The organism is Kitasatospora sp. NPDC058184, from assembly GCF_042883725.1.
GTDB lineage: Bacteria > Actinomycetota > Actinomycetes > Streptomycetales > Streptomycetaceae > Kitasatospora.
In genome coordinates this window covers 65005-122069 of the sequence record NZ_JBHVVE010000025.1, presented here as the reverse complement: position 1 = coordinate 122069, position 57065 = coordinate 65005, and the positions used below count along the sequence as shown (strand labels likewise).

Here is a 57065-nt window from a genome sequence, read left to right as displayed (position 1 = left end):
TGTTCATCCTGCCCGGCATCCTGCTCACCGTCGGGAGCGTCGCCGACCAGGCCGAGAACATCCCGGTGATCCGGATCTCCCTGCTGATCGGACTCGCCGTCACCCTGGTGCTGCTGCGGGCCTACCGCACCGCGCTCGACCACTACCTGGGCCGCCCCGCCGACCACCGGCTCTGGACCGCCCTCTCGGCCGGCCTCGCGGTGGCAGGCTCCTGGACGGTCCTGCTGTTCGGGCCCGCCGACGGCGGGACGCGGAGCCCGGGAGGCGCGCCCTTCACCCCGTTCGTCGCCAGCGTCCTGCTGATCGCCTCCTTCGGGCCGGTGTGCGTGGCGCTGACCCCGCGCTGGGCCGCCGTCACCGGGGTGGGCATGCTGGCGGCCGTCTTCCCGGCCGGGGTGCTGTCCGGGGGCGACCCCGCCGGCGTCGCCGGGTACCTGACCGGACTGACCATCGGCATGGCCTTCATCGGCTTCAGCTGCCGCAGCTTCGCCTGGCTGACCTCGATCGTCTGGGAACTGGACACCGCCCGCGAGGCGCAGTCCCGGCTGGCCGTCGCCGAGGAGCGGCTGCGCTTCTCCCGCGACCTGCACGACGTGATGGGCCGCAACCTCACCACCATCGCGCTGAAGAGCGAGCTCGCCGTGCAGCTCGCCCGCCGGGGCCGCACCGAGGCCGCCGACCAGATGGCCGAGGTGCAGAAGATCGCCCAGGAGTCGCAGCGCGAGGTCCGGGACGTCATCCGCGGCTACCGCACCGCCGACCTGCACGCCGAGGCGATCGGCGCCCGCGCGGTGCTGCGCTCGGCCGACGTCGTCTGCGAGATCGACCTCGGCGAGCAGGCGGACGAGCTGCCGGCCCCGGTCCAGTCGGTGTTCGGCTGGGTCATCCGCGAGGCCACCACCAACGTGCTGCGGCACAGCGAGGCCGACCGCTGCCTGATCCGGCTGCGGACCGAGGACGGACGGGCCGTGCTGGAGCTGGAGAATGACGGGGTGCCCGACGTCCCGTTCCCCTCCCAGGGCAGCGGCACCGGGCTGCGCGGACTGCGCGAACGGCTCGCCGCCCACGGCGGCGAGCTGGCCGTGCCGACCGCCGGGCAGGGCGTCTTCCGGATGCTCGCCACCGTCCCGCTGCCGAGCTGAGGAAGAAAGACCGCCCGATGACCGAGAACGCCGCGCCCGTCCGCGTCCTGCTCGCCGACGACGAGCACCTGATCCGGGGCGCGCTGGCCGCGCTGCTCTCGCTGGAGGACGACATCGAGGTGGTCGCCCAGGCCGGCTCCGGGACGGAGGCGCTGGCGATGGCCCAGGCGCACCGCCCGGACGTCGCGGTGCTGGACCTCCAGATGCCCGGCAAGGACGGCATCGAGGTGGCCTCCGCGCTGCGGCTGCTGCTGCCGGACTGCCGCTGCATGATCGTCACCGGCCACGGCCGCCCGGGCTACCTGAAGCGGGCGCTGGAGGTCGGGGTGCGCGGCTTCCTGCCGAAGACCGTCTCGGCGGCCGACCTGGCGGGCATCATCCGGACCGTGCGCTCCGGCGGCCGGTACGTGGACCCGGAGCTGGCGGCGGACGCGATCAGCGCCGGCGAGACCCCGCTGACCCCGCGCGAGACGGACGTCCTGGAGCTGGCCGCGGACGGCACCCCGATCGCCGAGATCGCCGAGCGCGCCTCGCTCTCCCAGGGCACCGTGCGCAACTACCTGTCCTCGGCGGCCACCAAGCTGGGCGCGGAGAACCGGCACGCGGCGGTGCGGATCGCCCGCGAGCACGGCTGGATCTGAGGGATCCGGCGCCCGCGGGCGATCGTTCCGGGCTCAGGCCCAGGTGGTGCCGGTCAGCCGCTCGTACACCTCGATGTACCGGGCCCGGGTCTGCTCGACGATCTCGGTCGGCAGCGCCGGCGGCGGCTGCTCGCCGTGGCGGTCCCAGCCGGAGGCCGGGGAGACCAGCCAGTCGCGGATCAGCTGCTTGTCGAAGGACGGCTGCGAGCGGCCCGGCTGCCACTGGTCGGCGGGCCAGTAGCGGGAGGAGTCCGGGGTGAGCACCTCGTCGCCGATCAGCAGCTCGCCGTCCAGCAGGCCGAACTCGAACTTGGTGTCGGCCAGGATGATGCCGCGCTCGCGGGCGATGTCCCGGGCCCGGGCGTAGACGTCCAGGGTGGTGCGGCGCAGCTGGGCGGCGAGCTCGGCGCCGATCCGGCGGGCGGTCTCCTCGTAGGAGACGTTCTCGTCGTGCTCGCCGACCTCGGCCTTGAGCGCCGGGGTGTAGATCGGGGCGGGCAGCTCGGAGCTGTTCTCCAGGCCCTCGGGCAGCGCGATGCCGCAGACCGTACGGCTCTCCTGGTACTCGGCCAGGCCGGAGCCCGCCAGGTAGCCGCGGGCGACCGCCTCGACCGGGACCATCTCCAGGCTGCGGCAGACCAGCGTGCGGCCCTTCCAGTCGGCCGGGGCGCCGGCCGGGACCTCGGTGGAGATCACGTGGTTGGGGACGATGTCGGCGATCCGCTCGAACCACCACAGCGACAGCTGGGTGAGGATGCGGCCCTTGTCCGGGATCTCGTTCGGCAGCACCCAGTCGTGGGCGGACGTCCGGTCGCTGGCCACCATGACCAGCTCGCCCGATCCGGTGCGGTAGAGGTCGCGCACCTTGCCGGTGTGCAGGTGGACCAGGCCGGGTACCTGGACCGGCTCGGGCTTGGTGACAAATCCGCTCAAGGTGTTCAGTCCTCAGGGGTCGTTCGCGGGTGGGGCACCGCGAAAGGGGAGGTCACTGCCCCCGCAGTCTTTCACGACCGGGTTCGCCCGCCCCGACCCGTCCCCGGCCTCGGGGGACGGAGCGCCTAGTTCTTGCACAGTCGGTCCAGCAGGTTGGCGGTGGCCCGCTGGATCCGCTCGTCGGTCAGGCCCGGGCGGCCCAGCGCGGGCGACCAGGCGAAGGTGCCCGCCGCGAAGACGTACGCGCCGCTGGGCGCCCGGTACAGCGAGGTCTCCTGGTAGCGGGTGCGGCCGCCCAGGTCCTGGTACGGCGAGTGCGCCAGCAGCACCCGCTCGATGTGCTCGGGCAGCGCCACCTTGGGGTAGTAGCGGTCGGCCTCGCCGGCGACCAGCCCGGGCAGCTCGTCGCCCTCCTGGAGGCCGGTGCCGTCCCAGAGCCAGTGCGCGGTGTGCCGGGCGACCAGCGGGACGGGCGCGGCGACCCGCCCCGAGTACTGCACCCCGAGCAGCTGCTGCTCGGGCTCCCCGGCGTCCCGCCACAGCGCGCTGGCCGCGCCGGGCGCCCCGGCGGCCGGGCTGCCGGGGCGGACCTTCTGCCGCTTGCGGCAGTTGAGCAGCCGGTTGGGCTCGCCGGAGGCGGCGGCGGTCAGCTCGACCCGCCAGTACATGGTGTTGGCGGAGAGGAACACCAGCGAGGTGCCGCCGTCCCGGGCCCGCTCGGCGGCCCGGCGCATCGGCTCGGACCAGTACTCGTCGTGGCCGGGGAAGACCAGCGCCCGGTGCCGGGACGGGTCCACCAGGCCGGCGTGCAGGTCGGTGGCGGTGGCGTAGGAGAGGTCGTAGCCGAAGCGCTCGGCCCAGCGGATGAAGTCGTACGCGTGGCCGACGTGCAGCGGCAGTCCGGCGGTGGCGTGCGGGCGGTCGAAGGAGACGGTGACGGCCGCCTCCGGCTCGCCGACCAGACCGCCCAGGCCGTCCCAGGCGTGGTAGAGGCTGGCGCCGGTGCGGCCGTCCTCGGGGAACAGGTTGTACGCCTGCCAGGTCACGTCGGGGAGCACCAGGAGCAGCTCGGCGGTGCGCGCCCGCTCGTCGAAGTCCCGGACGGTGAAGGGGATGTGGCTGCGGTGCAGCATGTCCGCGGTGGTCAGCACGGCGACGTACGAGCCGGGCTTCCAGTGCGCCGGGATCTGGAGCCGCCAGGAGTGCCACCAGTGGTGGCAGGAGACCGTCCGGTCGACCACCAGCGGGGCGGGCTGGGCGAGGCCGGAGATCAGCGGGCTGGAGGTCATGTGGCGGGCGCCGTCGCCGCCGTAGTGGCCGATCCGGAAGACGTCCACGGTGAACTCGCGGGGCGGGTTGACGGTGACCCGGAAGTCCACCGAGCCGCCGGGGCGGATCACCCCGGCCGAGGCGAAGCCCTTGATCTGCTGGTCCACGTCGTTGGCGCCCTGCGGGCTGCCGACCGACGGCTTGGGCCGGGTGCCCGCGGCCAGCGGCTGCTGGCCGGGCGCGTCCACCGAGACGTACCAGGGGACGGCGCCCTCCGCCCCCGCCAGGTACTGGTCCGGGCTGCGCAGCCAGGGCAGCGGCCCCTGACCGAAGGGGTCGGAGACGCTGTAGGCGTGCGTCCCCGACTCCCAGCGGCGGTTGAGTTCGGTCCCCACGCGCCCCTCCCAGGTGCACTTCCGCCCGGTGGCACGTGCCCCCCGGATGTGCGTGCGGTCTAATACACCACAGAGTGCTGCCGTAACGTCACCCTCCGGTAGCAATTGGTGCAGGGAATCTCGCGCGCCTCCCGGGCAGGGCCTCCGGCCTGCGAAGACGCCGGGCGGCCAACCGATTTGGGGGCGCGCACCGGGGCACCGAGCGCCCTCCTGGAACGCCTGGGACGTCAGAGGCGGACGGGTTTCTCGAGACGGACGTCGGCCGCGTCCAGCCAGGCGCGCAGCGGGCCGTCCTGGCCCTGTTCGACGGCCTGGGCGACCGGGCCGGCCAGGTCGGTGCGGCGCACCCCGCCGAGCAGCAGCACCGGGCCGTCCAGCCAGTCCAGGCCGGGGGCGCCGCCGGCGGTGTCCACGGCGGCGCAGCAGACCATCGCGGTGACGTGGTCGACCAGCAGGTCGCGGCCGCTGCGGTCCGGTTCGAGCAGCGGGGCCGGGGCGGTGGTGCGGGCCAGCTGGGCGGCGAGCGCGGCGGCCAGCAGCTCGCCGTCGCCCTCGGCGAGCCGGCCCAGCAGCCGGGTGAGGGTCGGAGCGCCCGGGCGGGACTGCGGGGCGAGCCGGTCCAGGGCGGTCTGCAGGGCGGCGGCGCCCGCCCGCCAGCCGGCGTCCACCACCTCGGCCGGGTAGTCGGCCCACTCCAGCTCGTGCCAGCCGCCGGCCGCCGGGCGGCCGAAGAACAGGTCGGCGGCGAGCCGGGAGACCGCCCGGTCGACGGTGCCGGGCTCCTCCAGCAGGTCGCAGGCGGGGCGGTCGCCGAGCCGGCTGCCGTAGCCGTCGGCCAGCCGGTCGCGCCGGGACAGCTCGGTGAGCGCGGAGACCACGCCGGCGTTGAGGTGGGCCGGGTGGCGGCCGAGCCGCCAGGCGGGCAGCGCGACCCGGGTGAGCAGCCGGTCCCAGCCCGCGTAGGCCAGGCCGACCTGCTCCTGGGCGGCGATCCGCAGGCCGTAGTCGACCGCCCTGGCCTGCTCGGAGGCCCAGCCCGCGACCGAGCGCTCCAGCTCGGCGGAGTGGCCCCGGCAGGCGCCGAGCAGCCGGCGGACGACCCGGCGGACGACCCGGTCGGCGAGTGCGGCCGGACCGCGCCGGGGCGGCCGGGGCGGGGCGGCCAGGATGCCGCCGCCGAGGCCGGGGGCCGTGCCGCCGCCGGAGTCCAGGCAGGCGTCCAGGCGGCGCAGGAAGCGCCGGGCGGCGGCGATCTCCGGGTCGGCGGAGGCGGCGGTGCCGGCCACCACGGGGGCGAGCAGGGCCCGCAGCTCGCCGGCCCGCATCCACCAGAGGAAGGGCGAGCCGATCACCAGGACGGGGGCGGGCTCGGCCGGGTCCGGCTGCGGCGGCGTGGCCGTCGGCCCGGCGGGCGGGACGTCCTCCAGCCAGCTGTCGCAGTCCGGGGTGAGGGCGACGGCGGAGGGCGCGGGCACGTCCAGCCGGTCCGCCAGTTCGTCGATCAGCCGGTACAGCTCGGGTGCCTCGGCGCGGTCCAGCGGGACGGCCGGGGTGGACGGCGGGACGGCCCGGCGCAGGGCCCGGGCGGTCAGCCCGGCCACCAGCAGGGTCAGCGCGGCGACCGCGCAGACCGCCCAGCGGGCGGCGTCCCAGCCGGCCGCGTCGGCGGCCCCGGGCGCGCCGATCCGGCCGGTGAACCGGCCCGCGAGCAGGACCACCGCGACGGCGGTGGGCAGGGCGGCGGCGGCCCGGGCGAGGCCTCGGACCCGCAGGACCGCCTGGGCGTGAGCGCGCGCGATGTCGACTGCTGCCATACGGTGCGGCACCCCCTTCGGAGCCCTCGGGCGCCCGGCTTCGGGCCCTGAGCCGACTCGAAATGATCAGTTCCGACCGGGAAGCGGAGGCGTCCGATCCCCGGTAGTGCATGCTGCGTGGCGCTACTGACATTTTCGACGCCCCGGTCCGGGTGGGCGTTCCGGATCACCCCGGTTTCCACTCGTCCCGGTGACACTGCCCGGATTCCGGACGCCGGCGGCCGGTCCGGTGCGAAGCACCCGACGACCGCCCGGCCGGACGCCGTCCAGCATCCCCCCGTGGGAGCACCGCTACCCGGCGGCGACCCCGGCGCACGGGCCCCGCGCACCGCGATCCAGCGCACCATAAGGCCGCGCAGCCGGTTGCGTCAGCCGGATGCGGGTGCTGTCACCCGATGGGCTGGAATCCGTCGGCCGAACGGTGAGTCCGCCCCGGTGGCCCCTCCAGCCCCGAAACGCCCGGGGCACTGCGCCCATGGGGGTTGACCGGCCAGCTCGGTTGTTCGAGCTTCGCTCGCCCCTACCGGCGGTCCCCCGCCACGGGCCCGAGCGGGGCCGTCACACGCCGCGGCCCCCGTGCGAACGGTTCGCACGGGGGCCGCGGTCGGCACGGGCACGGGTGGCCTCAGGCGGTGGCCGCCTTCAGCGCGATGTCGGTGCGGTGCTGGCCGCCCTTGAGGGAGATCCGGTCCACCGCGGCGTACGCGCGCTCGCGCGCCTCGGCCAGGTCGGCGCCGGTCGCGGTGACCGACAGCACGCGGCCGCCGGCGCTCAGCACCTGGCCGTCCTCGCCCGCCGTCGTCCCGGCGTGCAGCACGAACGCGGTGCCGTCCGCCTCGGCCTCGGCCAGGCCGTCGATCGGGTCGCCGGTGCGCGGGGCGGCCGGGTAGCCCTCGGAGGCGACGACCACGGTGACGGCCGCGCCCTCGTCCCAGCGCAGCGGCTCCAGCTGGTCCAGGGTGCCGTTGGCGGAGGCCAGCAGCACGCCCGCCAGCGGGGTGCGCAGCCGGGCCAGCACGACCTGGGTCTCCGGGTCGCCGAAGCGGGCGTTGAACTCGATCACCCGGGTACCGCGCGAGGTGAGCGCCAGGCCCGCGTACAGCAGGCCGGAGAACTCGGTGCCGCGGCGGCGCAGCTCGTCCACGGTCGGCTGGAGGACGGTCTCCAGGACCTCCTCGACCAGCCCGGCGGGCGCCCACGGCAGCGGCGAGTAGGCGCCCATGCCGCCGGTGTTGGGGCCCTCGTCGCCGTCCAGCGCGCGCTTGAAGTCCTGGGCGGGCTGGAGCGGGACGACGGTGGTGCCGTCGGTGATCGCGAACAGCGAGACCTCGGGGCCGTCCAGGTACTCCTCGATGACCACGCGCTCGCAGGCGGCGGCGTGCGCCAGCGCCTCCGCGCGGTCGGAGGTGACCACGACGCCCTTGCCGGCGGCCAGGCCGTCGTCCTTCACCACGTACGGGGCGCCGAAGGCGTCCAGCGCCTCGGCCGCCTCTGCGGCGGTGGTGCAGACGTAGGAGCGGGCGGTGGGCACGCCGGCCGCGGCCATCACGTCCTTGGCGAAGGCCTTCGAGCCCTCCAGTCGGGCGGCCGCCGCGGACGGGCCGAACACCGGGACGCCGGCCGCGCGCACGGCGTCCGCGACGCCGGCCACCAGCGGGGCCTCCGGCCCGACCACCACCAGGGCGGCGCCGAGCCGGCCGGCCAGCGCGGCGACCTGCGCACCGTCCAGCTGGTCGACCGGGTGGACCGTCGCGACCTGCGCGATCCCGGCGTTGCCCGGGGCACAGTGCAGTTCGGACACAGCGGGATCTTGGGACAGAGAGCGGCACAGGGCGTGTTCGCGGGCGCCGCCGCCGATGACGAGGACCTTCACGCCTGGCAGCGTAGTCGGTGGCCTGTTCCGGCCGCTCTCCGGTCCCGTCGGATCCTCCAGGTGGAACGCTCCGTACGCCGAGCACACTGGAGGATCGTCCAAGCCCGACCGGGCCGATTCGGCGACGGGTGCCCGGGTCACGACGGCGGGTCACCGGACCCTCGCTCGGACGGGTGAAATCTCGCCGACCCCCGCAACCCGCCCACCTCGGGTTCCGTTGGCCGAAACCGGTAACGATCAGCGGAGAAGCGCCCCCACGGTCAGCCATTTGGCGGTAAGAAGTGCTGTTGGAGAACCACCGGCGGACACCACGTCAGCCGTTGCGCCGACAGACCCAGCAGTCCGCCCGCCACAGGGAGCCCCACAGGTGAGCCAGCCGGAAATGCAGCCCGAGGAGAGTGCCTGGGGCAAGGAGATCGGCGAGGAGGACCCGCCCGCCGCCGCCGTCGTCCGACGGGCCTCCACCCGACGCCGGGACGATCTGAGCACCCGACAGTTCCCGCTCGGGGACTGGGGCGAGCCCGCCGAACGGCTGGAGGAGCTCTACCGCTGGTCCGAGGAGCGGGCGGTCGAGGCCATCGAGTGGTACCGCCGGGACCGGATCTGGAAGCGCCGCTGGGCGCGCCTGCTGCGGTTCGGCGCGGCCGGCTTCGCGGTGGGCGGGGTGACCGCCCCGCTGGTCGACCTGGCCGGCGCCTTCGCGAACGGCACCGGCTGGGGCTACGTCGGCTTCGCGCTCTCCGCCGGCTGCCTGGCCGCCGACCGGGTCTTCGGCCTCACCTCCGGCTGGATGCGGGACGTCTCCACCGGACAGGCGCTGCAACGCCGCCTGGAGGCCTTCCAGTTCGACTGGGCGTCGGAGTGCGTGCGCGAGGTGCTCGGCCCGACCGAGGGCACCGCGGGCGAGGCCGCCGAGCGCTGCCTGGGCGTGCTGCGCCGGTTCTGCGAGGACGTCTCCGACATGGTCCGCTCCGAGACCTCGGAGTGGATGCTGGAGTTCCGCGCCTCGATGACCCAGCTGCCCACCCAGTCCGGCGGGGCCTGGGGCGGGCGCAGCGAGCCCGGGGTGGGCGCCCAGGTGCGGGTGCTGCCGCCGCCGGGCACCCGGCCCACCATGCCGCGTCAGCGGCCGCCGGAGGGGCCGCTGCGCTAGCGGTCGGGGCCGGGAGCCGGATCGCGACTCGGGGCTCAGGGCTCAGGGCTCAGGGCTCAGGGCTCAGGGCTCAGGGCTCAGGGCTCAGGGCTCAGGGCTCAGGGCTCAGGGCTCAGGGCTCAGGCGAAGACGATCATCGAGCCCTGGGCGACGCTCCTGGTCGCCGCCGCGTACAGGCCCGACCAGGCGTGCCGCTCCCGGGCGAAGGGGTGGACGTCGTCGATCGGCGGCCCGAACGGCTGCTCCAGGCCGGTCGGGCCGAGCGGCCGGGTCGGGTCCGGCGGATTGAGCGGGTCGATGCCCAGCGCCGGTGCGACGGCCTGGAGTTCGCGCAGCAGCCCGTGGCTGGAGCCGAGCGGACCACCGGAGGCGAGCAGCGTCTCGTCCACCAGCGGCACCGCGAACTCGACCGGCACGTACGCGCCGGCGTGGTCGAAGTGCCAGACCAGGTGCGACTGTTCGGCGCCGCTCTCGAACATCTCCAGCAGCTGCTCGTAGTCGCCACCGAGCGTGTCGACCGGGGTGATGTCCAGTCCGGTGAGGCCCAACAGGTAGGCGCGGCGCAGGAAGTGCAGCGAGTCGTAGTCGAAGGCGGCTATCGGCTCGACCGCACCGCTGATGCCCGGGACGAACTGGTAGACCGGCACCTCGGGCAGCCCGCGCGAGGCCAGCACCGCGTTGTAGAGCGCGAGGTCGTCCCGGAAGGGGTTGTCGGGACTGTGGCTCAGCACGTCCACCAGCGGGACGAGCCAGAGGTCGCAGGCCATGGCCGGCAGTTCCTCTCCGGAGGCGGGGATCGCCCGCGGAGACGGGGCGACGACGGGGGCTTGGGTCGGTACCCGGACGGCCCGTTGGCGGGGCGCCCGGTCCGACGCCCGCCCACCCTACCGGCCCGGCGCGGCGTGCGGGTCGGACCGCCCCCGCGGGGCCTCCGGGGGCAGCTCCGGCAGCCGCCGGCCGAACCGGCCGTACGGCGTCGCGCGCGGCTGCGGCACCAGGCCGAGGCCCAGGCCCAGTTCACGGCCGAGCTCCCGGCCGACCTCGTCGCTGCGGCGGCTCCGCTCGGCGCGGGCCGCACCGGGCCCGGCGGCGGACTCGGCGGCCGGCTCCGGCGGGGCCGGCGGCGCGGGCGGCGGCTCGACCGGCACCGCCGGCGGCTCCTCCCCGGCGAACTCGGTGAGCAGCCCGAGGACCGTCACCGACTCCAGCGGCTGTCCGGCCAGCCCGGCCAGCAGCCGGACGGTGTACAGGTTGTACTCGCAGATGATCCGGTGCGCGGCGAGCGGGTCGCGGGCCTCGATCGCCTCGACCAGGTCCGGGTGGCGCTCCCAGCAGACCCCGCCCAGCGCGGGCAGCTCCCGCAGGTAGCGGGCGGCGAACATCCAGGACTGCACCCGCAGCCAGTCCAGGTAGTCGGCGATCCGGCGGTTGCCGAGCAGCGCGCCGACCTCCTGCCAGAACCGGCGGTCGCAGCCCACCATCACGTCCAGGTTCCCGGCCCGGGCGGCCCGCACCGCCGCGTCGGCCCGGCGGTGCAGCGAGGACAGCCGGCTGAGGTCGGGCAGCGCCCGGCGGGCGGTGTACTGGCGGTGGAAGCTGTCGGTGATCAGGACCCGGGACTCGAAGATCTCCAGGAAGTCGTCCCAGCCGAGCTCGGGCACGGTGAAGCCGCGGTGGTGCTCGGCCCGCAGCAGGCCCTGCGCGCCGAGGTCGACCAGGGCCTCGCGGGCCGGGGTCGCGGAGACGCCGTACAGCTCGGCGATCTCCTTGACGGTGAAGTTGCGGCCGGCCGCGAGTCGGCCGGCCATCATCTCCTCGCGCAGCGCGCCGGCGATCTGCTCGCGCAGGCTGTTGCGGTGGATGACGGGACGGGGGGTGTCGCCTGCGCCGTTGTCAGGCATGGGCGCGACCTCCTCGGGCGGGCCGACCGGGCAGGCCCTCGTACGGGCCGGCGGGGAACACGACGAGTGCTCATCTTCTCAAACCCGATCGACCCAGGTACGAACCAACCCTCCGGAACGCCGTCCGCGGCGCCCCGGCGCCGTCCCGACCGCGCCCCGTCCCCCGCTCCCGCCGCCGTGCCGGCCCCCGCTCCGGGCGCCGCTCCGGCTCAGCGCTGGACCGGCGCCGGGATCCCCAGCAGGCGGTCCCGCAGCACCGGGAACTCCTCGCGCGCCTTGGCCACCTCGGCCGGGTCGAACTCGACCACCAGGACCTCCTCGTCCGCCCCCGCCTCGGCCAGCACCCGGCCCCACGGGTCCACCACGATGCTGTGCCCCGCCTGCTCGACCCCGGCGTGCGTCCCGGCAGTGTTGCAGGCCAGCACGAAGGCCTGCTCCTCCACCGCCCGGGCCCGGGCCAGCAGCGTCCAGTGCTCGCGCCGCCGGGCCGGCCAGGCCGCCGGGACCACCAGCAGCTGCGCGCCGGCGTCCAGCAGCGCCCGGAACAGCTCCGGGAAGCGCAGGTCGTAGCAGGTGGCCAGGCCCAGCGTGGCGAAGTCGGTGGGCGCGGTGACGATCTCCTGCCCGGCGCCCATCACCACCGCCTCGCCGCTGTCGAAGCCGAAGCGGTGGATCTTGCGGTACGTGTGCACCAGCTCGCCGTCCGGGGAGAACAGCAGCGAGGTGTTGTAGATCGGACCGTCCGGATCGCGTTCGACGATCGAACCGGCGTGCAGCCAGACCCCGGCGGCCCGGGCGGCGGCCGACATCACGTCCGAGGTGGGCCCGTCCAGCGTCTCCGCGCCGTCCGACCAGAGGTCGTAGGCGAAGCCGCCGAGCGGCCACAGCTCCGGGAGGACCACCAGGTCGGCGCCCTGTTGCGCCCGCACCAGGGCGGCCGCCCGAGCCCTCCGCTCGGCGGGCGGCTCCGCGTCGGAGACCGCGAGTTGGATCAATGAAGCGCGCACAGTACCACCGTCCACGGCAAGAGACCTACGATCGTCACCCGAAAGCGCTGCCCAGCTGTCTCCCGGCAGCGTAACGTGCGGTTAGCGTGTGCGCCGGGAAAGCCGGACCATCCCGGTCGGCCGTGACGGCGGGGCACAGGCGGCAAGGAAGCTGACGGAGGGCCGGAGATTCCCGTGACGGACAACCAGACCGTGCAGGCTTACACCGAGGCGTGGACCCAGACCATCGAGTCCATATCGGAGCTGGTCGCCCCCCTTCCCGAGGGCTCCTGGAACCGGGCCACCGAGTGTCCGGGCTGGTCCGTCCGGGACGTCGTCTCGCACGTGATCGCGGTCGAGTCCGACCTGCTCGGCGACCCCCGCCCGATCCACTCGCTGCCGCGTGACCTCCGTCACGTGACCTCCGAGTTCGCCCGCTACGTCGAACTCCCGGTCGACAAGCGCCGCTGCCACACCGCGCTGGAGATGACCAGCGAGCTGGAGTACACGATCATCCGGCGCTCCCGGGCGCTGCGGAACGCCAAGCAGACGCCCGAGGAGCCGGTGCGCTGGCCGGCCGGGCCGCTGGCCAGGGACGTCCCGTACCACGAGCTGCTGCGGAGGCGGGCCTTCGACGTCTGGGTGCACGAGCAGGACCTGCGCCGGGCCCTGGAGGCCCCGGGCAACCTGGACGCCCCGGCCGCGCTGATCACCCGGGACGTGCTGCTGGAGCTGCTGCCCAAGGCCGTCGCCACCAAGGCCGGGGCCCCGGCCGGAACGGCGCTGGTGCTGGACGTCACCGGCCCGGTGGAGTTCCTGCGCACCGTCCGGGTGGACGCCACCGGCCACTGCACCGTGGACGAGTCGATCAGCCTGGCGCCCGACGTCCAGCTCACCATGGACTGGGAGACCTACCTGCGGCTCGCCTGCGGCCGCGGCCGGCCCGGCCCGGTCTCCGTCGAGGGCGACCAGGAGCTGGCCGAGCGGGTGCTGGCCAACTTCTCGGTCACCATCTGAGGCGGGCCGCCCGGGGCCCGGGGCCGGACGGCCCCGGGCTCAGCCCGCCTGCGCCGCGACCTTCCGGCGCAGCCGCAGGACCATCGCCGTGCCCACCGCCAGCGGGACGTACTGCCAGCAGAACGCCCAGCGGAAGGCGTCGGCCGAGTACCCGCCGGCCCCGTCCGGGGAGAGCGCGTCCAGCAGCACGCCGATGCCGAAGAGGGTGATCATCGTGCCGATGAAGCCGCCCATGTTGACGATCCCGGAGGCGGTGCCGAGCCGCTCCGCGGGGTTGCGGGCGCGCGCGTAGTCGAGGCCGACCAGCGAGGCCGGGCCGTTGCTGCCCATCACTAGGATGATCCCGACCAACAGCCAGGTCGGCGGGTGGCCGCCGGGCCAGGCCAGCACCAGTGCCCAGCCGAGCGCGGTGGTCACGACGACGGTCAGCACGATCGGCATCCGGGCCCGCGCCGAGGCGGAGAGCAGCCGGCCGAAGAGGAAGCCGAAGCTCATGTTGCTGAGCACCAGCAGGGTCAGCAGCCCGCCGGCCCCCGCCCGGGACATGCCCTGCGCCTGCACCAGGTAGGGCAGGCCCCAGAGCAGGCCGAAGGCGTTGCCGGGGAACTGGGTGGTGAAGTGGATCCAGAGCCCGAGCCGGGTGCCCGGCTCCCGCCAGCAGGCGAGGACCTGCTGGCCGACCTTCGGCCGCGCCCCGGGCGCCCCGCCCCTCCCGGCCTCCCCGGGCCGGGCGGCGGCGGCCTCCTGCGGGGGCGTGTCCTTGAGGAAGAGCGCGACCAGCGCGAACACCGCCACGCCCAGCAGCGCGATCGCGGTGAAGGTGGGCGTCCAGCCCTCGCTGTGCAGCGCCTGGGCGAGCACCACGGTGGTGACCAGGTTGCCGCCCATCCCGGCCAGGCCGGTCAGCTGGGCGACGAACGGGTTCCGGGCCGCCGGGAACCACCGGGCGGCGATCCGCAGCACGCTGATGAAGGTCATCGCGTCGCCGCAGCCGAGCACCGCGCGGGAGGCCAGCGCGGGGCCGAAGGAGGAGCTGAACGCGAAGGCCAGCTGACCGGCGCTCAGCAGCAGGACGCCCAGCAGCAGCACCCGGCGCGGCCCGAACCGGTCGACCAGCAGGCCGACCGGTATCTGCATGGCCGCGTAGACCAGCACCTGGAGGATCGAGAAGGTGGAGAGCGCCGAGGCGCCGATGCCGAAGCGGTCGGCGGCGTCCAGTCCGGCCACGCCGAGGCTGGTGCGGTGGATGACGGCCAGGATGTAGACGCTGACGCCGACGGACCAGGCCAGCCAGGCCGCGCGGCCGCCGGGCGGCTCGAATACGGGTCCGGGCACCGGCGCTGACGCCGGCGCGGGGCCGGCCGGGGGCCCGGCGGCGGGTCGGGGAGCGGGGACGGACGGGGACGGGGCTGGACGGGCGGGCTCCACGGTCATAGTCCGACCAGATTAGTCATCCCATGATTGGACGCCCAGATCCGGGGCGCGCACCGCGCCTCAGCCGGTCAGCGTCCAGGACACCGAGCGGGTCATGTGGCGCTCCCGGAAGGCCTCGTCCCGCACCCAGTCGGTGGTGTCCTTGACGGTCGCCGTCACGGTGGCCGGCCGGCCCGGGGCCAGCTCCAGCGGGGCGGTGTCCAGCCAGGAGCCGTCGGGGGACTGCGGCGTCACGGGGACGCCGTTCACCTTCCACTCCACCTTCAGCTGCCGCGGGCCGGTCAGCGGCAGCGGCCGGACGTCGAGCCGGGGCCGCCCGGACACCTCGCCGGGGGCCGGCACCGGGGCGTCGGTCGGCCGGACCCTGCGGTACAGCTCCTCGATGATCGCCTCGCGCGAGGGCAGGTTGTACGCGCTGCCGAGGGTGCGCATCACCGAGTCCGGGGTGGGCCGGTAGAGGCCGTTGGCACTGCGGTACGCCCCGACCACCCCGGCCCCGTCCGGGGACTCGGCGCCCAGCCAGCGCCACCACTTGGTCTGCTTCCTGCGCATGTCGTCGGCGTTGAGGGTGGCGAGGTTCGGGTAGTCGGCGTCCTCCGGGGCGCTGTCGTACTCGTCGCCGAGGTCCCCCACGGTGTGCCCGATCTCGTGCTGGATGATCCGTCCGGCGTCCGGGCTGCCGCCCGCCAGGGTGGTCACCCCGGTGCCGCCGGCGCCGCCGTACTCGGTGGAGTTGGCCAGGGCTATCAGGTACTGCGGCCCGGCGCCGCCCCCCGCGTACCGGGCGGTGGCGGCCTCGTCGGCGCAGAGCAGCCGGGCGGTGCCCTCGCACCAGAAGTGCATGCCGAGCGGGGTGGCGGTCTTGCGGCCGCGGCTCTCGGACTCGGCTATCCCGGAGACCGGGGAGACCACCTCGACCCGTCTGATGTTGAAGAAGCCCTGGTAGGTGCGGAAGGGCTCGATGTCCATCAGCGCGTGCCAGGCCTTGTCGGCCTGCTGCCGGAAGAGCTCCTGCTCGCCGGCCGTGTAGCCGTCGCCGAGCAGCACCAGGGTGATCCGGTTGGCCGGGTCCCCGGTGCGGCGTATGTCGACGGTGGGGGCGGCCGCGGGTATCCGCTGGTCGGCCTGGAGGGCCGCGTGCGGCGGCACCGCGCGGTCGGCGGCGGCCCCCGGCCCGATCACGCCGAACGGCGAGGGGCCGACCAGCTCCAGGGCGCCCGGGAGGGCGGCGGCGGACACCAGCACGAGTGCGGCCAGACTCCGGACGAGACGGCCAGGGTTGCCAGGCGGCATACGGGTGCGTCCTCCGGGTTCCGGTCACCCGGCGTCGCCCGGGTGGTGGAGCGGAGACGTACCCGGGCGGCCGGGACTCCCCTATCCGGCCGCGAAAAAGTCACCGACCTGGCCGAACGATCCGTACTTTCCGGATCATTCCGGTCATACCAACCATCACTCGGACGGTCTCCGAGGCCCGCCGAAGAACTCCGAAAAATTCTCGGAACCCACCTGCAACCCCTGACGGGGATGCGCGTCTATACGGATGAAGGCACGGAGAGCGAGACCGGCGGAGCCGGGGGGCGCTTCCGCTCGTGAAGCAGCGGGGCCGGTCGTCTTCGCCCACACACACCGTCAGACCCATGACCCTGGGGAGTCACGTCATGCGCACGTCCGTTATCACCCGTTTCGCGAAGAACGACCGCGCCTTCTCCGGCCGCCGCCGCATCGCCACCCTCGCCGCCACCGTCGTCCTCGCCGGCGGCGTCCAGCTCCTCGCCACCGACACCGCCTGGGCCTGCGGGGACCACCGGCTCAACGGCGCGTACGAGGCTCCGGCCAACGTGCCCGGACTGTCCCCGGACACCGCCATCGTCTCCGCCAAGTCCTCCGTGGTGGCGGACGGCAGCTGGAACGAGGTCTCCGTCAAGGTCACCAACAAGGCCGCCGAGGACGCCCACGGCATGGAGCCCTTCCTCGGCATCCACACCCCGGGCTCGGGCGCCGCGGCCCGCCTCAAGGACGTCAAGATCCAGTACGAGGACTACACCGGCGCCTGGAAGAACCTCCAGCTGCTCGACGGCTGCTCCCGCGTCGTCGACATCACCGGCTCCCAGCGCCAGCGGATGGCCGCCAACAGCTCGGCGACCTTCAAGTTCCGCTACTCGCTGGCCGCCGGCACCCCGGCCGGCGTGACCACGATCGACCTGCTGGCCTCGACCGAGATGGCCGGCTCCCAGGGCCCGGGCGACTCGGGCTTCAAGACGGTCAAGGTGACCCACCCCCAGGACACCGCCGGCACCAAGCCGACCACCCCGGCCAAGCCCGCGCCCACCAAGGACACCAAGCCGGCCCCGGCCAAGCCCGCCGCCGAGCAGACCAAGGACACCGCCCCGGCCCCGGCCCCGAAGCCGACCACCCCCACCACCGCCCCCGCCGGCACCCCCGAACTCGCCCAGACCGGCTCCTCCTCCACCAACACCTTCCTCGCCGCCTCCTCCGCCCTCCTCCTCGCCCTCGGGGCCGGCGCCCTGATCGCCGTGCGCCGCCTCCGCCGCCAGCACTGACCTGCGGTCGTCGGCACCGAGCGGACCCCGGCGCCGACGGTCGGAAGATTCTCGGAACCCACCTGCAACCCCCGGCGGGGATGCACGTCCATACAGATGAAGGCACGGAGAGCGAGACCGGCGGAGCCGGGGGGCGCTTCCGCTCGTGAAGCAGCGGGGCCGGTCGTCTTCACCCACACACCACCAGCACGACGACTTTGGGGAGTCACGTCATGCGCACGTCCGTTATCACCCGTTTCGCGAAGAACGACCGCGCCTTCTCCGGCCGCCGCCGCATCGCCACCCTCGCCGCCACCGTCGTCCTCGCCGGCGGCGTCCAGCTCCTCACCACCGACACCGCCTGGGCCGCCGGGAACGGCGGCACCGCCGCCGCCGGCGCGCCCGCCGCGACCGCTCGGCAGGCCACCGCGGACCACCACGGGTCGTACAAGGCCGGGTTCCACATGACCCCGGACGGCCAGACCATCATCGCGGGCGGCCCCAAGGTCGAGATCGGCGTCGCCGTCACCAACTTCACCGGCGCTCCCTACCAGAACGTCTCCGCGGTGCTCGCGCTGTTCAACCCGAACTCCGGCACCGGCCTGCGGATCGAGGACCTGACGGTCGAGGTCGCCTCCGCGGGAGGCTGGAAGCCGGTCAAGCTGCGGCACTACGGCGACTCGACGCTGTTCACCGTCGAGTCCCCGGCGACGACCACCCCGCGCCTGGAGGACGGCCGGGCCGCGAACTTCATGTTCCGGGTGGGGCTCTCCGCGAAGGCGCCCAAGGACCTGACCGAGCTCGGGGTCGGCACCATCGCCAAGGCCCCCGGGTTCCCGGCCGACGGCACCGGCGACGCCAACCACACCTTCCAGGTAGCACGGTCCACCGCCCCCGGCACCAAGCCGACCACCCCGGCCAAGCCCAAGCCCACCCCCACCAAGGACACCAAGCCGGCCCCGGCCAAGCCCGCCGCCGAGCAGACCAAGGACACCGCCCCCGCCGCCCCGGCCCCGAAGCCGACCACCCCCTCCGCCGCCCCGGCCACCACCGCACCCGCCGGCACCCCCGAACTCGCCCAGACCGGCTCCTCCTCCACCAACACCTTCCTCGCCGCCTCCTCCGCCCTCCTCCTGGCCCTCGGGGCGGGCGTCCTGATCGCCGTCCGTCGGCTCCGTCCCCAGCGCTAGTCGAACGGGCGGTCACACCGAAGGGGCCCTCCTCCGCACGGCGGTGCGGAGGAGGGCCCCTTCTTCGGTGCTACCGGGCTGTCAGCCCCAGGTGATCAGGCGCTTCGGGCGCTCCAGCAGCGCGGCCACGTCGGCCAGCACCTTGGAGCCCAACTCCCCGTCCACCAGGCGGTGGTCGAAGGAGAGCGCGAGCGTGGTCACCTGACGCGGGACCACCTTGCCCTTGTGCACCCACGGCAGTTCCCGGACCGCGCCGAAGGCCAGGATGGCGGCCTCGCCCGGGTTGAGGATCGGGGTGCCGGTGTCGACGCCGAAGACGCCGACGTTGGTGATGGTGATCGTCCCGCCCTGCATGTCGGCCGGCGAGGTCTTGCCCTGACGGGCGGTCTCGACCAGCTCGCCGAGCGACGTGGCCAGCCCCGAGAGGGTCCTGGAGCCGGCGTCCTTGATGTTCGGGACGATCAGGCCGCGCGGGGTGGCCGCGGCGATGCCGAGGTTCACCTGGCCCTTGAGGACGATCTCCTGGGCCGCCTCGTCCCACTGGGCGTTGATCCCGGGGTGCCGCTTGATCGCGGTGAGCAGCGCCTTGGCGACGATCAGCAGCGGGCTGACCCGGACGTCCCGGCCCAGCTCGCCGCTCTCCTTGAGCCGGCGGACGAACTTCATCGTGCGGGTCACGTCGACCTGCACGAACTCGGTGACGTGCGGGGCGGTGAAGGCCGAGGCCACCATCGCCTGCGCGGTCGCCTTGCGGACGCCCTTGATCGGCACCCGGACGTCGCCCGCGCCGGACACCGGCGCCTGCGGCGCGGCCGGCTCGGCCACGGCGGTCTCGGCCACCGGCGCCACCGGGGCCGCCGGAGCGGCCTGGGCGGCGGCGTGGGCGTGTACGTCCTCGCGGGTGATCACGCCGTCCCGGCCGGTCGGGGTGACCGCGCGCAGGTCGACGCCGAGGTCCTTGGCCAGCTTGCGCACCGGCGGCTTGGCCAACGGCCGCTCCCCGGACGGTACTTCGGCGACCGGGGCCGGGGCCGCGGGCGCCGGTGCGGCGACCGGGGCCGGGGCGGCGGCCGGAGCCGGCCTGGTCGCGGCGACCTTGGTGGTGGTCGTCCGCCGGGCCCGGCGCTGGCTGCCGCCGGTGCGCGGGCCGTACCCGACCAGCACCTCGCGCCGCTCGGGCTCGGGCTCCTCGGCGGGAGCCGGAACCGGCGCCTGGGCCGGTGCCGCGGCGGGGGCGGCCGGAGCCGCGGCACCCGCCTCCCCGGCGACCGCGATCGAGATGATCACGGTGCCGACGTCGACCGTCGCGCCCTCGGGGAAGTGCAGCGTCTCGACCACCCCGTTGAACGGGATGGGCAGCTCCACGGCCGCCTTGGCGGTCTCCACCTCGCAGACGACCTGCCCGTCGGTGACGGTGTCACCGGGCTTGACGTACCAGCTGAGGATCTCGGCCTCGGTGAGGCCCTCGCCCACATCGGGCATCTTGAACTCGCGGAGCGAGCGAACTTCGGTGGTCATCTTCGCTCCCCGGAGTCAGTACGCGAGCGCGCGGTCGACGGCGTCGAGCACGCGGTCCAGGTCGGGGAGGAAGGCCTCCTCGACCCGGGACGGCGGGTACGGCGCGTGGTAGCCGCCGACCCGCAGCACGGGTGCCTCCAGGTGGTAGAAGCACTTCTCGGTGAGCCTGGCGGCCAGTTCGGCGCCCATGCCCAGGAAGACCGGTGCCTCGTGCACCACGACGGCCCGACCGGTGCGCTTGACCGACGCCTCCAGGGCGGCGAAGTCCACCGGGGAGAGCGAGCGCAGGTCGACGACCTCCAGCCGGCGGCCGTCCTCCTCGGCGGCCGCGGCGGCCTCCAGGCAGACCTTGACCATCGGCCCGTACGCGATCAGCGTCAGGTCGGTGCCGGGCCGGACGACCCGGGCCTCGTGCAGGCCCAGGTCGGCGGCGTCGCCGACCTCGCCCTTGTCCCAGTAGCGGCGCTTGGGCTCCAGGAAGACGACCGGGTCGTCGGACTCGATCGACTGCCGCAGCATCCAGTGCGCGTCGTGCGCGCTGGACGGGGTGACCACGCGCAGACCGGCGGTGTGCGCGAAGTACGCCTCGTGCGACTCGCTGTGGTGCTCGACCGCGCCGATGCCGCCCGCGTAGGGGATGCGGATGGTGACCGGCATCTTGACGTGCCCGAGCGCGCGGGCGTGCATCTTCGCCAGCTGGGAGACGATCTGGTCGAAGGCCGGGTAGACGAAGCCGTCGAACTGGATCTCCACCACCGGGCGGTAGCCGCGCAGCGCCAGGCCGATCGCGGTGCCGACGATGCCGGACTCGGCCAGCGGGGAGTCGATCACCCGGTCCTCGCCGAAGTCCTTCTGCAGGCCGTCGGTGATCCGGAAGACGCCGCCGAGCTTGCCGATGTCCTCGCCCATGAGGAGGGTCTTCGGGTCGTTCTCCAGCGACTTGCGCAGCGCTCCGTTCAGCGCCTTGGCGATGCTCAGCTGACCGGCCATCAGTGGGTCTCCCCCGCCTCGAAGGAGGCCGCGTACTCGACGTACTCGGCCCGTTCCTCATCGACCAGCGTGTGCGGCTCGCTGTACACGTGGTCGAAGATCAGGGTCGGGTCCGGGTCCGGCATGCCGCGCACGCCCTCGCGCACCCGCAGCCCCAGCTGCTCGCTCTCGGCGTCGACGGCGGCGAAGAACTCCTCGTCGGCCAGGCCCTCCTTCTCCAGGTGGGCGCGGAGCCGGGAGATCGGGTCCTTGGCCTTCCAGGCCTCGGTCTCCTCGGTGTGCCGGTAGCGGGTGGGGTCGTCGGAGGTGGTGTGGGCGCCCATCCGGTAGGTGAACGCCTCGATCAGCACCGGGCCGTTGCCGTTGCGGGCGTGGTCGAGCGCCCAGCGGGTGACCGCGAGGCAGGCCAGCACGTCGTTGCCGTCGACCCGCACGCCGGGGAAGCCGAAGCCGGAGGCGCGGCGGTACAGCGGGATCTTGGTCTGGGTGGTGGTGGGCTCGGAGATCGCCCACTGGTTGTTCTGGCAGAAGAAGACCACCGGCGCGTTGTAGACCGAGGCGAAGGTGAAGGCCTCGTTGACGTCGCCCTGGCTGGAGGCGCCGTCGCCGAAGTACGCGATGACCGCGTCGTCGGCGCCGTCCTTGGTGATGCCCATCGCGTACCCGGTGGCGTGCAGGGTCTGCGCGCCGATCACGATGGTGTACAGGTGGAAGTTCTTCTCGTTCGGGTCCCAGCCGCCGTGGTTCACGCCGCGGAACATGCCGAGCAGGTTCAGCGGGTCGACGTCGCGGCACCAGGCCACGCCGTGCTCGCGGTAGGTGGGGAAGGCGTAGTCGCCGGGGCGCATGGCGCGGCCGGAGCCGACCTGGGCGGCCTCCTGGCCGAGCAGCGAGGCCCACAGGCCCAGCTCGCCCTGGCGCTGGAGCGCGGTGGCCTCGCCGTCGAACCGGCGCACCAGCACCAGGTCGCGGTAGAGGGCGCGCAGCTCCTCGGGAGTGGTGGTGAGGGGGTAGTCCGGGTGCTCGACCCGCTCGCCTTCCGGCGTGAGCAGCTGGACGAGCTCCGGCTGGGCGTCCTTGCCCGTGGCGCGGAGGGTGTCAGGGACGCCGGGGGCCGCCTTCTTGCGGGCCCTCGCCGTGCTTTTGACGGTCACGTTCACTCCTCGGTCTGTCCGGCCGCCCGGGGTCGCCGGTGACCGGTCCGGTCACCGCCTCGCGGGGCGCGCGTGGGTGTGCGCTCCCACTGCGGGGCAGGTGGTGATCCTGTTCCGACGGCGTCCCTCACGAGAACGTTACCCAGCGTCCGCCCTCGACGCGCTTGCGCTAGGACGTCCTACTTGTTCAGGGCCTACAACCCCGAGGGTGCCGCGTTCGGCTCGCCGTCGGAAGGGTGGGGGTGACGGTCGGCGTGACGCAGCTCTCAATTCGAGCGCCTTCAGGACACCAGCGCACGTTATCCGGGCAGACGCCCGTACGTAAGGGGGTTCTCGGTATCGGTTTCGGACGGCTGTGGCCGGATCGCGTTGGTATGGAGGTGCGGGCGATAGGTCTTTCGTACGGTGTTATGGGAGGCTTTGGACGTGACTGATAACGGACAAATCAGGGTATTCCTGCTCGACGATCACGAGGTCGTCCGGCGGGGCGTGCACGATCTGCTCTCGGTCGAGGACGACATCGAGGTCGTCGGCGAGGCCGGCACGGCCGCCGAGGCGCTCACCCGGATCCCCGCGGTCCACCCGGACGTGGCGGTGCTCGACGTCCGGCTGCCGGACGGCAACGGGGTCGAGGTCTGCCGCGAGATCCGGTCCAAGCTGCCGGAGATCAAGTGCCTGATGCTCACCTCGTTCTCGGACGACGAGGCGCTGTTCGACTCGATCATGGCCGGCGCCTCCGGCTACGTGCTGAAGGCGATCCGCGGCACCGACCTGATCACCGCCGTCCGGGACGTCGCGGCCGGCCGCTCGCTGCTCGACCCGGTCGCCACCAGCAGGGTGCTCGCCCGGCTGCGCGACGGCGGGGAGAAGGAGGACGAACGGCTCGCCCAACTCACCAAGCAGGAACGGCGGATCCTCGATCTGATCGGCGAAGGTATGACAAATCGTCAGATCGGCAACGAGTTGCACCTGGCGGAGAAGACGGTGAAGAACTACGTCTCCAGTCTGCTCGCCAAGATGGGCATGGAGCGGCGCACCCAGGCGGCCGCCTTCGTGGCGCGGCACCAGGCCGACCACCAGTACTGATCCGGCCCTTCACAGAACTGACGGTTTGTCAAGGGCCCCCACAAGGGGGCCATAACCTCTGCACGTGACTTTCAGCCAGACCCTTGCCTGCGCACCGGCCCGCCCCGATCTCTCCGCACCACCGATGGGGACCCTCAGTCCCCCCGTCCCGGGGGGTGCGCTCGCCGAGGTCCTGGCCCGCTACCGGGTCGGACGGCCGCTGACCACCGAACCCGTCGCCGAGGGCCTGTTGAACCGGGGGTACCTGGTCACCACCGAGGCCGGTCCGTACTTCCTGAAGTGCTACGTCGACTCCGCCACCGCCAGCCGTCCGAAGATCCTCGCCCACCACCGCGCGATGGCCGCGCTGAACACCCTCGGCCTGCCCGTCGCACCCCCGCTGGCCTGCGCCGAACGGTCCGGCACGGTGGCCGCCTGGGGCGGCCGGCTGTTCGCCCTGTTCCCCTGGGTCGAGGGCCGGCACCGGCACGGCGACGAGCTCGACCCGTCGCAGTGCGACGCGCTCGGCACGCTGCTCGGCCGGCTGCACGGCGCGCTCGACGACGTCTGCGCCCCCCTCGAACAACCCGCCGGGTACCGGAGCGCCGACCCCGTCGACAGCGCCGCACTCGCCCGCGACCTGCGGCGCCGCGCCCGGGAGCACCAGCCGGCCGGGGAGTTGGACGCCCTCGTGGTGGAACGGCTCACGGAACGGCTGGAACTGCTCGCCGAGCACGCCCACCGCCGCCCCGCCCCGGAGGCCGCGCCGCCCACCGGCTGGACCCACGGCGACTTCCACGGCCTCAACCTGCTGTACGAGGACGACCCGCGGGGCGGCCGGGTGGCGGCCGTCCTGGACTGGGACAAGCTCGGCCCGCAGCCACGCGCCGAGGAGGCGGTCCGGGCCGCCACGCTGCTCTTCAACGACCGCTCGTCCGGCGCCCTCGACCTGGTCCGGGTCCGCCGCTACTCCCAGGCCTACCGGGCCTCCGGGGCGGCCACCGCCGAGCACCTGGCCGCCGCCGTCCACCGGGTCTGGTGGGAGCGGCTGAACGACTTCTGGATGCTGCAGTGGCGCTACCAGCGGGCCGACCACCGGGCCGACCCGCTCTACCCCGCCTCCGCGGGCCAGCTGGCGTGGTGGTGCCAGGAGTACGAGCAGGTCCTGGACGCCTTCGCCAACTGACCCGCCACCGCCGACCGGGTCAGGGGGTCGGCGGCACGACCGGGATGGACGGCTTCGGGTCCGTCGGCGGCTTCGGCGACCCGGTGCCGGGGCCCGCGGTCTGCGGCGGCGCCGTCGTGGCCGGCGCCGTCGTCGCGGGCGCCGTCCCGGTCGGCGTGTGGCTGGCCGTCCCGGTCGGCGTCGGGGTCGGGGTGTGCTTGCCCGTGTTCGGCGACGGCGACATGTTGTTGCCGCTGTTCCCGTTGTTGTTCCCGTTGTTGTTGCCGGGGTCGGTCGGCTGCTGCGGCTTCTTGCTGCCGGAGGCCGAGGCCGGCGGGGTCGCCAGGCCGCTCTGGGACGGGGGCGCGGTCGTCTCGGTGCTGGTGGCCGCCGGGGGCTGCGGCGAGATGTCCGAGTGGCCGGCGGGCTCGCTGCCGCTGAGCGCGAACGCGATGCCCGCACCGGCCGCGACCAGCACGGCGATCGCGCCGGCCACCCAGGCCCAGGGCCCGCGCCGCCGGCCGGGGCCCTCGTCGTCCCCGCCCGCACCGGTACCGCCGCCGTACGGGCCGCCGGCCGCCGGGTAGGGCGAGGAGGGGGTGTGCGGGCCGCCCGTCGAGTACGGCAGCACGGAGGTCTGGTCGGCCGGGCCCACCGCGCCGAAGGCCGCGGTGGCCGCGGCCTGGTCCGGCCGGAGCACCTGGGTCGCGCCGGTGTCGACCGCGGCCGCGCCGGCCCAGGCGGCCCCGCCCGCGCCGTGCATCTCGCGCAGCGCGTGCTGGACGTGGGCGCGGAACTCGTCGGCGTCCTGGAAGCGGTCGTCCGGGTTCTTGGCGAGCGAGCGCAGCACCAGCGCGTCGAGGCCGGCCGGCACCCGGCCGTTGGCCTGCGAGGGCGGCACCGGCGGGTCCTGGACGTGCTGGTAGACCACCGACAGCGGGGTGTCGCCGGTGAACGGCGGTCGCACCGTGAGCAGTTCGTAGAGCATGCAGCCGGCCGCGTACAGGTCCGAGCGGTGGTCGACCGGCTTGCCGAGCGCCTGCTCGGGCGAGAGGTACTGCGGGGTGCCCATGACCATGCCGGTCTGGGTCATCGTGGTGGCCCCGCCGGTCAGCGCCCGGGCGATGCCGAAGTCCATCACCTTGACCGCGCCGGCGTTGGTGATGCTCACGTTGGCGGGCTTGATGTCGCGGTGGACGATGCCGCTGCGGTGGCTGTAGGCGAGCGCCTCCAGCACCCCGGCGATGATGATCAGCGCCTGGTCGACCGGCGGCGCCTCCTCGTCCGCCAGCAGCTCGCGGACGGTGCGGCCCTCGACCAGCTCCATCACGATGTACGGCGTGGACTCGTCCCCGTCGTACTCCTCGCCGGTGTCGTAGACCGCGACGATCGAGTGGTGGTTGAGCGCCGCGACGGCGTGTGCCTCGCGGGTGAAGCGCAGCCGGGCGACGTCGTCCTGGGCCAGCTCGCCACGCAGCAGCTTGACCGCGACGGTGCGGCCGAGCCGCACGTCCTCGGCGGCGAACACCTCGGCCATGCCGCCGCGCCCGAGCCGGTAGGTCAGCCGGTAACGGCCGTCCCCGACGGTGCTCAGCGGCACGGCGGTGCCACGGCCCGGGGTGTGCGGGCCGCCCGTGGCGACCGGCGGCAGCGCCGAGGTCGGGGCCTCGCCGCCGGGCTCGGGAATCCTCGGGGTTCCGCCGGTCCGGCCGACCGCCCGGACACCCGCGTCGTCGTCCGGCTGCTGCGTCTGTGCCATCGCTCCTCGCCCCGGGCGTTCGCTCGGATCGCGGTGCCCTGTCGCTTACGTATCCCCGAACGCTACCGCCTCCGGCGGACGACCGTGGTACCCCCGAACCTGCCGGAAACCGTCAGAGCAGGCCATTCCGGTCGGCCGGGAGGTCGAGGACCAGCACGTCGGCGGGACGGTCCGCGTGGCTGAACTTGCCGCCCGTCTTCTCGTCCGCCTTGTTGACCACGATCGCGATGATGATGCCCGCGAGCACCAGCACGCCGACGATGATCCCGATCACGACCACGGCCGTCGAGCAGCCGCCGCCGCTGGTGGGCGCCTTCGGCTGCTGGTACGGCGGCATCGGCTGCGGCATCGGCTGCGGCGGCGGGGTGTGCGCCCCCTGCTGGAGGTACTGCGGGTGCGGCGTGTGCGGGGCCTGCGGCCGCGGGGTCTGGTAGGCGGGCGGCGGCGTCTGGTACTGCTGGCCGCCCTGCTGGAGGTACTGCGGGTGCGGGGTGTGCGGGGCCTGCGGCTGCGGCGTCTGGTAGGCGGGCGGCGGCGTCCGGTACTGCTGGGCCCCCTGCTGGAGGTACTGCGGCTGGGGCGTCTGCGGGGCCTGCGGAGCGGCGTGCACCGAGCGCGGGCCCTCGTTGATCACCAGCGGGGTGCTGGCCTGCAGCCGGTGCCCGTTGTCGCCGCCCTTGGCGGCCGCGATCAGCCGCTCCGCCTCGTCCCGCATCGCCGCCGCGCTCTGGAACCGGTGCGCCGGGTCCTTGCGCAGCGCCTGGGCGACGAAGGCGTCCACCTCGGGCGTGATCGAGCGGTTGAGGGTGGAGGGGGCCGGCGGCTCCTCCTGGACGTGCTTGTAGGCGATCGAGAACGCCGAGTCCCCGTCGAAGACCAGCTGCCCGGTGATCATCTCGAAGAGCATCACGCCGACCGAGTAGAGGTCGGAGCGGGCGTCCACCGGCTTGCCGAGCGCCTGCTCGGGCGAGAGGTACTGCGGGGTGCCGACCACCATGCCGGTCTGCGTCATCGACGTGACGCCGGATTCCAGCGCACGGGCGATGCCGAAGTCCATGACCTTGACGTTGCCCTTGCGGTCGAACATGACGTTGCCGGGCTTGATGTCGCGGTGCACCAGGCCCATGTCGTGCGAGGCCTCCAGCGCGTTCAGCACGCCGACGGTGACCTTCAGGGCCTCCTCGGCCGGCATCGCGCCGTACTGGCCGACCGCCTCGTTGATCGCCTCGCGCAGGCCGTTGCCGTCGATCAGCTGCATCACGATGTACGGCGTGCTGGAGCCGTCCGGGGCGATGTCCTCGCCGCTGTCGTACACCGTGACGATGTTCGGGTGCTCCAGCCGGGCCACCGCCTGGGCCTCGCGGCGGAACCGCTCCTTGAACGAGTCGTCCCGGCCCAGCTCGCTGTGCATGCTCTTCAGCGCGACCTGCCGGTCCAGCACGCGGTCGTGGGCGAGGTGCACGGAGGCCATGCCGCCTTCGCCCAGCAGCCGCTGCAGCACATAGCGGCCGTTGCCCAGGGAGAAGCCCTCGACCGCCGCGTTGCCGTGCTCGCTCATGGTCCTCTGCTCCCCCTCGGCGCGGCCGTGCTCGCCGCAACCTGACGTTCGGTCTCGTCCGTGCGTGGTGGGCCCGGCCCGCTGGCCTGGCGGGCCCCTGCCGCGGCGGTTCCACCGGCCGGCGACAGGGGCCAGGGTATCGGCTCGCGCCGACGGTGATCGGTCCAGGGCCGGGGCCGGTCCCGGCCCGGGGGCCGCCCGGCCCGGCGGCCCGGGGCCGGGGAGGATCGTCGTGGTACGTCCGGTCCGACCGCGGTCCGGGCGGCCCGGACGCGCCTACCGGCGGGTACCGCCGGGTGCGGCTACAGGTAGGGGCCGGAGCGGATGCCGCGGCCCTGGCCCGGCTCGTCCTCGTCCGGCTCGCCGCTGTGCAGCCCGGGCGGCAGCGCCCGCCGCATCTGCTCCAGCTGCGCCCGCGCCGCCATCTGCTGCGCGAACAGGGCGGTCTGGATGCCGTGGAACAGGCCCTCCAGCCAGCCGACCAGCTGGGCCTGGGCGATCCGCAGCTCGGCCTCGGTCGGGATGGTGTCGTCGGTGAACGGCAGCGACAGCCGCTCCAGCTCGGCGACCAGCTCCGGGGCCAGCCCCAGTTCGAGCTCCTTGATCGAGCTCGCGTGGATGTCCTTCAGCCGGACCCGGCTCGCCTCGTCGAGAGGCGCCGCCCGGACCTCCTCCAACAGCTGCTTGATCATGCTGCCGATGCGCATGACCTTGGCGGGCTGCTCGACCATCTCGGTCACCGGGAGCTCGCGCGGCACGTCGCCCTCGTCGTCCCCGTCCCCAGCCGCACCGGCGAACCCCTGGCCCACGGGCAGCCCGTCCGGTCCGACGATCAGCACCTTCTGGCCGTCCTGCGACTGCCCGCCGCCGGCCCGGAAGGGCTCCTGCGACGGGCGCTCGTTCATCGGATTCGTCATGAACAACATTCTCTCTCACTGGGGTTGGTCGGGCGGAAGCCCCCGGTCGTCCCGCCGTCCTGCGCCACCCGTGACGACGCTACGCCTCCGGACGCCCTGCGGGAATCCGTACGGATACTCAGTTCCCGCACCCGGTCCGCCGACCGGCCACCGGCCGCCCGGCGACGGCACCCCGGCCCCGCGCACGGCGGTCCGCCGCTCCGTGGCCGCCGAAACCCCGGGCCCGCTCCGGGCGCGCCGCGCCCCGCCGGGCCCCAGCCCTTGCGCTACCGCAGCCCCGGCCCTGGGGGGCTCAGTCCTTGCGCAGCCGCAGGCCGACCAGTCCCAGGCCGCAGCCGATCAGGCCCAGGCCGACGCCCAGCGGGAGCTGGGTGGTGGAGGCGTCCTGCCAGCGGGCGGGGAAGAGCGCGGGCACCCCGGCCACGGCCGCGACCGGCTGTCCGGCGACCGCCTCGGCCGTGTTCGCCGCGGCCGGGTCCGGAACGGCGGCCGCGCCGGGGGCCTCGGCCTCCGCGGCATCCCCGTCGGCCTCCGGCTGCTCGGCCCCGACGGCCTGGTCCGGGGCCTCTTCCGGGGTCTGCTCGGCGGCCTGGTCGGGAACCTGCTCCGGGGCCTGCTCGACGGCCTGGTCGGCGGCCTGGTCCGGCAGCTGCTCGGGAGCCTGGTCGGGGGCCTGCTCCACGGCGGCGTCGGAGCGCTCGGGCAGCGAGGCCAGGTGGTGCCGGTGGGCCTGCGGGGCGTTGCCGGCCGGGTGCGGACGCGGCAGCGGTCGCCGCGGCGGCGCGGCCACCGGCCCGGGGACGCCCGGTTCGTCGTCGGCTTCGTCGTCCTGCTCGGCGGCCGGCCCACCGCCCGGCTCGGCACGCGTCCCCGCGTCCGGCGAGGGATACGCCGCCGGCAGGGGGAGCGCCCCCGGCGAGGGCAGCGCCACCGCCGCCGAGGCGGCGGCCAGCGGGAGCGTGAGCCCCAGCACGGCCGCCGCGAACAGCCGCTGGGCGCGGCCCGGAGAACGGCGGGACGGACGACGGTGGTGCGGCGCGACGGGCAGCGGCCCGAGGGATGCGTGCGGAGATGCGGCCACGGTCGGAGTCCTTCCGACGGCCGACGGCGCCCGGGGGCGGGATCGGCGGCGGGACTGCTCCGGACCAGATTCGCACGCGCCCGCCGTTACGGCATTTCGGGCAATTCACACCCGTCCGGCCGCCGCCCCGTCACCGGGGTCCCCCGTGCTCAGGCCCGCAGCACGACCTTCCCGACCTGCTCCCCGCGCTCCAGCACCCGGTGCGCCTCGGCCACCTCGGCCAGCGGCAGCACCCGGTCCACCACCGGCTTCACCACCCCGGACTCGACCAGCGGCCACACGTGCTCCCGCACCGCCGCCACGATCGCCGCCTTCTCCGCCAGCGGCCGCCCGCGCAGGTTGGTGGCGATCACCGCCCCGCGCTTGCGCAGCAGCGTGTTGAGGTCGAGCTCGCCCTTCACCCCGCCCTGGAGTCCGATGATCACCAGCCGCCCGTTGACCGCCAGCGCGTCCACGTTCCGCTGGAGGTACTTGGCGCCCATGATGTCCAGGATCACGTCCGCCCCGGCCCCGTCGGTCGCCTCCCGGAGCACCTCGACGAAGTCCTGCTCGCGGTAGTCGATCAGGATGTCCGCGCCCAGCTCGGCGCAGCGCGCCAGCTTCTCCGGGCCGCCCGCAGTGACCGCGACCCGGGCGCCGACCGCCTTGGCCAGCTGGATCGCCATCGTCCCGATCCCGCTCGCGCCGCCGTGCAGCAGCACCGTCTCGCCGGGCCGCAGGTGCGCGGTGAGGAAGACGTTGGACCACACCGTGCAGGCGACCTCGGGCAGTGCCGCGGCCTGCTCGGCGGACAGCCCCGCGGGCAGCGGCAGCAGCTGCCCGGTCGGCACCGCGACCCGCTGCGCGTAGCCGCCGCCGGCCAGCAGCGCGCACACCTCGTCGCCGACCGCCCAGCCGGCCACCCCGGGCCCGAGCGCGACGATCCGCCCGGCGCACTCCAGCCCCGGGTAGGGCGGGGCGCCGGGCGGCGGGTTGTAGAAGCCCTGCCGCTGGAGCAGGTCGGCGCGGTTGACGGCGGTGGCCGCCACCTCGACCAGGACCTCGCCCTCGGCGGGGACCGGGTCGGGCACCTCGGCCCAGACCAGTGCCTCGGGACCGCCGGGTACGGGAATCGTCATCGCATGCATGCCCCGAACCTACTGCGGGCGGGGGCGGTTCCACGGCGCGGCTCAACCGGTCGGCGCGGCTCAACCGGTCGGCGCGGCTCGACCCGTGGGCGACGCTCGACCCGCCCGTGGGCGCGGCTCAGCCCGTCGGCGCGGCCGCGCTGGACTTGATGACGATCACCCGGTCGGTGAGCTGGAGCACGGCGGCCTCCGGCTCGGTGTAGTTGAGCACCCGTCGGCCCCGGACCACCGCGACCACCAGGTCCGCGCACTCGCGCGGGCTGTGCCCGGCCTCGGCCCGGGTGACCGGGCGCTCCACCACGTCCAGCCCGTTGCCGTACGTCAGCAGGTCCTCCATCACCGCCCCGGCGTGCGGGCTGAGCATCGACAGCCCGAGCAGCCGCCCGGCCGAACTGGAGCTGGTCACCACGACGTCGGCGCCGCTCTGCCGCAGCAGCGGCGCGTTCTCGTCCTCCCGTACGGCGGCGACCACGGTGGCGGCCTTGTTCAACTGGCGGGCCGTCAGCGTGATCAGCACGGCGGTGTCGTCCCGCTCCGGCGCGACCACCACCCGCGCGGCGGTGGGCAGCCCGGCACGCACCAGGGTGTCGGTGCGGGTGGCGTCGCCGACCACCCCGACCAGGCCGTGCTGGGCGGCGGCGTCGACCACCTTGCGCTGCGGGTCGACGACGACGATCTCCTCCTTCTTCACCCCCTGCCCGATCAGGGTGTCGACGGCGCTGCGGCCCTTCGTCCCGTAGCCGATGACGACGGTGTGCTCGCGCACGGTGGACCTCCAGCGGTTCAACCGCCATTGCAGGCGGGTCCGTTCGGTGAGCACCTCCAGGGTGGTGCCGACCAGGATGATCAGGAACACCACGCGCAGCGGGGTGATCACGAAGATGTTGGTGAGCCGGGCGCCGTCGCTGAACGGGGTGATGTCGCCGTACCCGGTGGTGGAGAGCGTCACGGTGGCGTAGTACGCCGCGTCCAGGAAGCTCAGCCCGCCGCCGGCGTTGTCGTTGTAGCCGTCCCGGTCGAGGTAGACGATGAACGTGGTGGCGACCAGGACGGCGAGCGCCAGCAGCAGCCGGGAGCCGACCTGCCGCACGGCGGGCTCGGCCCGTCGGGCGGGCAGCACGATCCCGGCGTCCGCCCACGGCTCGGTGCCGGGCGCGAGGTTGCGTCGGATCCGGCTCATGCGCCCACCCCGGCGGCCCCCGCGCCGGACGCGCGGCTCTTGACGGTTCCCTCGTTCACGGCACCTCCAGCAGTTCGACCGTCTCCCCCGCCGCCGCCCCGCCGGGCGGCACCACGGCGAGCGCCTCGGCCCGGGCCAGCCCGCGCAGCATCGCCGGGCCGTCGAAGGCCAGCGGCAGGACGCCCTCGGCGGTCCGCCGGACCGGCTGGAGCCGGGTGTCCGTCCGGTGCCCGGCCAGCGGGGCCGCGGCCGGGGCGAGGGCGGGCGGGCCGACGGTCCGTCCGCTGCGGGCGTGCAGCAGCGGCAGGACGAGGGTGACCATCCCGGCGACGGCGGCCAGCGGGTTGCCCGGCAGGCCCACCAGGTGGCGGCCGTCGGGGAGTTCGGCCAGCAGCATGGGGTGCCCCGGCCGGACGGCGACGCCGTCCACCAGCAGTCGGGCGCCGGCCTCGGCGAGCGCCCGGTGCAGGAAGTCGACCGGTCCGGCGGCCGTTCCGCCGGTGGTGACCACCAGATCGGCGGTGGAGTGCCGCAGCGCGTCCCGGAGCAGCCCGAAGTCGTCCCGGACGTACCCGACCTCGGGCGTCCCGGCGCCGGCGGCCCGCAGCCAGGGCGGCAGCAGCGGCCCGAGCGCGTCCCGGACCAGGCCCGACCCGGGCACCCCGGAGGTGAGCAACTCGTCCCCCAGGACGAGCAGTCGGACCTCCGGACGGCGGCGGACCGGCAGCCGGTCGTGGCCGCAGGCGGCGGCCAGGCCGAGCACGGCCGGCCCGACCGGGGTGCCGGACGGCAGCAACTCCTCGCCCAGGCGGCACTCCTGACCGCGCGGGCGGATGTCCTGGCCGGTGGTCAGCGGCCGCGGGCCGCGGTCGTGCAGCAGCGCGGCGTCCGTCCACCCGTGCTCACGGCGCAGTACGGCGGTGGCGCCGGGCGGCAGTTGGGCGCCGGTGGCGATCTCCACGGCGGTGCCGTCGGCCAGCGGCGCCGGCTCGGCCCGTCCGGCCAGCACCCGGCCGGCGACCCGCCACGGGCCGGGACCGGCGACCGCCCAGCCGTCCATCGCGGAGGTGTCGAAGGCGGGCAGGTCGGTCAGCGCGCCGAGCGGCTCGGCGAGGGTGCGGCCGAGCGCCTCGGCCAGCGGGACGGGGACCCCGGGCAGCGGGCGCAGCCCGGCCCGGCGCGCGGTCTCCCGGGCACCGGGCCAGCTCAGCACGCCGGGACCGGTGGACGGTGCGGCCACGGTCGGCTGTCCGACCGCGCTCACGACTCGCCCGGCCGGTCGGCGGGGCCCCAGCCCTCGGCGAGGGCCTCGGTCCGCCGGGCCGCCTCGGCGACGGCCGCCGCCCCGCCGCCCCGCTGGGCGGCCGCGTAGCCGATCAGGAAGGCGGTCAGCGGCGCGGCCGGCCGGGCCACCCCGTGCGCGACCACCCGGGCCGTGTCGAGCAGACCGTGGACGTCGACGTCCAGGTCGATGCCCAGGTCGGCCTTGACCTCGGCGATCCAGTCATCCAGCGTGCGCTCCATGCGCCCATGCTGCCTGATCGGTGGTTTCCCGAAGTGTTCGCCCCGTGTGCGGGGCGCGTCGTTTCGCTCACACGTCGGTGGCCGGGGCGGTGCGCTTCAGGTCCGGTCGCGCTCGCGGGCCTGCTCCAGGTCCTCCCAGGTGTCGCAGTCGTAGGCGACGTTGTCGGTGTCGGCCACCCGCAGCCGGGGCAGTCCGCCGACCAGGCGGCGCAGCGGCTGGTCGGCGGGATCGCCGAGGGCGGCCAGCGCGGCGCGCAGCGGGGCGGTGCGGTAGGCGGCGGCGAGCGGCTGGTCGCGGCCGCCCGCGTCGACCAGCACGGCGGCGTCCCCGTGCGCCCCGGCCCGGTCGAGGGCGGCGACCAGCCGGTCCACCGTCCGCCGGTCCAGGAAGGGCAGGTCGGCGGCGAGCAGCAGCACGGTGTCCGCGGTGACCAGGTCGAGCCCGGCCGCGACGGCGGCGACCGGCCCGCCGCCGGGCGGCCGCTCCCTGGTCCAGTGGACGCCGCCGCGCGCGGTCGGCCGGACCGGGCCGACCACGACGGTGGTGCGGGCGCCCGCGCAGGCGGCGAGCACCCGGTCGAGCAGGGTGGTTCCGCCGACCGTCAGCCCGGGCTTGTCGGCCCCGCCGAGGCGCCGGGCGGCCCCGCCCGCCGGGACGATCACGTCGTACGGCGTCATGCGGCCAGTATCCGCCCTACGCCTGCTCGGGTCCGCCGTCCTCCTCGGACTCCCGGTCCTCCCCCGCTGCCTCGGCCCCGGCCGCCACGGTCCCGGCCGCGCGGGCGGTGTTGGCCGCCGCGCCCAGCTGCAGGAAGGACGGCAGGGTCAGCTCCCCGTACCGCTCGTTCATCGCCGTGACCAGCGCCTCCGGGTCGTCCGGGTGCTCGGCCAGCAGCCGGTCGAAGTCCTGGAGGTACTCGCCGGTGAAGGCCAGCACCCGGGCGGCGTCGTCGCCCTGGTCCGGGGCCCGGTGGCCGGCGATCACCCGGTCCGCGCCGAGGTCGGCGATCCGGCCGAGGTTGTGCCCCCAGGTGGTGCGCTGGGCCGGGGTGGTGTCGGCGGTCCAGACGTGGGTGCCGTTGTGGACGAAGTCCCCGGCGATCACGGTGCGGATGCTCGGCACGTGGACGACCGTGGAGTCCCCGCAGTCGGCCTGGCCGAGCAGCAGCACGGGGATCACCTGGCGGTCCAGCATCAGCGGCTGCGGCAGCAGCGGGGCGGGGATCAGCGGGTGGTCCGGGATGTCGTCGCCGTACACCGGCTTCCACTGCGCGACCTTGGCGGCGACGGTGCGCCGGATGCCCTCGACCACGGCCGGGGCGGCCAGCAGCTGCGCGTCGGGGAAGAGCCGCAGCACCTCCTCGGCGCCGAAGTAGTGGTCCGGGTGCTGGTGGGTGACGACGACGGCGAGCAGGCGTCTGCCCTTGCCGGCGACCCACTCGGCCAGCTCGCGCCCGGCGCTGCGGGTCAGCTGGGCGTCCACCAGGATCGCGGTCCGCTCGCCGAGGATCAGTGTCGAGGTGGCGAAGAAGGCCGACTCGGGGCCGGTGAAGACGGCGACCTCCAGCGGCCGGGCCGGCTGCCCGGGCTCGGGCGGCACCGCGCCCGCGGCCGGCCGGGCCTGGGCACGCTCCGCGCCGGCGCTCTCCTCGGACGGGGACGTCGTCACGGGCTGCTCCCTCTGGTCGGCGGTCGGATTCCCTGCGCCCTACAGCATGGGAGCACCGACGGCCGATTGCGCGGAAGGCGCGCCCGGTGGGGCGCGCCTCCGGTGCACGTCACACCGCGGCTCGGGCGGCCGCTTCCTTGGCCCGGCGGGCGGCCTGCTCCAGGGCCTGGGCCTTGGACTCGACGGCCTTCGGGACGAAGTCGGCCATCGCCGGGACGGCGGCCGCCAGGGTGAACTCCGGGACGATGAAGTCGACCTCCAGCCCGAGCATGCCGGTCAGCACCTTCTCCAGGTAGGTGGTGACGAACTCGAACGGCTCGCGCGGGGCGCCGGGCGCGTACGAGCCGCCGCGGGAGGCGACCACGGTGACCGGGGTGCCCTTGGCGGAGGGCGTCTCGCCGGCGGTGCGGCCGACCAGGATCACGTGGTCCAGCCAGGTCTTGAGGGTCGACGGGATCGTGAAGTTGTACATCGGGCTGCCGATCAGCACGGCGTCGGCCTGCTCCAGCTCGGCCATCACCTGCTCGCGCAGCGCGAAGGCGGCGGCCTGCTCGGCGCTGTGGGCCTCGGCGGGGGCGAATCCGGCGCTGATGCCGTGCCCGTCGAGGTGCGGGAGGGGGTCGGCGGCGAGGTCCCGGTAGATCACCGTGCCCTCGGGGTGCTCGGCCTGCCAGGCGGCGCGGAAGGCGGCGGTGACCTCGCGGGAGACGGAGCCGTCGGCGATCGCGGAGGAGTCGAGGTGCAGGAGCGTGGGCATGGCAGTGCCTCCAGATAATAAGTAGCTGCTGATTTCGCTGCGACTGCAATTACGGTAGCAGCTTACTTTTCTATAGTCACTAGTAGGGGTTCGAGTAGGCTGGACCCATGGCCGAGCACGAGGCAGTGACCGACGGAGTCCCGATCGCCACCGACGCGTGCGGCGCCGAGGGCCCCGGCCCGTGCCGCAACGTCGACCTGGCCCTCACCCGGGTGTTCACCCTGCTCGGCAAGCGCTGGACCGGCATGCTGCTGGGCGTCCTCACCAACGGCGGCCCCGCGTACTTCTCCGAGCTGCGCCGCGCCGTCCCGGGCATCAGCGAGCGGATGCTCTCCGACCGGCTGACCGAGCTGGCCGAGGCCGGGCTGGTCGTCCGCGAGGTCGACGCCGGCCCGCCGCTGCGGGTCAGCTACCGGCTCACCGAGGCCGGCTTCGCGCTCAAGCCCGCGCTCACCGAACTGGCCGTCTGGGCCGACCGCTACCTGCCGGAGGGCGTGCTCAGGAGCGGCTGCTGAGCCCCCCGGGCGCCCGGCGCACCTCCCCCGGACATGCGGAAGGGCCCGTCCACCGGTTCGGTGGACGGGCCCTTCGGCCAGGAACGGTTCGGTCGGTCAGCGCTTCGCGGTGGCCCCGCGCAGCTTGGCCAGCCGGTCGGTGACACCCCAGGTGGTCACCCGCCACAGCGCCTCGACCACGATGCCGCGGCTCATCTTGGACGCCCCCAGCTCGCGCTCGACGAAGGTGATCGGCACCTCGGCGACCTTGAACCCGGCCTTCACCGTGCGCCAGGCCAGGTCGACCTGGAAGCAGTACCCGGCCGAGGCGACCTCGTCCATGCCCAGGCCCAGCAGGGTCTCCTTGCGGAACGCCCGGTAGCCGCCGGTGACGTCCCGGATCGGCACGCCCAGCATCAGCCGCGAGTAGGTCGAGCCGCCGCGCGAGAGCAGCAGCCGGGACTTCGGCCAGTTCACCACCCGGCCGCCCGGCACCCAGCGCGAGCCCAGCACCAAGTCGGCGCCGCGCAGCGCGCCCAGCAGCCGGTCCAGCTCCTCGGGCTGGTGCGAGCCGTCCGCGTCCATCTCGACCAGGACGTCGTAGCCGTTGTCGATGCCCCAGCGGAAGCCCGCGAGGTAGGCGGCCCCGAGGCCCTCCTTGCCCTTGCGGTGCATGACGTGGACGTGCTCGTCCTCGACGGCCAGCTTGTCGGCCAGCTCGCCGGTGCCGTCGGGGCTGTTGTCGTCGGCGACCAGGACGTGCGCCTCGGGAACGGCGGCACGGACCCGGCCGACGATCCGCTCGACGTTCTCCGCCTCGTTGTAGGTCGGGATGATCACCAGGACCTTGCCGAGATCAGCAAAACTCTGCTGGTTCACGGTCACGTACAAACCTCTCGGCCGATGACGGGGGGTCTCGGAACACCGGCGCCCGCACTCTGGAACGCGGCTCCGCCGGCAGCCCGCCGGGAGGACCTCGGTGGCGAACTGCGCGCAGGGCGGAGGCTACTGCGTCCTGGCATCCTACTACCGCGCCGGGAACCGCAGGTCCGGCCGTGGCACTCCCACCCGGTGGCCACCGTTTCCCCGTGGGTGACACCGTTCGGCTAGGGTCGTTTCCCTTGCCCGTGCCCGGACCGCCCGCACCGCCGGGCCCGCCCCGGCGATCCGGACTCGGGACATCCGGGGCCGCCCAGACTGCGAAGGAGTAGGACCGCGCGCATGGACAGGCTCGTCAACACCGTCCGCCCGTACGCCTGGGGGTCGCTCACCGCCCTGCCCGAGCTGCTCGGGCAGCGGCCGACCGGTGAACCGCAGGCCGAGCTGTGGATGGGCGCCCACCCCGGCGCCCCGTCCCGCGCCGACCGCGGCGAGGGCCCGCGCCGGCTGGACGAGCTGATCGCGGCCGACCCCGAGGGCGAGCTGGGCGCCGCGAGCGTGGCCAGGTTCGGCCCGACCCTGCCGTTCCTCTTCAAGGTCCTGGCCGCGGGCATCCCGCTGTCCATCCAGGCCCACCCCACGCTCGACCAGGCCCGGGCCGGCTTCGCCGCCGAGAACGCCCTCGGGATCCCCCTGGACGCCCCCGAGCGCAACTACCGGGACGCCAACCACAAGCCCGAAATGGTCTGCGCGCTGGGCGACTTCGACGGCCTGTGCGGCTTCCGGCGGCCCGCCGACGCGGCCCGGCTGCTGACCGGGCTCGGGGTGCCCGGGCTCGCCCCGGTGATCGGGCGGCTGGCCGCCGAGGACGACTCCGAGGCCCTGCGCGGCGCCCTGACCGCCGCCCTCGCGCTGGACCCGGAGACCGTCCGGCGGACCGTCGAGGTGCTGGCGGCGACCGACCCGGACGGGGAGTACGCCCCGTACGCCCGGATCGCCGAGGACTTCCCGGACGACCGCGGCGTGGTCGCCGGCATGCTGCTCAACCACGTCCGGCTGCGGGCCGGCCAGGCGCTCTACCTGGGCGCCGGGGTCCCGCACGGCTACCTGTCCGGCGTCTGCGTCGAGCTCCAGGCCAACTCCGACAACGTGCTGCGGGCCGGCCTCACCCCCAAGCACATCGACGTGCCGGAGCTGCTGAAGGTCGTGGTCTTCGAGGCCGGCGCCCCCGAGCCGCTGGAGCCGGCCCCGGTCGAGAACACCCCGGGCGAGGAGCTCTACCCCGTCCCGATCGACGAGTTCCGGCTCTCCCGCTTCGTCCTGGACGGCGCCGAGCGCGAGATCGACGGCCGCACCCCGCAGATCCTGCTCTGCACCGAGGGCGCCACCCGGCTGACCGCCGCCGACGGCACCGTCCTGGACCTGGCCCGCGGCCAGGCCGCCTTCCTCCCCGCCACCGGCACCCCGACCCGCCTCTCCGGCACCGGCGGCACGCTCTTCCGCGCCACCGTCACCGTCTGACCGCTCCGGACGGGGCCCGGGCTCAGTCCCGGGTCATGTCGACGAAGCGCGAGTAGTGGCCCTGGAAGGCCACCGTGATCGTCGCGGTCGGACCGTTACGGTGCTTGGCGACGATCAGGTCGGCCTCGCCCGCGCGCGGGGACTCCTTCTCGTAGGCGTCCTCGCGGTGCAGCAGGATGACCATGTCGGCGTCCTGCTCGATCGAGCCGGACTCGCGGAGGTCCGAGACCATCGGCCGCTTGTCGGTGCGCTGCTCGGGACCACGGTTCAGCTGGGACAGCGCGATGACCGGGACTTCCAGCTCCTTGGCCAGCAGCTTGAGGTTACGGGACATGTCCGAGACCTCCTGCTGACGGTTCTCGGCCCGCCGGGAGCCGCCGGACTGCATCAGCTGGAGGTAGTCGATGACGACCAGCTTGATGTCGTTGCGCTGCTTCAGCCGGCGGCACTTGGCGCGGATCTCCATCATCGACAGGTTCGGCGAGTCGTCGATGAACAGCGGCGCCTCGCTGACGTCGGGCATCCGGCGGGCCACCCGCGTCCAGTCGTCGTCCGTCATGTTCCCGGAGCGCATGTGGTGCAGCGCCACCCGGGCCTCGGCGGAGAGCAGGCGCATGGCGATCTCGTTGCGGCCCATTTCGAGCGAGAAGATCACGCTCGGCAGCTTGTGGTGGATCGAGCAGGCCCGGGCGAAGTCCAGCGCCAGGGTGGACTTGCCCATCGCGGGACGGGCCGCGATGACGATCATCTGGCCGGGGTGGAGGCCGTTGGTGAGCTGGTCGAAGTCGGCGAAGCCGGTGGGGACGCCGGACATCTCGCCGTTGCGGGAGCCGATCGCCTCGATCTCGTCGAGGGCGCCCTCCATGATGTCGGAGAGCGGGGCGTAGTCCTCGTTGGTGCGCTGCTCGGTGACGGCGTAGATCTCCGCCTGGGCGGCGTTGACGATCTCGTCCACGTCGCCCTCGGCCGCGTAGCCCATGCCGGCGATCCGGGTGCCCGCCTCGACCAGCCGGCGCAGCACCGCGCGCTCGTGCACGATCTGGGCGTAGTACTCGGCGTTGGCCGCGGTCGGGACGGAGTTGACCAGGGTGTGCAGGTAGGAGGCGCCGCCGACGCGCTGGAGCTCGCCGCGCTTGGTCAGCTCGCCGGCCACGGTGATCGGGTCGGCCGGCTCGCCCCGGGCGTAGAGGTCGAGGATCGCGCCGTGGACCATCTCGTGCGCGGGCCGGTAGTAGTCGACCGGCTTGAGCACCTCGACGACGTCGGCGATGGCGTCCTTGGAGAGCAGCATGCCGCCGAGGACGGACTTCTCGGCGTCCAGGTCCTGCGGCGGGACGCGCTCGAAGCCGTCCACGCCCCCGCCCCCGTCGCCGCCGCCCTCGTCCCGGCGCTGCCAGCCGCCGTCCTTCCGGTCGCCCTTGCCGCCCTTCTGGAAGCCGCCCTTCTGGCCGTCACGGCCCCCGCCCTGGCCGCCCTGGCCGCCCTGGCCACGGCCGCGCGAGACCGGCAGCCGGTCCCCCGGGCCGTCCGGGAAGGGGGCGTCGTCGAAGGCGCCGGCCGGGAAGGGGTCCTCGGCGGGCTGCCAGTCCTCCTCCGGCGGCGGGGCGTCGTGGTCGTCGTACTGGGGGCCGGTCACGCGTGTTCCCCGATCAGCGAGTGGTGCGAAGGTGGAGCGGGCTTGCCGGTGGCTGGGTGGAGCGGAGCCGCTCCTCTTTGTACGCCACGGTCCCGACAAAACGGACGCCGGGGCGGCGGGAGTGTCGGGCGGAGGGCCCACGCTAAGGCGCCGGACGCCGTTGCGCCAAGGCGGTTATCCACAGGGGGTGTGGATGACCGGCCCCGTCCTGTGGAGAACTGCCGCAAAGCTGTGGACACCCCTGTGGACGCCCCTGTGGATAACCGAACAATCGATCCACCGTCAACCTGTTGACCTGGGATTACCTCTTCCCGGTCCTGTGCATGAGAAATTCTTCACACACCTCCGAACGGCTGTGGGCGCAGAGCGGACGAACCGCGCCGCTCAAGATTTCGAGTAATAGTCACTAGGGCCTTACATCCATTACCTGTGGATGAGTAGCCTGGAGCCCATGACCGCCTCGCCCCCGACCCCGGCCCCGAAGCCCTCGCGACGCCGGCACGACCGGGAGATCCTCGCTCTGGCCGTCCCGGCCTTCGGCGCGCTCGTCGCCGAACCGCTCTTCCTGATGGCCGACTCGGCGATCGTCGGCCACCTCGGCACCCCCCAGCTGGCCGGGGTGGGCGTCGCCTCCGCCGCGCTCTCCACCGCGACCGGCGTGTTCGTCTTCCTCGCCTACGCGACCACCGCGGCGGTCGCCCGCCGGATCGGTGCCGGGGACCGCCGGGGCGCCGTGCAGCAGGGCATCGACGGCATCTGGCTCGCCCTGGGCCTGGCCGTCCCGGTGGTCCTCCTCACCCTGGTGCTGGCGCCCTGGGCGGCCGACGCGCTGGGCGCCTCGGCGACCGCCGCGCCGCACGCGGTGACGTACCTGCGGATCAGCTCGCTGGGCATCCCGGCGATGCTCATGGTGCTGGCCGCCACCGGGGTGCTGCGCGGCCTCCAGGACACCCGCACGCCGCTGGTGGTGGCCGTCGCGGGCTTCGCCGCCAACATCGGCCTGAACGCCGGCCTGGTGTACGGCGCCGGGCTCGGGGTGGCCGGCTCGGCCTGGGGCACCGTGCTCGCCCAGACCGGGATGGCCGCCGCCTACCTGGTCGTGGTGGTCCGCGGCGCCCGCCGGGAAGGGGCCTCGCTGCGGCCGGACACCGCGGGCATCCGGGCCAGTGCCCGGGCCGGCGGCCCGCTGCTGGTCCGGACGATCAGTCTGCGCGCGGTGCTGATGACCGCCACCGCGGTCGCCGCCCGGCTCGGCGACGACCAGGTCGCCGCCCACCAGATCACCATGGCGCTGTTCAACTTCCTGGCCTTCGCGCTGGACGCGATCGCGATCGCCGGCCAGGCCATCATCGGCCGCTACCTCGGGGCCTCGGACGTCCCCGGCGCCAGGGCCGCCACCCGGCGGATGGTCGAGTGGGGCGTCGTCTCCGGGCTGGTGCTCGGCCTGCTGGTGGTGGTCGCCCGCCCGCTGTACGTCCCGCTCTTCACACCCGATCCGGCCGTCCGGGCCCAGCTGGACACCGCCCTGCTGCTGCTCGCGCTCACCCAGCCGGTGGCCGGCCCGGTCTTCGTGCTGGACGGCGTGCTGATGGGCGCCGGGGACGGCCGCTACCTGGCCTGGGCCGGGCTCGCCACCCTGGCGGTGTTCGTCCCGGTGGCCCTGGCGGTGCCGGCCACCGGCACCGGACTGGCCGGGCTCTGGTGGGCGATGAACCTGTTCATGCTGCTGCGGGCCGGCTTCCTGGCCTGGCGCGCCCGCGGCGGCAAGTGGCTGGTCACCGGAGCGGTGCGCGGCTGAGACCCGAAGAGAACCGGACCGGAAAAGACCGAGGGCCGGACTCCCGGAGGAGTCCGGCCCTCAGGCCTTGTGCTCTACGGAGCTCAGGCAGCCACGACGGCGACGTCGAGGTTGGCCACGACGTCCGAGTGCAGCTTGACCGAGACCTTGTGGGAGCCCACGGTCTTGATCGGCGAGGCGATCGCGACGGCGCGCTTGTCCACGGCCGGGCCGCCGGCGGCCTTGATGGCCTCGACGACGTCGGCCTGGGTCACCGAGCCGAACAGACGGCCGGCGTCGCCCGAGCGGACGGCCAGCTTGACCTGGACGCCCTCGAGCTGACCCTTGACCGCGGTGGCGGCCTCGAGGGTCTGGATCTCGTGGATCTTCCGGGCGCGACGGATGGCGTCGACGTCCTTCTGACCACCCTTGGTCCAGCGGATGGCGAAGCCACGCGGGACCAGGTAGTTGCGGGCGTAGCCGTCCTTGACCTCGACGACCTCGCCGGCGGAGCCGAGACCCGGCACCTCGTGAGTGAGGATGATCTTCATTACTTGGTCACCCTCTCTTAGCGCGCGGTGCTGGTGTAGGGCAGCAGCGCCATCTCACGGCTGTTCTTCACGGCCGTGGCGACGTCACGCTGGTGCTGGGTGCAGTTGCCGGTCACCCGACGGGCACGGATCTTGCCGCGGTCGGAGATGTACTTCCGCAGCAGGTTCGTGTCCTTGTAGTCAACGTAGTTGACCTTGTCCTTGCAGAAGACGCAAACCTTCTTCTTCGGCTTGCGAGCAGGCGGCTTCGCCATTGTGTGCTCCATTTGGGGTTCACGGCCCGGCGGGCGTCCGGGGACGCCGACGGCCGGGCCGCACGAAATCTGTCAGCTCTTAGAACGGGGGCTCTTCCGAGTAGCCGCCACCGCCGCCGGCCGGGGCACCCCAGCCGCCGCCCTGGTTTCCACCGGACGGGGCGCTGGAGGCCCAGGGGTCGTCGGAGGGGCCGGACTGGCCGCCGCCGGAGTTTCCACCCCAGCTGCCGCCGCCCTGCTGGCCGCCGCCGCCGGAGTTTCCACCCCAGCTGCCGCCGCCGCCCTGGCCGCCACCCTGCTGGCCGCCGAAGCCGCCACCGGGGGCGCCGGACCGGTTGGCCCGGGTGACCTTGGCGGTCGCCGAGCGCAGGCTCGGACCGACCTCGTCGACCTCGACCTCGAAGACCGTCCGCTTCTCGCCTTCCTTGGTCTCGTAAGACCGCTGGCGCAGTCGGCCCTGCACGATGACGCGCATGCCGCGCTGCAGCGACTCGGCCACGTTCTCCGCCGGCTGCCGCCAGACGTTGCACGTGAGGAAGAGGCTCTCGCCGTCCTTCCACTCGTTCGTCTGACGGTCGAAGGTGCGGGGGGTGGACGCGATGCGGAACTTCGCGACCGCCGCACCCGACGGGGTGAAGCGCAGCTCGGGGTCGTCGACGAGATTGCCGACGAGGGTGATGACGGTCTCGCCTGCCATGGTGGTGATGACCTCTCGGGAAGATGTCCGTTCACCGCTGTTTCACGTGAAACAGCGGACGCGAGCTACCCGAGACCCGAAGGCCTCAGAGGTGGCTCAGTGGGTGTCCGGGCGCAGGACCTTGGTCCGCAGAACCGACTCGCTCAGGCCCAGCTGGCGGTCGAGCTCCTTGACGACCTCAGGCGTGGCCTTGAGGTCGATGACCGAGTAGATGCCCTCGGACTGCTTGTTGATCTCGTAAGCCAGACGGCGGCGACCCCAGGTGTCGACCTTCTCCACCTTGCCACCCGCGTTGCGGACGACGGTGAGGAAGTTCTCGATCAGGGGGGAGACAGCGCGCTCCTCGACCGAGGGGTCGAGGATGACCATCAGCTCGTAGTGACGCATGAGTAACCCACCTCCTTTGGACTCAGCGGCCACGGTCTCTCCGTGGCAGGAGGGTTGTGCGTAGCGTCGGCACCGGAGCAGTGACGACTCCGGCCCACCGTAGCGGCCGGGTCGGACAATCGGCCCCCGCTCCGCCCGGAGGCGGATCCCACCCGGTAGAGGGTGCAAAGGGGGCACAACTACACCAGTGCAGACGGCACAGCCTACCTGCACCCGGACGGCCGAACAAAACGCATAGGGGTTGTGAGAGCGGCCCAAGCGCCGCAATCTGGACGGAACGGGATTCCTGCCCGTTCGTCTCCACGCCAGGAGGTGGGACCCATGGCACAGTCCGTCCACCGCATGCCCGCCCTCACCCTGAACACCGACGGCCACCCGCACCCCCGCGAGAACGCCCTGGTGGGCGTCACCGCCGTGCTGGGCGTGATCGCCTTCACCACCTCGTTCTTCCACAACCTGCACCTGCTGACCTCGTGGACCGGCCTGTTCGGCATCGTCACGGGCCTGTGGGGCATGTTCGTCTCGGTCACCACCGCCGAGCGCTTCGTCCTGATGATCACACTCGGCGCCGCCGCGATCGGCTTCTACCTCGGCATCGCCCGCGGCGGTCTCTGGGGCTGAACCGGGCCCCCGCGCCCCCTCGCACGCCCCCGGACCGCACCGCTGGGACCGAGCCCACAGGCCCCGCCCGGAACCCTCGCCGCCCCCGTCGCGTATCTGCAGAGGAGACAGGTACCCGACGGGGGCGCCGCCGTGCCCGCAGCGACGGGCGCCCGGACCCCGGACGATAAGGTCAGCCCGAGAACCTGGGCCACCGCAGCCCGACGACGAGGAGCACCGAGCACATGAGCCTGCGCCTGAGGACGATCACCCGCGAGGAGCACCTCGCCTTCATCAGGAGCCGCGCCTCGGCCAGCCACATGCAGGTGCCGTCGTGGGGCGACGTGAAGGCCGAGTGGCGCTCCGAGTCGATCGGCTGGTTCGACGAGACCGACCAGCTCGTCGGCGCCGGCCTGGTCCTCTACCGCCAGCTGCCCAAGCTCAAGCGCTACCTCGCCTACCTGCCCGAGGGACCGGTCATCGACTGGTTCGACCGCGACCTCGACCGCTGGCTCTCCCCGATGCTGGCGCACCTCAAGTCGCAGGGCGCGTTCTCGGTGAAGATGGGCCCGCCGATCGTCATCCGCCGCTGGAACGCCCCCACCATCAAGGAGGCCATCGCCGGCAAGCAGGCCAAGCGCCTGCGCGACGTCGAGGCCGACTGGTACGAGGCCCGCGCCTTCGAGGTGGCCGACCGGCTGCGCAAGGCCGGCTGGCTGCAGGGCGAGGACGGCGGCGCCGGCTTCGGCGACGTCCAGCCCCGCTACGTCTTCCAGGTGCCGCTGGCCAACCGCTCGCTGGACGACATCCACAAGAACTTCAACCAGCTCTGGCGCCGCAACATCAAGAAGGCCGAGAAGAGCGGCGTCGAGGTCTACCAGGGCGGCTACGACGACCTGCCGATCTTCCACCAGCTCTACCTGGTCACCGCCGAGCGCGACAAGTTCACCCCGCGCCCGCTGGCCTACTTCCAGCGGATGTGGAAGGCCCTGGTGGCCGAGGACCCGAACCGCATGCGGCTCTACATCGCCTACCACGAGGGCGAGCCGCTGGCCGCCACCACGATGCTGGTGGTCGGCGAGCACGTCTGGTACTCCTACGGCGCCTCGGCCAACCACAAGCGCGAGGTCAAGCCGTCCAACGCCATCCAGTGGCGGATGATGCGCGACTCCTACGCCCTCGGCGGCGGGGTGTACGACCTGCGCGGCATCAGTGACACCCTGGACGAGAACGACCACCTGTTCGGCCTGATCCAGTTCAAGGTCGGCACCGGCGGCCAGGCGGCCGAGTACCTCGGCGAGTGGGACTTCCCGCTCAACAAGCTGCTGCACAAGGCCCTCGACCTCTACATGTCCCGCCGCTGAGGAGGCTGACCCGATGACGCTGTCGCTCTACCTCGAGACCGAACGCTGGCGCACCCACCAGCGCTCCGTCCTCGCCGAGTTCCCCGGCCTGGTGCCCGTCGCCAAGGGGAACGGCTACGGCCTGGGCAACCACCGGCTGGCCGAGGAGGCGACGCTGCTGGGCACCGGGGTGCTCGCCGTCGGTACCGCGTACGAGGCGGCCGACGCCGCCGAGTGGTACGGCGGCGAGCTGCTGGTGCTCACCCCGTACCGGGTCGGCGAGGAGGTGCTCCCGCTGCCGCACGCCCGGGTGATCCGGACGGTGGCCAGCGTGGAGGCGCTGCGCTCGCTGCACGGTGCCCGGGTGGTGCTGGAGTGCATGACCACCATGCGCCGGCACGGCGTGAGCGCGGCCGACCTGCGCACCGTCGCCAACGAGCTGGAGGGCGTCGCCTTCGAGGGCCTGGCGCTGCACCTGCCGATGGACCGGCCGGACGGCTCCAGCCCGATCGAGGAGGTCGCGTACTGGGTGGACACCGCCCGGGCGGCCGGCATCCCGGTGCACACCGTGTTCGTCAGCCACCTCGGCGCGGCCGGCATGGACCAGCTGGCCCAGCGCTACCCGGAGACGGTCTTCCGGGCCCGGATCGGCACCCGGCTCTGGCTCGGCGACCACGCCGCGCTGGAGGTCCGGGCCACCGTCCTGGACGTCACCCCGCTGCAGAAGGGCGACCGCTACGGCTACCGCCAGCACCCGGCGCCCTCCGACGGCCACATCCTGGTGGTCGCCGGCGGCACCGCGCACGGCATCGGCCTGGAGGCGCCCAAGTACCTCCAGAGCATGGGGGCGCGGGCCAAGGGCATCGCCCGGGCCGGCCTGGCGACCGTCAACAAGACCAAGTCGCCGTTCCACTGGGCCGGCAAGCAGCTGTGGTTCGCCGAGCCGCCGCACATGCAGGTCTCGCTGCTCTTCCTGGACGGGGAGACCAAGCCCCCGGCGATCGGCGAGGAGCTCGGTCTCCAGGTCCGGCACACCACCACGCACTTCGACCGCGTGGTGGACCGCTGACCCGCCAGGCCTTTCCGACCCGCCAGGCCTTTCCGACCGGCTAGGCCTTTTCGGCCGGCTCCGGCAGCTCGGGCTCGTTGAGCCACTGCTCGGGGCCGGCCGGCGCGTACCCGGCGTAGCTCTCCTCCTCGCGCAGCCGGCGGGCGGTGCCCAGCACGGACACGTCCGGGGCGTGGTCCAGCACCCCGCCGGAGGGGTCGTCGCTGCCGTCCCAGCGGACCGGGTCGCGGTCCGGGTGGAGGACGTCGCGGACCACCAGGGCGACCAGGTACAGCGTGCCCAGCAGGTGCAGCCCGATCGCGAAGTGGTACCAGCCCTCGCCGATCCCGTGCTGCTTGGAGCCGGTGACCAGGCCCAGGTGGGACCAGATGCCCAGGGTGTAGAGCACCTCGCAGGCCTGCCAGACCAGGAAGTCCCGCCAGCGCGGCCGGGCCAGCACCGCGAGCGGCAGCAGCCAGAGCGCGTACTGCGGCGAGTACACCTTGTTGACCAGCACGAACAGCGCGACCACCAGGAAGGCCAGCTGGGCGAAGCGCGGCCGGCGCGGGGCCGAGAAGCCGAGCCACGCTATGGCCAGGCAGCCCAGCACCATCAGCACGCCGATGTAGACGTCGAGGTCGGCCAGCCCGGCGCCCCGGCGCTGCATCAGGATCAGCCAGAACGAGCCGTAGTCCTCGCCGCGGTGCTTGCTGAACACGTAGAAGGTCGACCAGCCCCGCCAGTTGGCCAGCATGATCGGCAGGTTGACCACCAGCCAGGAGCCGACCGCGCCGCCCAGCATCACCCGGAACTCGCGCCACCGGCCGGCCCGCCAGCAGAGCACCAGCAGCGGGCCGATCAGCAGCAGCGGGTAGAGCTTGGCCGCGGTGGCCAGGCCGATGAAGACACCGGCCCAGCCCGGGCGGGCACCGCTCCACCAGGCCATCGCCACGGCGGCCAGGGCGACCGCGAGCAGGTCCCAGTTGACGGTGCCGTTGAGCAGCAGGACGGGGGCGAGCGCGAACAGCAGCGCGTCCCACGGACGGCGCCGGTGGGTGCGGGAGAGCGCCACCGCGGCGACCACCGCGCAGGCCATCAGCATCCCGGCGTTGATCGCCCAGAACCACTGCTCCTGGCTCTGCTGGTCCCCTCCGCCCGGCGTCAGCCAGGCCGCGACCTGCATGAACAGGCCGGTCAGCACCGGGTACTCCAGGTACTGGAGGTCCCCCGAGGAGCCCGGGACGCGGTCCACGTACGGGTGCAGCCCGGCCGCGAAGCCGCGTCCGGAGAACAGGTGCGGGATGTCGCTGTAGCAGGCGTGGATGTACTGCGGCGAGCCCGGCTGGAACCAGGCCTGCTCGTAGCAGGGCAGCTTCTGCACCATCCCGAGCACCGACACCACGATCACCGCGAGCGCCAGGAAGCGCGCCGGGACCCACCAGGAGACGCCGAGCAGCGCCCGGCGGCCCGGGGGCCCGCCGAACACCTCGCTGCCGGCCGCCGCCACCGGGTCCTCGTCGGCCGGCACGACCACGGTGTTGGCCGGCGGCGCGGCCGTGGCGACGGCTGCCGGGAGGGGCCCTGCGGCGGCGCCGGACCCGTCCGGCCCGGCGGTTTCGTCACGATCGCTCGACGTCATGCCGGACATCCTGCCGCACCCGTCCCGCCGGGACGAGGAGGACCCCGCAACGGTCTGTACCTCTGCGCCGCCGGCGGGCGCGGTGGCCGCGACGGAAACGGCGGTGGCGGCCCTCCGAGGAGGACCGCCACCGCCGTGGTTCCGGGTTCCGGGTTCCGCCCGGCCGGGGCTACTGCCCGGCCGCCCCGCCGCCCTGGAGACCGCCCGTGCTGCTCGGCGTCGGCTTGCCGCCGCCGGTCGGGCGTCCGCCGCCGCCACCGTTGCCGCCGCCCGGCGGCGTGGTGTCCGTCGGTCCCGGCGGCTGCGTCTGGCAGCCGATCACCGGCAGGCAGCTGTTGCCCGGGTTCGGCCTGGTGTGCGAGGGGGTCGGCTGGTCGCCGGGGCAGTCCACGCCGGGCACGCAGGTCTGGGTGGGCTGCGGCTGCACGGGCGGCTGCGGCGCCTGCGTCTGGGCGGCCGGCGGGGCCGTCGGGCTGTCGGTCGTGGTCGGGGTCGCCGCCGCGCTGGCCGTGGACGGCGCGCCGGAGGAGTCGACCTCGGTGCCGACCGGCTGCGGGGTCGGGAAGTCCATCTTCTTCTCGTTGGCCAGTGCGGCCTTCATGTACCGGGTGAAGACATCGGTCGGGATGTCACCACCGTGGATGGACTCCTTGCCGCCGGTGCCGTTGAGCGACTGCCGCTCGTGCTTGGTCGGGTCCTCGCGCCACATCGCGACGCTGGTCGCCAGCTGCGGGGTGTAACCGACCCACCAGGCCGACTTGTTCTGGTCGGTGGTACCGGTCTTGCCGGCCACCGGGCGGCCCAGGTCCTTCGTCTTCTTACCGGTACCGTTCACCGCCACGTTCACCAGCGTGTCGGTGACGTTGTCGGCGACGGCCGGCTCCAGCGCGACCTTGGGCTCCTTCTTGCCGAAGCCCGGCCGCTCCACGCCGCTCACCTCGACCTTGGTGACCGAGTACGGCTCGGCCTCCTTGCCGCTGGCCGCCAGGGTGCCGTAGGCGGTGGCCATCCGGATCGGGCTGATGGTGGAGGTGCCGAGCGGGAAGGTCGCCGTCTTCGGGTCGGCGAGGCTCTCCTTCTTGATGCCCATCTGCACCGCGATGTCGGCCACGTTCTGGCCGCCGACGTCCTGGTTCAGCTGGACGAAGGGCACGTTGTACGAGTACTGCATGGCCATCCGCAGCGAGACGTAGCCGCGCTTGCCGGCGTCCTCGTTCTTCTGCCGGTACGGCTTGCCGTCGTCGCCGATCACCAGCGAGCCGTCCGCCTTGCGGATCTCGGACATGTCGTCGGCCAGGTAGCGGCTGTCGGCGTTGATCCGCTTCGGCTTGCCCTTGTCGTCCTTCGCGGTCTGCACGCCGGTCTGCATCGCGGTGGCCAGCACGAAGGGCTTGAAGGTCGAGCCGACCTGGACGCCGGTGGCGTCGGCGTTGTTGTCGAAGTGGCCGTTCTCCACGCCGTCGCCGCCGTAGAGGGCGACGATCGCGCCGTCGCCGGGGCGGATGCTGGCGGAGCCGAACTGGATGTTGGTGTCGTTGTCCGGCCGCTTCTGCGGGTTGAGGTTCTCCGCCTTGACGGCGTCGACGGCGCTCTTCAGCGCGTCGACCTTGTCCTTCTCGAAGGTGGTGTAGATCTTCAGGCCGCCCCGGTCGATCATCTGCTGGGTGATCGTCTTGTCGGTGGCCATCACGTACTTGTTGGCGGTGTCGACCAGGTAGCTGATCTCACCGTTCATGTTGGAGTTGGGCTTCTGCGCGATCGGGTCCGGGAACGCGGTGCACTTGGCGCGCTCCTCCGGGGTGATGGCCTTGGTGTCCACCATCTGGTCCAGGATCCAGTTCCACCGGCCCTGGGCCCGGTCCTTGTTGGCCGGGTTGGTGGGGTCGTAGTACGCCGCACCCTTGAGCAGACCGGCCAGCATGGCGCTCTGACAGACGTTGAGGTCCTTGGCGTCCACCCCGTAGTACGCCTGGGCGGCCGCCTGGGCACCGTTCGCACCGCGGCCGAACCAGCTGGTGTTCAGGTAGCCGGTGAGGATCTCCGGCTTCTCCTTCTCCTGGTTGATCTTCAGCGTGATGAAGAACTCCCTCACCTTGCGGCTGAGGGTCTGCTCCTGGCTCAGGTAGGCGTTCTTCACGTACTGCTGGGTGATCGTCGAGGCGCCCTGGGTCTCACCGCCCTTCGCCATGTTCCAGACCGCGCGGAGCATGCCCTTGGGGTCGATGCCGCTGTCGGTCTTGAAGCTCTTGTTCTCCGCGGCGATGACGGCGTCCTGGAGGTGCGGACTGATGTCCTTGAGCTCGACGATCTGACGGTTGGTCTGCCCCTTGCGGGTCATCTCCGTGTTGTCGGCCCAGTAGTAGATCGTGTTCTGGTCCTTGACCAGCTCGTTCAACTCCGGGACCTTGGTGGTCTGGTACAGGTAGAACACCAGGCCCACGAAGCAGCCGAAGACCAGCACGAAGGCGCTCAGCCACTGCTTCCAGGACGGCAGCCAGCGCCGGACGCCGGTCTTGCCGAACCGCGGGTAGTCGATGAAGCGCTTCTTGCCGGGGCCGGCGGCCGCGGCGGCGGAGGCGGCCGCGGCGTCACCACGCCGGCCACCCCCCTTGGCGCCCTTCTTCTGGGCGGCCTTGCGCATCTCCGCACGGGTCATCCGGGGCTGCTGTGCGGTCTCCCTGACCCCCGAGGGTCGTCGCCGACCGGCGCCGTCCGAGCGCAGCTCGTCGGGTCCCGGCCCCTCGCCCTGACGGCCACCGCCTCCCGGGGGCTGCTGCCCCTCACCGCCCGGGTTGGGCGTCCTTCGCCGTCGCTCGCTCATCTTCCAGCCACTCCTCGCCAGGCGTTTCCAGCCTGAAGGCAGGGTTCACGTCCGATGCCCGCCAACCGCCCTGATCCCGGAGGTGGTCCTCGTGCACACGCGACAGCGTACGCAGCACGGATATACAACTAATCGGACATCAGTTGCCAATGCCCGCAAAACGGCAACAGATCATTACAAGCCCGTTGCCAACACCAGCCGCGCGTCGGCTTGTGATCACATTCACGCGCGCCCCTCTTGCCCGTTCCGGGGGTCGGGTTTACTGTTCTCGATATATCGAGCCGATACATCGAAGCGGTATACCGCCGGATGCAGCGGCCGATCGGACACCGAGCGGGAGGAGGGCGGCGACAGTGGGCAGGCGCTCAGGAGTGCTGGAGTTCGCCGTCCTCGGGCTGCTCCACGACGCCCCGATGCACGGCTACGAGCTGCGCAAGCGGCTGAACATCCTGCTCGGAACGTTCCGGGCGCTCTCCTACGGGACGCTCTACCCCTGCCTGAAGAGCCTGGTCGCCCAGGGCTTCCTGGTCGAGGACAACCCCGACGTCGAGTACGTCCCGGCCACCGCGCTCAACGGCAAGCGGTCCAAGATCGTCTACCGGCTCTCCGCCGAGGGGAAGCAGCGCTTCGAGGAGCTGCTCGCCGACTCCGGCCCGGACGCCTGGGAGGACGAGCACTTCGGCGTGCACTTCGCCTTCTTCGGCCAGACCGACCGGGCCGTGCGGATGCGCGTCCTGGAGGGGCGCCGCAGCCGGCTGGAGGAGCGGCTGGAGCGGATGCGCAACTCGCTGGCCCGCGCCCGCGAGCGGTTCGACGACTACACCGTCGAACTCCAGCGGCACGGACTGGAGTCGGTGGAGCGCGAGGTCCGCTGGCTCAACGAGCTGATCGAGACCGAGCGGTCCAACCGCACCGGAAAGACCGGCCCCGACGCCGGCGGCAGCGCCGCCGGACCCCGCAAGACTTCGGACGGCCGTGGCCAGGAGACCGGGTCCCCGGACCCGTCCGGGCCACCGTACGACCGCCCGGGGCGCTCCGCCCAGGAGCGCTGACACCGCGCCAGCCCTGTGCCGCGCGGCAGGAATGGGCGCCTCGCGCCCGTGCACGCAGTCATCGAAGAAGCAGGACGAGTTCCGCCTACCCCGGCGGGCCTCATGAGATCACAGGGAGCAACCGGAATGGGTTCGGTTCGCGTAGCCATCGTGGGCGTGGGCAACTGCGCCGCGTCGCTGGTGCAGGGTGTCGAGTACTACAAGGACGCCGACCCGGCCGGCAAGGTCCCCGGGCTGATGCACGTCCAGTTCGGTGAGTACCACGTCCGCGACGTGGAGTTCGTCGCCGCCTTCGACGTCGACGCCAAGAAGGTCGGCTTCGACCTGGCCGACGCCATCGGCAACAGCGAGAACAACACCATCAAGATCTGCGACGTGCCGCCGACCGGCGTGACCGTCCAGCGCGGCCACACCCTCGACGGCCTGGGCAAGTACTACCTGGAGACCATCGAGGAGTCGGACGAGGCGCCGGTCGACGTCGTCCAGGTCCTCAAGGACCAGCAGGTCGACGTCCTCGTCTGCTACCTGCCCGTCGGTTCCGAGGACGCGGCCAAGTTCTACGCCCAGTGCGCCATCGACGCCAAGGTCGCCTTCGTGAACGCCCTGCCGGTGTTCATCGCGGGCACCAAGGAGTGGGCGGACAAGTTCACCGAGGCCGGCGTGCCGATCGTCGGTGACGACATCAAGTCCCAGGTCGGCGCGACCATCACGCACCGCGTGATGGCCAAGCTGTTCGAGGACCGCGGTGTCATCCTCGAGCGCACCATGCAGCTGAACGTCGGCGGCAACATGGACTTCAAGAACATGCTCGAGCGCGAGCGCCTGGAGTCCAAGAAGATCTCCAAGACCCAGGCCGTCACCTCGCAGATCCGCGACCGCGAGCTGGGCGCCAAGAACGTCCACATCGGTCCCTCGGACTACGTGGCCTGGCTGGACGACCGCAAGTGGGCGTACGTCCGCCTCGAGGGTCGCGCGTTCGGCGACGTCCCGCTGAACCTGGAGTACAAGCTCGAGGTCTGGGACTCCCCGAACTCCGCCGGTGTCATCATCGACGCCGTGCGCGCCGCGAAGATCGCCAAGGACCGCGGCATCGGCGGCCCGATCCTGTCGGCCTCCTCGTACTTCATGAAGTCCCCGCCGGTGCAGTACTTCGACGACGAGGCCCGCGAGAACGTCGAGAAGTTCATCCGCGGCGAGGTCGAGCGCTGAGCGCAGCGAGGTTCGCGACTGTTGAGCGCTGAGCCTTGAGCGCTGAGCGCTGAGCGCCGCCAGCTCGCAGGAAGGGCCCGTGGTCTCCGGATCGCGGGCCCTTCACGTTCTCGCGGCCAATGTTTCACGTGAAACAGCGGCCGGTTCCATGGCACTCTGGGCGGGTGGCGATCACCGAGAACGGCAGCACCCACCAGTCCGCGCACCGCGCCACGCTCCTCGACCTGATGAAGGGCCGCGACTTCCGGCGGCTGCTGACCGCCCGGGTGCTCTCCCAGCTCTCGGACGGCGTCTTCCAGGTCTCGCTCGCCGCGTACGTGGTCTTCTCCCCCGAGAAGCAGTCCTCCCCCGCCGACATCGCCTCGGTGCTGGCCGTGATGCTGCTGCCGTTCTCGGTGATCGGCCCGTTCGCCGGTGTGCTGCTGGACCGCTGGCGCCGCCGCCAAGTGCTCTACTTCGGCAACCTGGCCCGCTTCGGACTGGGCCTGGGCACCGGCGCGCTGCTGCTGGCACAGGCCCCGACCTGGCTGTTCTTCGCCTCGGCCCTGCTGGTCACCGCGCTCAACCGGTTCATCCTGGCCGGCCTGTCCGCCGCCCTGCCCCGGGTGGTGGAGCAGGACCAGCTGGTCACCGCCAATGCCCTCTCCCCCACCCTCGGGACGGTCGCCGCCGCCTCCGGCGGGGGCATCGGCTTCGCGCTGCACCAGCTGATGGCCCCCGGGCCGAAGGCCGACGCCGCCCTGGTCACGGTGGCCGCGCTGCTCTACCTGTCAGCCGCGCTGGCCGCCCGGCGGATGGACCGCGACCTGCTCGGCCCGGAGCAGCACCGGGACCGCCCGGGGCTCGGCCAGGCACTGGTCCGGGCCGCCGTCGAACTCGGCGCCGCAGTGCGCCACCTGGTCCGGGACTGCCGGCCCGCCGTGCACGCGCTGGCCGCCGTCACCGCGGCCCGGTTCTGCTACGGCGTGCTGATCGTGGTGGTGGTGATGCTCGCCCGGTACACCTTCAACGACCCGACCGACAGCGCGGCCGGGCTGGTCACCCTCGGCCAGGCGGTCGGCCTGTCCGCCGCCGGGTTCTTCGTCGCCGCGCTGGTCAGCCCCTGGTGCACCCGCCGGCTGGGCCTGGCCGGGTGGATGACGGCCTGCCTGGTCGCCCCGGTGGTCTTCGTCCCGGCACTGGGCCTGAGCTTCACCCTGGTGCCCTGCCTGCTCGCCGCCCTGCTGCTCGGGGTGGTCACCCAGGGCACCAAGATCTGCGCCGACACGGCGGTCCAGGAGTCGGTCGAGGACGAGTACCGCGGCCGGGTCTTCGCCATCTACGACGTGCTGTTCAACGTCGCCTTCGTGGCCGCCGCCCTGGTCACCGCGCTGGTGCTGCCGCTGTCCGGCCGCTCGGTCGCGGTGGTGCTCGGGGTCGCCGGGGTATACGCGCTGACGGCGGTCCTCTACCTGCGCTCCGCCCGCCGGAGTCCCCTCCCCCGCTGACCAGGCCTCCTGGAAACCCGCGGGGCTCGGGGCCGACGGCGTCCGACCGACTCGCTAAGGTACTCGAACCTGTCGTAGCGACAGAACTCTGTCTCGGGGGACGAACTGATGAGCACACCGCCCAATCCGTACGGGCCGCCCTCGTCGGCCCCGGTGGGCCCGCCCGCAGCACCGCCGTACGGGGCACCCGTCCCCCCGCCGGCCGCGCCGTACGGGCCGCCGCCGGCCTACGGACAGCCCGCGCCGCCGCCCCCGCCCGGCTTCGGCCCGCCACCCGCCTACGGGCAGCAGCCGAACGGCCAACCGCCGTACGGGCAGCAGCCGTACGGGCAGCCGCCCCCCGGGCCGTACGGCTACCCGCAGCCCGCGCCGCCGGTGCAGCCCGCGCCGGCCGCCAAGCGCGGCATCCGCTCCAAGCTGCGGATCGTCGGGGTGGTCGGCGGCTGCCTGGCGCTGGCGGTGGGCTACTTCGTGGCCGGGCCGAGCGTCAGCAGCGCCAAGGCCGGCGACTGTGTGCACGCCAGCGGCTCCCGAGACGTCGAGATCGTCAAGTGCACTGACACCAAAGCGAATTACCGGGTGCTGTCGAAGTTCGAGGGCACCACGGACGTGACCCGCTGCCAGCAGACGCCGCAGACCACGACCGCCGTCTCGGGCAAGAGCGGCCGCCGCTGGAACAAGAAGCGGTACGTGCTCTGCCTCGGCCCGCTGGCGCCCGCCACCACCGGCGTCCCGCCGGTGAAGAAGTCCTGAACTCTTCCGCTCTTCCTTTCCCGGGGGACCCCTTGTCCGTTCCGCCTCCGCCCCAGATGCCGTACGGCCCGCCACCGGGCGACGGCAACCCGTACGCCTCCGGCGGTTCCTACGGCGCCCCGCCGCCGCCCCCGCCGCCGCCGCCCGGGTACGGCTACCCGAGCGCGCCGCCGCCGCCCGAGCAGCCGTACGGCGTCCAGCCCCCGCCGGGCGGTTACGGCTACGGGTACCCGCCGCCGCCCCCGATGGACGGGACCACCTGCCGGTTCTGCGGCGGCTACCCCGCGGTCAACGCCACCGTCCGCGGCCACCAGGGCCTGATCATCGCCTACCGGATGCTGCGGATGACCGGCCCGTTCTGCCGCACCTGCGGAACGGCGACGGTGCGCGACATGTCGGCCCGGACGCTGGTCCAGGGCTGGTGGAGCCTGGTGTCCTGGCTGCTGACCCCGATCACGCTGCTGCTGAACCTCGGCCCGCACAACAAGTTCAAGCGGCTGCAGCCGCCCGTCCCGGGCAGCCACGGCCCGCAGCTGAACCCGGGCGTCCCGCTGACCAGCCGGCCGCACATCGCGATGCTGCTGGTGCCGGTCTCGCTGGTGGCCGCGGTGACCCTGGCCGCCACCGGCGTGCTCGGCCCCGGGAAGACCGACCCGGCCGCCGACCCGACGCCGACCCCGACCCGGCTGACCCTCTCGCCCACGCCGCCGCCGGTCATCCCCTCGCCGACCTACACGCTGCCGGCGCCGACGCTCACCCTCCCGCCGGTCAGCACCCCGACCGACTCGGACAGCAAGGTGGACGCGGCCGGGGTCGGCGACTGCCTGTACAACGCGAACGGCACCAACCAGACCAACGACACCCACCCGAAGATCACCGTGGTGCCCTGCACCGACGCCAAGGCGCAGTACAAGGTCGTCTACAAGTACCTCGCCACCTCCGACGAGAAGTCCTGCGAGAAACAGCCGAAGTCGGACAGCTGGTACACCAGCAAGCACCCGAGCTTCCCGGCCCTGGACTACGTGCTCTGCATGAAGCAGATCAAGTAGCCCGGTACGGACGAGGGGTGGGCCCCGCGCGCGGGCGGGGGCCCCCCCCCCCGCGGGGGCCGGGGGCGCGGGCCGGGGGCGCGGGTGGGGGGCGCGCGCGGGGACCCCGCGCCCCG

The 57065-nt window shown here is 73.5% G+C and carries 48 protein-coding genes and 1 pseudogene (1 of these 49 running past the window's edge); 19 read left to right on the top strand and 30 right to left on the bottom strand.

Going from position 1 to position 57065, the window contains the following annotated elements:
* Positions 1-1142, top strand: the 3' portion of a protein-coding gene (locus tag ACFVXH_RS34290) for a sensor histidine kinase (protein ID WP_079271987.1). Its footprint begins 88 nt before the window's first position; 1142 of the gene's 1230 nt are visible here — the last part of the coding sequence; its start codon lies off the left edge, out of view; it ends in the stop codon at positions 1140-1142.
* 17 nt (positions 1143-1159) lie between these two features.
* On the top strand, positions 1160-1783 hold the full coding sequence (locus ACFVXH_RS34285; RefSeq protein WP_387829768.1) for a response regulator: 624 nt from the start codon (positions 1160-1162) through the stop codon (positions 1781-1783).
* Positions 1784-1816: 33 nt separating this feature from the next.
* On the opposite strand, the gene ACFVXH_RS34280 is transcribed toward ACFVXH_RS34285, so the two are convergent.
* The 4 genes from ACFVXH_RS34280 to purD all read right to left on the bottom strand — a co-directional run bounded on the left by ACFVXH_RS34280 (position 1817) and on the right by purD (position 8067).
* Positions 1817-2716, bottom strand: a complete 900-nt coding sequence (locus ACFVXH_RS34280; RefSeq protein WP_049654021.1) for a phosphoribosylaminoimidazolesuccinocarboxamide synthase — start codon at positions 2714-2716, stop codon at positions 1817-1819.
* A 125-nt stretch (positions 2717-2841) separates the two neighbouring features.
* Positions 2842-4380 (bottom strand): N,N-dimethylformamidase beta subunit family domain-containing protein, encoded by a 1539-nt coding sequence (locus tag ACFVXH_RS34275; protein WP_117488693.1) that lies wholly within the window; start codon positions 4378-4380, stop codon positions 2842-2844.
* Between the two features lie 227 nt (positions 4381-4607).
* The gene (locus ACFVXH_RS34270; protein WP_387829762.1) at positions 4608-6194 is read right to left on the bottom strand and encodes a hypothetical protein; all 1587 of its coding nucleotides are present in this window, start codon (positions 6192-6194) and stop codon (positions 4608-4610) included.
* A gap of 625 nt (positions 6195-6819) precedes the next feature.
* Positions 6820-8067 (bottom strand): phosphoribosylamine--glycine ligase, encoded by a 1248-nt coding sequence (gene purD / locus ACFVXH_RS34265; RefSeq protein WP_049659445.1) that lies wholly within the window; start codon positions 8065-8067, stop codon positions 6820-6822.
* A gap of 367 nt (positions 8068-8434) precedes the next feature.
* Between purD and ACFVXH_RS34260 the strand changes: the two genes are divergently transcribed.
* Positions 8435-9220 carry an SLATT domain-containing protein gene (locus tag ACFVXH_RS34260; protein ID WP_082346216.1) on the top strand — a complete coding sequence of 262 codons (786 nt, stop codon included), beginning with the start codon at positions 8435-8437 and terminating at the stop codon, positions 9218-9220.
* A gap of 119 nt (positions 9221-9339) precedes the next feature.
* On the opposite strand, the gene ACFVXH_RS34255 is transcribed toward ACFVXH_RS34260, so the two are convergent.
* The 3 genes from ACFVXH_RS34255 to ACFVXH_RS34245 form a co-directional block, all read right to left on the bottom strand.
* A complete protein-coding gene (locus tag ACFVXH_RS34255) occupies positions 9340-9987 on the bottom strand; it encodes a hypothetical protein (RefSeq protein WP_049659440.1) in 648 nt (215 codons plus the stop codon).
* Between the two features lie 117 nt (positions 9988-10104).
* Positions 10105-11121, bottom strand: coding sequence for a GntR family transcriptional regulator (locus tag ACFVXH_RS34250; RefSeq protein ID WP_387829759.1), 1017 nt, complete (start codon positions 11119-11121; stop codon positions 10105-10107).
* A gap of 209 nt (positions 11122-11330) precedes the next feature.
* Complete coding sequence (locus ACFVXH_RS34245; RefSeq protein WP_387829757.1) at positions 11331-12128, bottom strand: carbon-nitrogen family hydrolase; 798 nt, start codon at positions 12126-12128, stop codon at positions 11331-11333.
* 174 nt (positions 12129-12302) lie between these two features.
* On the opposite strand from ACFVXH_RS34245, the gene ACFVXH_RS34240 reads away from it, so the two are divergent.
* The gene (locus ACFVXH_RS34240) at positions 12303-13124 is read left to right on the top strand and encodes a maleylpyruvate isomerase family mycothiol-dependent enzyme (protein WP_049656343.1); all 822 of its coding nucleotides are present in this window, start codon (positions 12303-12305) and stop codon (positions 13122-13124) included.
* 39 nt (positions 13125-13163) lie between these two features.
* Here ACFVXH_RS34240 and ACFVXH_RS34235 read toward each other — a convergent pair whose 3' ends face one another.
* Positions 13164-14558, bottom strand: coding sequence for a nitrate/nitrite transporter (locus tag ACFVXH_RS34235; RefSeq protein WP_387829756.1), 1395 nt, complete (start codon positions 14556-14558; stop codon positions 13164-13166).
* A gap of 60 nt (positions 14559-14618) precedes the next feature.
* Positions 14619-15851 carry a M64 family metallopeptidase gene (locus tag ACFVXH_RS34230; RefSeq protein ID WP_387829754.1) on the bottom strand — a complete coding sequence of 411 codons (1233 nt, stop codon included), beginning with the start codon at positions 15849-15851 and terminating at the stop codon, positions 14619-14621.
* 365 nt (positions 15852-16216) lie between these two features.
* On the opposite strand from ACFVXH_RS34230, the gene ACFVXH_RS34225 reads away from it, so the two are divergent.
* A complete protein-coding gene (locus ACFVXH_RS34225) occupies positions 16217-17119 on the top strand; it encodes an LAETG motif-containing sortase-dependent surface protein (protein WP_387829752.1) in 903 nt (300 codons plus the stop codon).
* A 212-nt stretch (positions 17120-17331) separates the two neighbouring features.
* A complete protein-coding gene (locus tag ACFVXH_RS34220; RefSeq protein WP_387829750.1) occupies positions 17332-18288 on the top strand; it encodes an LAETG motif-containing sortase-dependent surface protein in 957 nt (318 codons plus the stop codon).
* An 81-nt stretch (positions 18289-18369) separates the two neighbouring features.
* On the opposite strand, the gene ACFVXH_RS34215 is transcribed toward ACFVXH_RS34220, so the two are convergent.
* From ACFVXH_RS34215 to pdhA, 3 genes are read right to left on the bottom strand one after another with little or no spacing between them, the layout of a single operon-like run.
* The gene (locus ACFVXH_RS34215; RefSeq protein ID WP_387829748.1) at positions 18370-19806 is read right to left on the bottom strand and encodes a dihydrolipoamide acetyltransferase family protein; all 1437 of its coding nucleotides are present in this window, start codon (positions 19804-19806) and stop codon (positions 18370-18372) included.
* A 15-nt stretch (positions 19807-19821) separates the two neighbouring features.
* A complete protein-coding gene (locus ACFVXH_RS34210; protein WP_049658928.1) occupies positions 19822-20796 on the bottom strand; it encodes an alpha-ketoacid dehydrogenase subunit beta in 975 nt (324 codons plus the stop codon).
* On the bottom strand, positions 20796-21950 hold the full coding sequence (gene pdhA, locus ACFVXH_RS34205; RefSeq protein ID WP_049658931.1) for a pyruvate dehydrogenase (acetyl-transferring) E1 component subunit alpha: 1155 nt from the start codon (positions 21948-21950) through the stop codon (positions 20796-20798). Before pdhA ends, ACFVXH_RS34210 begins: the two co-directional genes overlap by 1 nt.
* A 426-nt stretch (positions 21951-22376) precedes the next feature.
* Here pdhA and ACFVXH_RS34200 point away from each other — a divergent pair, with 426 nt between their 5' ends.
* Together ACFVXH_RS34200 and ACFVXH_RS34195 are read left to right on the top strand one after the other, a co-directional pair.
* Positions 22377-23036 (top strand): response regulator transcription factor, encoded by a 660-nt coding sequence (locus ACFVXH_RS34200; RefSeq protein WP_074001879.1) that lies wholly within the window; start codon positions 22377-22379, stop codon positions 23034-23036.
* Between the two features lie 64 nt (positions 23037-23100).
* Positions 23101-24201 (top strand): phosphotransferase, encoded by a 1101-nt coding sequence (locus ACFVXH_RS34195; protein ID WP_234348650.1) that lies wholly within the window; start codon positions 23101-23103, stop codon positions 24199-24201.
* Positions 24202-24220: 19 nt separating this feature from the next.
* Here the strand turns inward: ACFVXH_RS34195 and ACFVXH_RS34190 are convergent, their stop codons facing one another.
* The 10 genes and pseudogenes from ACFVXH_RS34190 to ACFVXH_RS34145 all read right to left on the bottom strand — a co-directional run bounded on the left by ACFVXH_RS34190 (position 24221) and on the right by ACFVXH_RS34145 (position 35752).
* A complete protein-coding gene (locus ACFVXH_RS34190) occupies positions 24221-25939 on the bottom strand; it encodes a protein kinase (RefSeq protein ID WP_387829744.1) in 1719 nt (572 codons plus the stop codon).
* Between the two features lie 112 nt (positions 25940-26051).
* Complete coding sequence (locus ACFVXH_RS34185; protein ID WP_074001882.1) at positions 26052-27497, bottom strand: protein kinase; 1446 nt, start codon at positions 27495-27497, stop codon at positions 26052-26054.
* 302 nt (positions 27498-27799) lie between these two features.
* Positions 27800-28414, bottom strand: coding sequence for a bacterial proteasome activator family protein (locus ACFVXH_RS34180; protein WP_198959330.1), 615 nt, complete (start codon positions 28412-28414; stop codon positions 27800-27802).
* Between the two features lie 292 nt (positions 28415-28706).
* Complete coding sequence (locus ACFVXH_RS34175) at positions 28707-29495, bottom strand: hypothetical protein (RefSeq protein WP_387829742.1); 789 nt, start codon at positions 29493-29495, stop codon at positions 28707-28709.
* 149 nt (positions 29496-29644) lie between these two features.
* A complete protein-coding gene (locus ACFVXH_RS34170) occupies positions 29645-30622 on the bottom strand; it encodes an NAD(P)H-quinone oxidoreductase (RefSeq protein ID WP_049659602.1) in 978 nt (325 codons plus the stop codon).
* A gap of 118 nt (positions 30623-30740) precedes the next feature.
* Complete coding sequence (locus ACFVXH_RS34165; RefSeq protein ID WP_117488713.1) at positions 30741-31802, bottom strand: TrkA family potassium uptake protein; 1062 nt, start codon at positions 31800-31802, stop codon at positions 30741-30743.
* Between the two features lie 55 nt (positions 31803-31857).
* Positions 31858-33066 (bottom strand): molybdopterin molybdotransferase MoeA, encoded by a 1209-nt coding sequence (locus ACFVXH_RS34160; RefSeq protein ID WP_387829740.1) that lies wholly within the window; start codon positions 33064-33066, stop codon positions 31858-31860.
* Positions 33063-34004 (bottom strand): annotated as a pseudogene (locus tag ACFVXH_RS34155) (NTP transferase domain-containing protein). Before ACFVXH_RS34155 ends, ACFVXH_RS34160 begins: the two are co-directional and overlap by 4 nt.
* A 16-nt stretch (positions 34005-34020) precedes the next feature.
* Positions 34021-34995 carry an MBL fold metallo-hydrolase gene (locus ACFVXH_RS34150; protein WP_387829738.1) on the bottom strand — a complete coding sequence of 325 codons (975 nt, stop codon included), beginning with the start codon at positions 34993-34995 and terminating at the stop codon, positions 34021-34023.
* A gap of 109 nt (positions 34996-35104) precedes the next feature.
* The gene (locus tag ACFVXH_RS34145; protein WP_387829736.1) at positions 35105-35752 is read right to left on the bottom strand and encodes an FMN-dependent NADH-azoreductase; all 648 of its coding nucleotides are present in this window, start codon (positions 35750-35752) and stop codon (positions 35105-35107) included.
* Between the two features lie 107 nt (positions 35753-35859).
* On the opposite strand from ACFVXH_RS34145, the gene ACFVXH_RS34140 reads away from it, so the two are divergent.
* A complete protein-coding gene (locus tag ACFVXH_RS34140) occupies positions 35860-36267 on the top strand; it encodes a helix-turn-helix domain-containing protein (RefSeq protein WP_117488718.1) in 408 nt (135 codons plus the stop codon).
* Between the two features lie 96 nt (positions 36268-36363).
* Here ACFVXH_RS34140 and ACFVXH_RS34135 read toward each other — a convergent pair whose 3' ends face one another.
* Positions 36364-37131 (bottom strand): polyprenol monophosphomannose synthase, encoded by a 768-nt coding sequence (locus ACFVXH_RS34135; protein ID WP_074001887.1) that lies wholly within the window; start codon positions 37129-37131, stop codon positions 36364-36366.
* A gap of 336 nt (positions 37132-37467) precedes the next feature.
* Between ACFVXH_RS34135 and manA the strand changes: the two genes are divergently transcribed.
* Entirely contained in the window at positions 37468-38646 is a 1179-nt protein-coding gene (gene manA, locus ACFVXH_RS34130; protein ID WP_387829733.1) for a mannose-6-phosphate isomerase, class I, read from the top strand.
* Between the two features lie 22 nt (positions 38647-38668).
* Here the strand turns inward: manA and dnaB are convergent, their stop codons facing one another.
* Positions 38669-40282 (bottom strand): replicative DNA helicase, encoded by a 1614-nt coding sequence (gene dnaB / locus ACFVXH_RS34125; protein ID WP_387829731.1) that lies wholly within the window; start codon positions 40280-40282, stop codon positions 38669-38671.
* Between the two features lie 451 nt (positions 40283-40733).
* Between dnaB and ACFVXH_RS34120 the strand changes: the two genes are divergently transcribed.
* Positions 40734-42080: an MATE family efflux transporter gene (locus tag ACFVXH_RS34120; RefSeq protein WP_049651108.1), complete on the top strand. Its 1347-nt coding sequence runs from the start codon at positions 40734-40736 to the stop codon at positions 42078-42080.
* Between the two features lie 83 nt (positions 42081-42163).
* On the opposite strand, the gene rplI is transcribed toward ACFVXH_RS34120, so the two are convergent.
* The 4 genes from rplI to rpsF form a co-directional block, all read right to left on the bottom strand.
* The gene (rplI, locus tag ACFVXH_RS34115) at positions 42164-42610 is read right to left on the bottom strand and encodes a 50S ribosomal protein L9 (RefSeq protein WP_049651109.1); all 447 of its coding nucleotides are present in this window, start codon (positions 42608-42610) and stop codon (positions 42164-42166) included.
* Between the two features lie 17 nt (positions 42611-42627).
* The gene (gene rpsR / locus ACFVXH_RS34110) at positions 42628-42864 is read right to left on the bottom strand and encodes a 30S ribosomal protein S18 (protein WP_030059640.1); all 237 of its coding nucleotides are present in this window, start codon (positions 42862-42864) and stop codon (positions 42628-42630) included.
* A gap of 79 nt (positions 42865-42943) precedes the next feature.
* Positions 42944-43561 carry a single-stranded DNA-binding protein gene (locus tag ACFVXH_RS34105; protein ID WP_049651110.1) on the bottom strand — a complete coding sequence of 206 codons (618 nt, stop codon included), beginning with the start codon at positions 43559-43561 and terminating at the stop codon, positions 42944-42946.
* Positions 43562-43657: 96 nt separating this feature from the next.
* The gene (rpsF, locus tag ACFVXH_RS34100) at positions 43658-43948 is read right to left on the bottom strand and encodes a 30S ribosomal protein S6 (protein WP_049651111.1); all 291 of its coding nucleotides are present in this window, start codon (positions 43946-43948) and stop codon (positions 43658-43660) included.
* Positions 43949-44269: 321 nt separating this feature from the next.
* On the opposite strand from rpsF, the gene ACFVXH_RS34095 reads away from it, so the two are divergent.
* The 3 genes from ACFVXH_RS34095 (at position 44270) to ACFVXH_RS34085 (ending at position 46960) form a co-directional block, all read left to right on the top strand.
* The gene (locus ACFVXH_RS34095; RefSeq protein ID WP_074001889.1) at positions 44270-44569 is read left to right on the top strand and encodes a hypothetical protein; all 300 of its coding nucleotides are present in this window, start codon (positions 44270-44272) and stop codon (positions 44567-44569) included.
* Positions 44570-44793: 224 nt separating this feature from the next.
* Complete coding sequence (locus ACFVXH_RS34090; protein ID WP_074001890.1) at positions 44794-45912, top strand: peptidoglycan bridge formation glycyltransferase FemA/FemB family protein; 1119 nt, start codon at positions 44794-44796, stop codon at positions 45910-45912.
* Between the two features lie 13 nt (positions 45913-45925).
* Entirely contained in the window at positions 45926-46960 is a 1035-nt protein-coding gene (locus tag ACFVXH_RS34085; protein WP_049651114.1) for an alanine racemase, read from the top strand.
* 40 nt (positions 46961-47000) lie between these two features.
* On the opposite strand, the gene ACFVXH_RS34080 is transcribed toward ACFVXH_RS34085, so the two are convergent.
* Positions 47001-48578: a glycosyltransferase family 87 protein gene (locus ACFVXH_RS34080; protein WP_049651115.1), complete on the bottom strand. Its 1578-nt coding sequence runs from the start codon at positions 48576-48578 to the stop codon at positions 47001-47003.
* A 169-nt stretch (positions 48579-48747) separates the two neighbouring features.
* Positions 48748-51234, bottom strand: coding sequence for a transglycosylase domain-containing protein (locus ACFVXH_RS34075; RefSeq protein WP_387829727.1), 2487 nt, complete (start codon positions 51232-51234; stop codon positions 48748-48750).
* 518 nt (positions 51235-51752) lie between these two features.
* Here ACFVXH_RS34075 and ACFVXH_RS34070 point away from each other — a divergent pair.
* The 5 genes from ACFVXH_RS34070 to ACFVXH_RS34050 all read left to right on the top strand — a co-directional run bounded on the left by ACFVXH_RS34070 (position 51753) and on the right by ACFVXH_RS34050 (position 56949).
* On the top strand, positions 51753-52451 hold the full coding sequence (locus ACFVXH_RS34070; protein ID WP_049651118.1) for a PadR family transcriptional regulator: 699 nt from the start codon (positions 51753-51755) through the stop codon (positions 52449-52451).
* Between the two features lie 126 nt (positions 52452-52577).
* Positions 52578-53660 (top strand): inositol-3-phosphate synthase, encoded by a 1083-nt coding sequence (locus tag ACFVXH_RS34065; RefSeq protein WP_049651119.1) that lies wholly within the window; start codon positions 52578-52580, stop codon positions 53658-53660.
* Between the two features lie 164 nt (positions 53661-53824).
* Positions 53825-55147, top strand: coding sequence for an MFS transporter (locus ACFVXH_RS34060; protein WP_369808287.1), 1323 nt, complete (start codon positions 53825-53827; stop codon positions 55145-55147).
* A 108-nt stretch (positions 55148-55255) separates the two neighbouring features.
* Complete coding sequence (locus ACFVXH_RS34055; protein ID WP_387829724.1) at positions 55256-55900, top strand: hypothetical protein; 645 nt, start codon at positions 55256-55258, stop codon at positions 55898-55900.
* 32 nt (positions 55901-55932) lie between these two features.
* Positions 55933-56949 carry a hypothetical protein gene (locus ACFVXH_RS34050; RefSeq protein ID WP_143204515.1) on the top strand — a complete coding sequence of 339 codons (1017 nt, stop codon included), beginning with the start codon at positions 55933-55935 and terminating at the stop codon, positions 56947-56949.
* Positions 56950-57065 lie beyond the last annotated feature (116 nt).

Coding starts and splice junctions, on each gene's coding strand:
- ACFVXH_RS34055 (WP_387829724.1), top strand. CDS start 55,256: ATGAGCACACCGCCCAATCCGTACGGGCCGCCCTCGTCGGCCCCGGTG.
- ACFVXH_RS34225 (WP_387829752.1), top strand. CDS start 16,217: ATGCGCACGTCCGTTATCACCCGTTTCGCGAAGAACGACCGCGCCTTC.
- ACFVXH_RS34230 (WP_387829754.1), bottom strand. CDS start 15,851: ATGCCGCCTGGCAACCCTGGCCGTCTCGTCCGGAGTCTGGCCGCACTC.
- ACFVXH_RS34105 (WP_049651110.1), bottom strand. CDS start 43,561: ATGGCAGGCGAGACCGTCATCACCCTCGTCGGCAATCTCGTCGACGAC.
- ACFVXH_RS34185 (WP_074001882.1), bottom strand. CDS start 27,497: ATGAGCGAGCACGGCAACGCGGCGGTCGAGGGCTTCTCCCTGGGCAAC.
- ACFVXH_RS34085 (WP_049651114.1), top strand. CDS start 45,926: ATGACGCTGTCGCTCTACCTCGAGACCGAACGCTGGCGCACCCACCAG.
- ACFVXH_RS34250 (WP_387829759.1), bottom strand. CDS start 11,121: ATGCCTGACAACGGCGCAGGCGACACCCCCCGTCCCGTCATCCACCGC.
- ACFVXH_RS34270 (WP_387829762.1), bottom strand. CDS start 6,194: ATGGCAGCAGTCGACATCGCGCGCGCTCACGCCCAGGCGGTCCTGCGG.
- ACFVXH_RS34180 (WP_198959330.1), bottom strand. CDS start 28,414: ATGACGAATCCGATGAACGAGCGCCCGTCGCAGGAGCCCTTCCGGGCC.
- rpsR (WP_030059640.1), bottom strand. CDS start 42,864: ATGGCGAAGCCGCCTGCTCGCAAGCCGAAGAAGAAGGTTTGCGTCTTC.
- ACFVXH_RS34080 (WP_049651115.1), bottom strand. CDS start 48,578: ATGACGTCGAGCGATCGTGACGAAACCGCCGGGCCGGACGGGTCCGGC.
- rpsF (WP_049651111.1), bottom strand. CDS start 43,948: ATGCGTCACTACGAGCTGATGGTCATCCTCGACCCCTCGGTCGAGGAG.
- ACFVXH_RS34140 (WP_117488718.1), top strand. CDS start 35,860: ATGGCCGAGCACGAGGCAGTGACCGACGGAGTCCCGATCGCCACCGAC.
- ACFVXH_RS34145 (WP_387829736.1), bottom strand. CDS start 35,752: ATGCCCACGCTCCTGCACCTCGACTCCTCCGCGATCGCCGACGGCTCC.
- ACFVXH_RS34120 (WP_049651108.1), top strand. CDS start 40,734: ATGACCGCCTCGCCCCCGACCCCGGCCCCGAAGCCCTCGCGACGCCGG.
- ACFVXH_RS34285 (WP_387829768.1), top strand. CDS start 1,160: ATGACCGAGAACGCCGCGCCCGTCCGCGTCCTGCTCGCCGACGACGAG.
- ACFVXH_RS34065 (WP_049651119.1), top strand. CDS start 52,578: ATGGGTTCGGTTCGCGTAGCCATCGTGGGCGTGGGCAACTGCGCCGCG.
- ACFVXH_RS34220 (WP_387829750.1), top strand. CDS start 17,332: ATGCGCACGTCCGTTATCACCCGTTTCGCGAAGAACGACCGCGCCTTC.
- ACFVXH_RS34090 (WP_074001890.1), top strand. CDS start 44,794: ATGAGCCTGCGCCTGAGGACGATCACCCGCGAGGAGCACCTCGCCTTC.
- ACFVXH_RS34165 (WP_117488713.1), bottom strand. CDS start 31,802: ATGAGCCGGATCCGACGCAACCTCGCGCCCGGCACCGAGCCGTGGGCG.
- ACFVXH_RS34170 (WP_049659602.1), bottom strand. CDS start 30,622: ATGCATGCGATGACGATTCCCGTACCCGGCGGTCCCGAGGCACTGGTC.
- manA (WP_387829733.1), top strand. CDS start 37,468: ATGGACAGGCTCGTCAACACCGTCCGCCCGTACGCCTGGGGGTCGCTC.
- ACFVXH_RS34215 (WP_387829748.1), bottom strand. CDS start 19,806: ATGACCACCGAAGTTCGCTCGCTCCGCGAGTTCAAGATGCCCGATGTG.
- rplI (WP_049651109.1), bottom strand. CDS start 42,610: ATGAAGATCATCCTCACTCACGAGGTGCCGGGTCTCGGCTCCGCCGGC.
- ACFVXH_RS34235 (WP_387829756.1), bottom strand. CDS start 14,558: ATGACCGTGGAGCCCGCCCGTCCAGCCCCGTCCCCGTCCGTCCCCGCT.
- ACFVXH_RS34095 (WP_074001889.1), top strand. CDS start 44,270: ATGGCACAGTCCGTCCACCGCATGCCCGCCCTCACCCTGAACACCGAC.
- ACFVXH_RS34075 (WP_387829727.1), bottom strand. CDS start 51,234: ATGACCCGTGCGGAGATGCGCAAGGCCGCCCAGAAGAAGGGCGCCAAG.
- ACFVXH_RS34210 (WP_049658928.1), bottom strand. CDS start 20,796: ATGGCCGGTCAGCTGAGCATCGCCAAGGCGCTGAACGGAGCGCTGCGC.
- ACFVXH_RS34255 (WP_049659440.1), bottom strand. CDS start 9,987: ATGGCCTGCGACCTCTGGCTCGTCCCGCTGGTGGACGTGCTGAGCCAC.
- ACFVXH_RS34190 (WP_387829744.1), bottom strand. CDS start 25,939: ATGGCACAGACGCAGCAGCCGGACGACGACGCGGGTGTCCGGGCGGTC.